Below are 55,591 nucleotides of genomic sequence, written 5' to 3'. Positions count from 1 at the left end.
CCTCCTCCCCCGCTTGAACGGACGCCGTCATGCCCGCCGCTCCCGATTTTCCGCCCGCACCCGACCGGGTGACCCCGGTACGCGCCCTGATCTCCCTGTCGGACAAGGCGGGACTGCAGGCTGCGGCGCAGACGCTGCACGATCTGGGGGTTGAGCTGGTCTCGACCGGCGGCACACGGGCGGCGATCGCCGGCTTCGGCCTGCCGGTCAAGGACGTGGCCGATCTGACCGGTTTTCCCGAGATGATGGACGGCCGGGTCAAGACCCTGCATCCGGTGGTGCACGGCGGTCTGCTGGGGGTGCGCGACGCCCCCGCTCATGCCGAGGCCATGACCACTCATGGTATTGGCCCGATCGATATCGTCTGGATCGATCTGTACCCCTTTGAGGCCACGGTGGCCGCTGGCGGTGCCTTTGAGGCGGCGGTCGAGAACATCGACATCGGCGGTCCGGCCATGATCCGCTCGGGGGCCAAGAACCACGGCTATGTCGCGGTCTGTGTCGACGCTGACGGCGTGGCCGAAGTAATGGCGGCGCTGAAGACCGACGGGACCACGTCCCTGGCCCTGCGCAAGCGGCTGGCCGCTCGCGCCTTCGCCCGTACGGCGGCCTATGATTCCGCCGTGTCGACCTGGTTCGCCCGGCAGGTCGAGGATCCGGCCCCGGCTCGCAAGACCCTCGCCGGCAGTCTGGCCCAGACCCTGCGCTATGGCGAAAATCCGCACCAGACCGGGGCGTTCTATCGCTCCGGTCTGATCCGCCCCGGCGTGGCCCACGCCGAACAGATCCAGGGCAAGGAGCTAGGCTACAACAACATCGCCGACGCCGACGCCGCCTATGAGCTGGTGGCCGAGTTCGAGGGCCCGGCCTGTGTTATCGTCAAGCACGCCAACCCTTGCGGCGTGGCCGTCGGCAACGACCTGCATCAGGCCTATGTGCGGGCGCTGGAATGCGATGCTGTTTCGGCCTTCGGCGGGGTCGTCGCGGTCAACCGGTCCCTGACCGGGGCTGACGCCCGGGCCATCACCGAGATCTTCACCGAGGTCGTCATCGCCCCGGGGGCCGACGCGGAGGCCCGCGCCGTGTTTGCCGCCAAGAAGAACCTGCGTTTGCTGCTGACCGACGGCCTGCCCGATCCGCTGTCGGCCGGCGAAGTGTTCCGTTCGGTGGCCGGCGGCTTTCTGGTGCAGTCGCGCGACCGCAGCCGGATTACGGCCCAGGACCTGAAGATCGTTACCCGGCGTCAGCCGACCCCGGGCGAAGTGCGCGACATGCTGTTCGCCTTCACTGTGGCCAAACACGTAAAATCCAACGCCGTCGTCTATGCCCGCGACGGCCAGACGGCGGGCATTGGGGCCGGCCAGATGAACCGCCGGGACAGCGCCCGCATCGCCGCGATCCGCGCCCGTGAGGCCGGGGAAGCCAAGGGTCTGGCCCATTCGCTGGCCCAGGGGTCGGCCTGTGCCTCGGAAGCCTTCTTCCCCTTCGCCGACGGCCTGATCGAGGCCGCCGCCGCCGGGGCCACGGCGGTGATCCAGCCGGGTGGTTCGATGCGTGACGCCGAGGTCATCGCCGCCGCCGACGAGGCCGGACTGGCCATGGCCTTCACCGGGGTCCGGGTGTTCCGGCACTGATGATGTTGGGCGCTACGTTCGCCGCGCGGCGGCTCACGGCTTGAGCGCCATTCCAGCGCGCTATCGCTCACGACGCGGTCGTTCACTATCTGAGCGCTGGAGGTCGCGCTTCTTTCCGCCGGGCAGTCGGCTAAGGTGGGCCGCATGGACACACTGGCTTCCCGCTGGGCGAAACTCGCGCCCCACACCACGGTCACCGGGCCGGACGATGATCGTCCGCGACCGGCAGTGTTGCTGTTTCACGGTTGCGGCGGACTGAGGGACCATCTGCCCCTCTATGCCGCTGCGGCGAAGGCCGCGGGATGGCGGGCCTATACGGTCGATTCCTATGCGGGGCGAGGCTTCAGCCGGGCCTTCGCCCTGGCCACGGTCTGTACCGGCCTGGTGCTGCGCGGAGCTGAGCGGGCGGGGGATGTTCTGGCTACACTGTATGGCGTGTCGCAGATGCCTGAGGTGGATTCGAGCCGCATCGCTATGGCCGGCTGGAGCCACGGCGGCTGGGGCATCATGGAGGCGATGAGTGCGGACCGTTCGGGGCCCGGCCTGACCCTGTCCGATCCCGGCGCGGTCAATCTCGATCCGGTCATCGCCGCCTATCTGGCCTATCCCTATGTCGGCTTCCTGGCCCGCAACCGGATGCGGCCATGGCTCCACTGCCCCCGGACCCTGGCGGTGATCGCCCGCACCGATCACCTGACCAGTGTGCGCAATGCCGAGCGGGTGCACGACATGGTGCGCAACTGCGGAACCGACATCGAAACCTGGATCGCCGAAGGCACGCATTCGTTTGACGAACCGACCAGCGCCCCGCCGATGCGTCACGATCCGGACCTGACGGCCGAGGCGGTGCGTCGCTTCCGCGCCCTGCTCGAGGATGTCGCGGTCGCGCCGGCGGCCCCGGCCTCAGCCGGGATCGACTGAACCGGTTCCGCCCAGCACGGTGAAGGTGATTGGGCTGCGGACGCTGAAGCCCAGCGACTGATACAGGCTGATCGCGCCCGAATTGGCGGTATAGGCATGCAGGAAGGGCATTTCGTGGCGGTCCAGGATGCGCGTCGCCACGATCCGCATCAGAGCCCCTGCATAGCCCCGGCCGCGGTGGTCGGGATGGGTGCAGACGCCGCTGACCTCGGTGAAACCGTCTGGTTTCATCCGTTCGCCGGCCATGGCGATCAATCGTCCGTCCTGTTTGACGCCGACGAAATCGCCGAGCTGGTGGGTGCGTCGGAAAAAGGGGCCGGGTTCAGTCAGGGTGGCGAGGGCCAGCATCTGCGGGGCGTCGGCCTCGGTCAGGGCCTCGATGGCGAAGGTGGTGGCCGCGTGGGTGATCTCCGTTGCGGTCATCTGTACGCAGGCGGCCTGTTTGAGCACCACGGCTCCCGGCGGCAGCGCGGTCTGCCTGGCCTCGACCAGTCCCAAACCGGTGCTTGAATTGAGTCGGCCGAGCGCGGCGATGGCTTCGGTTGAGTCGTCGGCCGCGGCGGCGAACAGGGCATAGTCGGGGTCGAAGCGCAGGGCCCGGTCATTCCCGAGCGCGAGGCCTCCCTGACGACTGGTCAGGGCGCTCCAGGCCGGGCGATCGAGGGGATGGTCAGGAATGTCAGCCTCTCCAGAATCCGACAATCTTCTTGACCTCGGCCACGACCGGGTCGGCGATGGCGGCGGCGCGTTCGGCTCCATCCTTCAGCACCCGGTCGATCTCGGTTGGGTCGGCCATCAGCCGGCGCATTTCGGCGCTGACCGGAGCCATGGAGGCCACGGCCAGTTCGGCCAGTTTTGGCTTGAACACGCCGAAGCCCTGGCCACCGAACTCGGCCAGCACCGCCTCGCGGCTCATGCCGGCGAGGGCGGCGTAGATGGTCACGAGATTCTTCGCCTCGGCCCGGTCGTTGAGGCCGTCGAGGGTTTCCGGAAGTGGCTCGGGATCGGTGCGGGCCTTGCGGACCTTGGCGGCGATGGTGTCGGAATCGTCGGTCAGATTGATGCGTGACTGGTCCGAGGGGTCGGACTTGCTCATCTTGGCCGCCCCGTCACGCAGGCTCATGACCCGCGGGGCCGGGCCCTGGGTCAGGGGCTCGGGCAGGGGGAAGAAGCCCGGCGCATTGAAGTCGGTGTTGAATTTCTGGGCGATGTCGCGGGTCAGTTCCAGATGCTGTTTCTGGTCCTCGCCGGTCGGCACCTCGGTGGCCTTGTACAGCAGGATGTCGGCCGCCTGAAGCACCGGATAGGTGTAGAGGCCGACCGAGGCCCGTTCCTTGTGCTTGCCGGTCTTCTCCTTGAACTGGGTCATGCGGTCCAGCCAGCCGAGGCGAGCGACGCAGTTGAGGATCCAGGCCAGTTCGGCATGGGCGCGCACGGCCGACTGCGGGAAGATCACCGAGCGGGCCGGGTCGAGGCCCGAGGCCAGATAGGCCGCGGCGATCTCGCGCGTCTGGGCAGCCAGCAGGGCCGGATCCTGCCACACGGTGATGGCGTGCAGGTCGGCGACGAACAGGAAACAGGGCGCGCCCTGGTCCTGCAGTTCGGTGAACCGCTTCAGCGCGCCCAGATAGTTGCCGAGGTGCAAGGCTCCCGACGCCTGGATACCGCTGAGGATGCGGCGAGGGCCGGTATAGGCGGGCGGCGGGGCGGCGGGCGCGGTCGGGTCGTACATGTCCGCGCAGATGCCTTACGTCAGCGGTGAGGGCAAGCGCTTAGCGGGTGCCGCGTCTGAGCAGCCCCATCACTTCGGCCCGGGTAATCGCCCGGGTGGCGAAGGCCAGGATCACATAGGTCAGCCCGCCGCCGGCCGTCACCAGCAACAGGGCCAGCTCCTTGGCTCCGTGGTCCAACCCGACCAGATTCAGGGCTCCGGCAAGGGGTGTTTCGAACAGGTCGCGGGCCGAGGCGGCCAGGCCAACAACGATGGCCAGTCCGGCGCTGGACAGGGCGATACGGCCCAGGCGCGACAGGGCGGCCGGGCCCGGCCGGTAGAGGCCGCGACGCCACAGGGTCGCACCCAGCAGGCTGGCATTGGTCCAGGCTGCGGCGCTGACGGCGGCGGCGATACCGGCGATGCCCATGCCGAGTTTGAACAGGGTGATGGCCAGGCCGGCGTTCACCGCGACCGAGACCAGGGCGAAGATCATCGGAGTGCGGGTGTCGCGCCGGGCGAAATAGGCCGGGGCGAGGATGCGGATCAGCACGAAGGCGGGTACGCCCCAACCGAACTGGAACAGGGCCCGGCCGGTGTTGACGGCGTCGATCTGCAGAAAGGCACCGCGGGTGAACAGGGCATCGATGAGGAAATAGGGCATCGCCATCAAGGCAGCGGCGGCCGGCAGCGTCAGGGCCATGGACAGGGTCACCGCCTCATCCATCGAAGCCTGCTGCTGGTCGTGATTGTCCGAGGCCACGGCACGCGACAGGCGCGGCAGCAGGGCAATGCCGATCGCCACCCCGACCAGCCCCAGCGGTAGCTGGTACAGACGGTCGGCCGTGGCCAGCCATGTACGGCCGCCGGCCACGAAGCTGGACAGGTTGCCCGAGATGAAGACGTTGATCTGGGTCGCGGAATTGCCGATCGCGGCGGGCACGGCGGTGATGATGATGGCCTTGACCTGCGGGGTCAGCCGGGGCCAGGCGAGGCGGATGTCAGCCCCGGCCTTGCGGGCGGCCCACCAGCACAGGCCGGCCTGGGATATGCCCGCGACGAGCACGGCCCAGGAGGCGGCATAGGCGGCCCCGACCTGATCGCCGCGGGCCGGAATGACAGCCGCCAGCATGATCAGGTTCAGCAGGATCGGATAGGCTCCGGAGACGATGAAGCGGCCGCGGGCGTTGAGCACGCCACTGAGCAGGGCCGCCACGGCCATACAGGGCAGATAGGGCATGGTGATCTGGGTCAGGATCACGGCCAGCTTGAAGCGGGCCGGATCGTTGAGGAAGCCGATGTTAATGACCGTCATCAGCCACGGCATGGTCAACTGGGCGACCAGGGTCAGAACCAGGGTGGCGGCGGCGACGGCGGCGAGCGCATCGGTGGCGATCTTGTCGGCGACCGCCGCGCCTTCGGTTTCCAGTGTTTTGGCGTAGGCCGGCACGAAGGCGGCGGCGAAGGCTCCTTCGGCGAAGATGCGCCGGAACAGATTGGGGAAGTTCAGCGCGGTATTGTAGGCGTCGGCGGCCGGTCCGGCAGAGGCCCCCAGGGCGGCTGAAATGACCACGTCGCGGGCGAAGCCGGCAAAGCGGCTGACCAGGGTCAGGCTGCTGAATATGGCCGAGGAGCGCATCATGCCGCCGCCCTTGCCGGGCTTCGGGCCGTCAGGCGGGCGATCGTTGTCGATGGCGGAAGCCAGGATCGGCAGGGCCGGGTCGATCGGTGCGTCGTCCGTCGGTCGGGGAGGCTGGCTCACGGGCAGGAAATCCGGTGGAGGGGCGGACGAACCGCTTAGCGTGGTTCCGGGGCGGGCGATACGGTCTGGCTGCGACTGAGGTCGGATACGTCGCGGACGCTGGCCCGGGCGGGGGTAACGGCGCGCCCGGCCGGGACCGTCGGGCGCTGGTCCAACACGGTTTCGAGGGCCGCGCGCAGGGCGTCGGTGCGACCGCCAACCACGGGCTTGAGTCCCTTGTCGTCGACGACGTAAAAACTGTCTACAGCCCGTTCGCCGAAACTGGCGACATGGGCCGAGCGGATCGACAGCCGGTGCGTCGATAGCACCCGGGCGAGTTCGGCCAGCAGGCCGGGACGGTCGGCCCCGGAGACCTCGATGACCACGGCGGTCTCGCTGGTCCCGGCGTCGATCAGGACCACCGGCCGGACACGGAAGGCGGCGTGGCGGCGGCTGACCTCGACCGAGGCTGCGGGCCCGGGGGCGCTGTCGCGGAGGGCGGCGGATTCCAGTCGGGCCAGCAGCCGTTTCAGCCGCCGTGGTTCGGCCCGGCCATAGGGCAGACCGGCCCCGTCCTGGACCTCGAATACATCGAGGGCCGTGCCGTCCCCGGCCGTGGCCACCCGGGCCCCGACCACATCGGCTCCGGCGGCCGACAGGGCGGCGGCGAGAGCGGCGAACAGGCCGGGCCGGTCCCGGGCGGCGATGGCGATGCGCGTGGTGGCGTCGTCGCCGGGTTCGGAGGTGACAGCCTCAACCGCGGCCCCGGCGACGCGGGCCCGGTCGACCAGCGCGGGGAATTCGGCGAGCGGGTCCTCGCGGCGCACATCCTCACCGCGGAACAGGGCTTCGGTGCGTTCGTAGAGATCGCGCATCAGCTGGCCCTTCCAACTGTTCCACACGCCGGGGCCGACGGCGCGGATGTCGGCCACGGTCAGGACCAGCAAGGTGCGCAGATGCTCCGGGTCACCGACCAGGTCGGCGAAGGCGCGGACGGTGTCGGGGTCGGAGACATCGCGTTTCTGGGCATGGTCTGACAGGATCAGGTGATTGCGCACCAGCCAGACCACCAGTTCAATGCGACGCGGATCGACCCCCAGGCGCTCGCAGGCCCGACGTGCGGCGATGGCCCCGTCCTCGAGCTGGCCGCGATCCCCGCCCTTGCCGACGTCATGCAGCATCATGGCCAGCATCAGGGCTTCGAAGTCCGCGATCCGGTGCACGATGACGCTGGACAGCGGATGGTCAGTTTTCAGCTTGCCGCGGGCGATGTCATTGATGATGCCGATGGCCTGCAGTGTGTGCTCGTCGACCGTATAGGCATGGTACATGTTGAACTGGGTCTGGCCGACGATCCGGCCCCATTCGGGCAGGAACCGACCCAGCAAACTGGTCTCGTTCATCAGGGTCAGGGCGCGATAGGGACGCTGGCCATGGGCCAGAATGTCGAGGAAGGTGCGCGCCGCTTGCGGGTCGCGCCGCAGCGACGGCGACACCAGCGACAGGGACCGGGTCACCGCTGAAAAGGCGTCGGGATGCAGATCGAGGTCGTGGGTGTCCGCGACCCGGAACAGGGTCAGCAATTTGACCGGATCGGCGGCGAACACGTCGGGACCGGTCACCGACAGACGTCCGCCGTCCTCGACGAAACCCTCGACGCCCAGCTTGCGTCGCCGCCCGGGGATCAGGCGCGACAGACTCAGGGTCGATTTCTGTTGCCGGGCCTCCAGCTTGGCTGACATGGCCCGGGTCAGGGCCCCGACGTCGCGGGCGACGATGAAATAGCGGCGCATGAAACGTTCGACCGCCGGTTCGTCGCCACGCCCACGCCAGCCCATGCGACGCGCAACCTCGGGCTGGACGTCGAAGGTCAGTTTCTCCTCGGCCCGGCCCACGGTCAGATGCAGATGGGTCCGCACCCGCCAGAGGAAGTCGAAGGCTTCTTCGAAGGTGCGGCGTTCACGACCCGTCAGCAGGTCGTCCAGGACCCGGGCTCCCAGTGGACTGTCCGGGGCCAGATAGCGGGCGATCCAGAACAGGGTGTTGAGATCGCGCAGGCCACCCTTGCCGTCCTTGACGTTCGGCTCGACGCGATAGCGCACCGCGCCCGACTTCTGGTGGCGGGTGTCGCGTTCCTCCAGCTTGGCGGCGATGAAGGCGCGCGGGTCACTGCGTCCGACCTGTTTCCTGAAGGTCTGGATGAAGTTATCGGCCAGTTCGCGGTCACCGGCCAGGGGGCGGGCCTCGAGCAGGGCTGTGCGCACGGTCATGTCGGTGCGGGCCAGGCTCAGGCAGTCGCTGACTGACCGGATCGACGGTCCGACCTTCAGCCCCAGGTCCCACAGGACATAGAGCACGAATTCGACCACCGACTCAGTATGGGGCGTGGTCTTCCACGGACGCAGGAACAGCAGATCGAGGTCGGAGAAGGGGGCGAGGACGCCGCGTCCGTAACCGCCGACCGCGATCAGGGCCAGGCGTTCCGCCTCGGTCGGATTTGGGGCCGGATAGAGAGTCTCGGTGGTGAAGCGCCACAGGGCCAGCAACATCTCGTCGGCGGCGGTCGCATAGAGCCGTGCCACCTCGACTCCCGGAAGCCCTCCGGCAAGCCGGCCGGCAACCCGGGTTCGGGCGGTCTGGTAATGTTGTCCCAACAGGTCGGAGACGGTCGCGCGCACATCGGGGCTGTCGATGGCAGCGGCGAGGCGGGCGGCCAGGGAGGCGGTCAACGCCCCGCCAGACCCTTGAGCCGGTACAGGGCCTCCAGCGCCTCGCGCGGAGTCATGGCGTCGGGGTCGATGCCGGTCAGGGCCTGGTCCACCGCCGAGGGGCAGGCCGGCGCGGCGACGGGCTCGGCCATGGCGAACAACGGCAGGTCGTCGAGCCGGACATGGGCGGCCTTGTCTGTTTCGAGCCGTTCCAGAACTTCGCGGGCGCGGGCGACGACGGCGGGGGGAACCCCGGCCAGCCGGGCCACATGGACCCCATAGGAGCGATCGGCGGCACCCGGGGCGGCCTCGTGCAGGAACACCAGTTCGCCGTTCCACTCGCGCGCCCGCATCGACAGGTTGCAGACGTGGTCGAGCCGCTCCTCCAGTCGGGCCAGCTCGTGATAGTGGGTCGCGAACAGGGTGCGGGCGCGGTTGTGGTCGTGCAGGGCCTCGGCCGTGGCCCAGGCTATGGCCAGGCCGTCATAGGTGGCGGTGCCGCGGCCGATCTCGTCCAGCACCACGAAGGAGCGGTCGGTGGCCTGGGTCAGGATGGCGGCGGTCTCGACCATCTCCATCATGAAGGTCGAACGGCCCCGGGCCAGGTCGTCGCCGGCTCCGACGCGGCTGAACAGCCGGTCGACCACGCCCAGCCGCATGGACCGCGCTGGCACGAAGGCCCCGGCCTGGGCCAGCACCACCAGCAGGGCGTTCTGGCGCAGGAAGGTCGACTTGCCGGCCATGTTGGGGCCGGTGACGATCGACAGCCGGGCTCCGGCGCGGTCGGCGGTGGCGCTCGAGCCATCGAGGGCACAGTCATTGGGCGTATAGGGGTCGCCGGCGGCCTTGACGGCGGCCTCGACCACCGGATGGCGACCACCCTCGACCTCGAAGGCCGTGGTGTCGTCGAGCACCGGGCGCACGGCCCCGGTTTCTTCGGCCCACTCGGCCAGGGCGGCATGGGCGTCCAGCTCGGCCAGGGCCTCGGCCACCGCCTGCAGTGGCTGGGCCAGCTCCTGGACCGTCCGTCGCCAGGTCTCGAAGGTCTCGCCCTCGATGGCCAGGGCACGATGGCCGGCCTGGCTGATCTTGGCGTCCAGCTCCGACAGTTCGACGGTGGTGAAGCGGACCTGGCTGGCCAGGGTCTGGCGATGGATGAAGGGGCTGTCGGGTCCACCCCGCAGCAGATGCTCGGCGTGTTTGGCTGTGGTTTCGAGGAAATAGCCGAGCACGGCGTTGTGGCGCACCTTGAACGGCACCCCGGCCTCGCGCTGGGCCCGGGCCTCGAGATCGGCGACCACCCGGCGGCTGTCGTCGCGCAGGCGGCGGGCCTCGTCCAGTTCGGGACGGTGATCGGGGCGGACGAAACCGCCGTCGCGGGCCAGATGCGACGGTTCGTCGACCAGACCGTCGACCAGACCGGCCAGCAATTGGGCAATCGCCGGGGTGAGGGTCAGCCGCTCCAGACAGACGTTGATCCGGGCTGGCGGGCCGGTCAGAGGATCCCGGGCCGTGGCGAACAGGCCGGCCAGGCCCTGGGCCGTGGTCAGGCCCGAGCGGATTGCCGCCAGGTCGCGCGGCCCGCCCCGCCCCAGGGCCAGCCGCGAGGTGGCCCGGGCCACATCCGACGAGGTCCTGAGGGCGTCGCGCAGGTCGCGGCGCAGGTCGCGGCGCTCCAGCAGCCATTCGACGGCGTCGAGGCCGTGGTTGATCGTGGTCACGTCGCGCAACGGCCGGGCGATCCGCTCGGCCAGGGCCCGGGCCCCGCCCGAGGTCACGCTGCGGTCGATGCAGGCCAGCAGGGAACCGTCGCGCTCGCCCCGCTGGGTCCGGTCGATTTCGAGGCTGAGCCGGGTGGCCGGATCGATGGCCAGAAATCCGCTTTCGCCCGAACGGCGCGGTGGAGCCAGGGCCGGAATCTTGCCGGCCTGGGTGGTCTCCAGATAGGCGGCGACCAGACCCAGGGCCGAAACCTCGGCCTCCTCGAAGGTGCCGAACCCGTCCAGCGAGGCGACACCGTACAGCCGCTCGACCCGTGCCCGCGCCCCGGCGGGCTCGGCCAGGGCCTGGGGCAGGGCCTGGACCACACCGCCGCAACCGTCGAGAGCCGGCTGGACGGCCGCGTCCGAGAACAGACGGTCCGGCACCAGCACTTCGCTGGGCCGGAATGAAGCCAGGGTCGCGCCCAGATCGGCCAGGTCACAGGCTACGGCGTCGACGGTCCCGGCCGACAGTTCGACCACGGCCACGGCGGCCCGACCCTTGCGTACGGCCACGGCCGCCAACCGGTTGGCCCCGCGTGCGTCCAGCAAGGTGTCCTCGGTCAGGGTACCGGGGGTGACGACCCGCACCACCTCGCGTTTGACCACGGCCTTGGAGCCGCGTTTCCTTGCCTCGGCGGGGGCCTCGACCTGTTCGCAGATGGCGGCCTTGAAGCCCTGGCGGATCAACCGCGCCAGATAGCCCTCCAGCGCATGGACCGGGACGCCGGCCATCGGGATGTCCTGACCCTGGTGTTTGCCGCGTTTGGTCAGGGTGATGCCCAGCGCCGCCGAGGCGATCTCGGCGTCCTTGAAGAACAGCTCGTAGAAATCGCCCATGCGGAAGAACAGGATGGCGTCGGGAGCCCCGGCCTTGGCCGCGAGAAATTGCGCCATCACCGGCGTGGTTCCGGCGAGATCGGCGGCGGCTTCGGGCGGGGATTTGAGCGGGGCGTTCATGGGTCGACGCAACGTGACGGATTGCGCGCAACCGCTCAAGCGGAATGGCGATCTATCGACTTGCCTGGGGCCCGTTGCGCTGCGATAGGCAGATCAGGCGGTTTAGGGAACACGGTGAGACACCGTGGCTGTGCCCGCAACTGTAGGCGGCGAGACGTTTGATCGTTCCAGGGCTTCGGCTCTGGCGTCACTGGGAAACCGGGAAGGCGTGATCCAGCGTTTTTGACCCGCAAGCCAGGAGACCTGGCCGCCGACGTCGTTCGTCCGCTGTCCGGGACCAGACAGAGGCGCGGGGTCCGTCCTGTCTTCACCAGAAGGCAACCGTCCGTCGAAGCGACCCGATCCATGCGTCACCAGACTGTCCGGTCTGGCGGGTCGGTCGCTTTCAACGCCATCGCGCGCGCATTCGCGAAGGCTTGACGGAGATACGCTGATGAAGCGGTCCATCCTGCTGTCCACGGTCGCCCTTGCGACCCTTCTCGCCCTGCCCGCCCTCGCCCGGACTCCCGATGACGGAGCCGAGCCCCTGCCCGAAATCATCGTCACCGCGACACGGTTGCCGGCCATCGTCGCCGACACGCCCGGGGCCCGGGTTATCGATGCTGCCGCCATCGAACAGCGCGGGGCGGTGTTCGCCGCCGACATTCTGAGTGATGTCCCGGGTCTGTCGGTGACACGTTCGGGGGCCTATGGCGGCATCGCCCAGGTGCGGATGCGCGGAGCCACGCCCGGCAAGACCCTGGTGCTGGTCGACGGGGTTCCGGTCAATGACGCGGCCGAGATCAACGGCGCGTTTGACTTCTCGGGCTTCGACCTGGGCGAGGTCGCGCGCATCGAGGTTTTGAGCGGGCCACAGTCGTCCCTGTGGGGCTCGGCCGCCATCGGCGGGGTTATCGCCTTCACCACCCGTGAGACAGATGGGCTGCGGGCCGAGGTTGAGGCGGGGTCCTTTGATACGGTGCGCGGGCGACTGGCCGCCGGCGTGGCGCGGGACAGCTATGCCTTCGGGGCCTGGGTCTCGCGCTTCGATACTGCGGGGATTTCGGCCGCCGATGCAGCCAATGGCAACCCTGAGGCTGACGGTTTCGAAAACACCAGCGCCGGGGCCCGGGGGCGCTATGCGTTTTCACCGTCCGTCCAGCTGGACGGCTCGGTACGCTGGTCCCGCAGTGAGGGTGATCTGGACGGCTATCCAGCCCCCGCCTGGGTGTTGGCTGATACGGCGGACACGACCGAGAGCGAGCAATGGTCGGCGACGACGCGTCTGGGTGTGGAGGCGGCAGGACTGAAACATCAGTTCAGCGTTTCGGCCGCCGACCTCACCCGCACGACCCGGGGCAGTACGAACTCAACGTTCACGGCGGACCGTCAGGCTTATCGCTGGCAGGCGACCGGGTCAGCGCTGGCCGGGCGGACCGACTTCACCCTGGGGGCCGAACGCGAGGCCACCGAGGGCAGCCTGTCGACCGGAGCCAACCAGAGTCAGGGCACCACCTCCCTGTTCGGTGTGTCCCGGTTTCAGGTCACCGACGGGCTGAGCCTGACCGCCGCCCTGCGTCGGGATGACACCGACGATTTTGGAGGGGCGACCACCGGCCGCCTGTCGGCGGCCTGGGACCTTTCGGGTGGCTTCATCCTGTCAGGGGCATGGGGCACGGGGTTCAAGGCTCCGTCGATCAGCCAGTCAGTCTGCGACTACTGCTATGCCTCGGTCCCGTTTCCGGACCTGACCCCGGAAACCGCCGACAGCGTCGAACTGGCTCTGGGCTGGGGCTCGACAGACGGCCGTGTCCAGGGGCGGGCCACGGCCTATCGCCTGAATGTCGAAGACCAGATCACCTATGTCTTCAACCCGTCCACCTTCGACAGCTACTACATCAATGTCGACCGGACCCGGACCGACGGGGTCGAGCTGGAGGGTCGGGCGTTTCTGGCCGGGGGGGTCGATCTGACCCTGGCCTATGCCTGGACCGACGCACGCAACCCGGCCAACGGTGCACGGCTGTTGCGGGTGCCTGAACATGCGGGCTCGGCTACCCTGGGCTGGACTGGTGAACGGCTGTCGGCCGCCCTGACGGTGCGGGCGGAAGGTGATCAGCTGGATGCCGGCGGCGTGCGCAAGGCCTTCGTTACCGCAGGGTTGAACGGGGCCTGGACGCTGACGCCGACGGTCAGCCTGACGGCGCGGATCGATAATCTGACCGACGAACGCTACCAGCAGGTGTTCGGCTATGGCGAGCCGGGTCGCTCGGCCTATGTCGGGGTCAGGCTGCGTTACTGATCGCGGAGCGCGCGGCGGCCCCCAGGCTCTGAGCCAGGGCCGCCGGTTGCGCCAGCGCCAGCGCCTCCCAGTCGAGATCCGGTCGGGGGGCGTGGGCCGCAGCGAGAATGGCCCGCAGTTCGGCCGCCGAGGCCACGCTGGCGACGACGGCGGACACGCCGGGCAGACCGAGCGTATAGGCGAGAGTGGCCTGCATCGGATCGACCCGGGCCTCGGCCAGATGGCGGCGGATCCGCGACAGGGCCGGGGCATGTTCGGCCAGATGCGACGGCAGGCTTTCGCCGCTCATGAACAGCAGGCCGCGGGCGAAGACCGACGACAGATGCACGTCCACATTCAGGGCCGCCAGTTCGGACAGGGCCCCGCTACTGTGGGCGCGCTGGTCCAGAAGGTTGGCCCGCATCTGCACGACGTCCGGCTGAAAGCGACGGGCCAGCAGGGCGGGGCCGTCCTCAACCGTGGCGCAGAAGCCGATACGACGAAACAGGCCGCGGTCCTTGAGGGCGTTGAGACGATCCCACAGTGCCCGGCCGTCGACCCCGGCCAGGTCCGTGGCCTGGGACACCAGCAGGGTGTCGCCGCGCGGCAAACCGAGACGTTCCAGCGATCGACGGGCCCGGGCCTCGACCCGATCGACCCCCTCGCTCAGCGAAACGGTACGCACGGTGACCTGGAAGGGGGACGGAAACGGCCAGGCCTGCCCCAGCTGTCGTTCGCCGTCGCCGTCAGGGCGGGTGGCAATGACGGTGACGCCGGCGTCGGCGGCTGTTTGCAGCAGGAATCGCAGGGCTTCCTCGCGCGCACCTGCAGGTGCCGGCAGGGCGCGCTCGGGCTCATGCACCACCGCGAGGGCGAGTTTGGAGACCGGAGACGGGGAAGGGGATGATTTCACCCGGTGACACTGACCGGGAATGTTTAAGGTCGCCTCACCGAGACTTTTACAGAGTCTTACTCGGGGAGCGCCGGTTTGCGATCAGTCGGCGTCCGGCTGACGGTCCGGATGAGCCGCTATAAAGGCCGGGTGGGCCTCTGCCGCGGTCTCTATGGCCAGCAGGCGAGGGTAGGCCTCCAGCGACACATTGAAGCGGCGCGCCGAATAGATCTGCGGGATCAGGTAGCAGTCGGCCAGGGTCGGGGCGTCTCCCCAGGCCCAGCCGTCGCCGTGACGCGCGACCAGGGCCTCCAGAGCCGCGAACCCCGCGTGGACCCAGTGTCCGGCCCAGGCGTCGGTGGCCGCTTGATCGGCCCCGAAATCCTGGCGCAGGGCTTTCAGGGCCCGCAGATTGTTCAGCGGATGGATGTCGCAGCCGATCAGGGCGGCCATGGCCCGAACCTGGGCCCGCGCACCGGTGTCGACCGGCAGCAGGGGTGGTTCGGGACAGGTTTCCTCCAGCCACTCCAGAATCGCCGGGCTCTGGGTCAGGACCTGACCGTCGACTTCCAGCGCCGGGACCAGTCCCTGGGGGTTGAGGGCGAGATAGGCGGCCGACCGCTGTGCGCCCTGACGCAGGTCGACACCGACCTGGTCGTAGGTCAGGCCTTTGAGATTCAGGGCGATGCGGGTGCGGTAGGATGTGCCCGAGCGCCAGTAGCCGTGCAAAATCATTGTGGCTGCACCGTAAAGTTCAGAGGGCTGAGTCCGGCGATGGTGGCGGTGACCTTGTCTCCGGGCAACAGGGGGCCGACGCCCTCGGGGGTACCGGTGAAGATCAGGTCACCGGGCCGCAGGGTCCAGAGCTCGCCGGCCTTGGCCAGGATTTCGGAGGGGTTCCAGATCATGTCGTCAAGCCGGCCAGTCTGGCGGGCGACGCCATTGACCTCGAGTCGGATGGGCGCGGCCGGATCGGGCAGGGCACCCAATGTCAGGGCCCCGCAGGGAGCGGACTGGTCGAAGCCCTTGGCCGCGTCCCAGGGTCGGCCTCCGGCCTTGGCTGCCGCCTGCAGGTCGCGGCGGGTCAGGTCGCAACCAACGGCCCAGCCGGCGATGTGGCCATCCTCGCCGACGGCACAGACCAGTTCGATCTCGTGGTGCAGGTCGGCGGTGGCCGACGGATAGGCAGGGTCTGCCCCGTCGACGACCAGGGCGTCGGCCGGCTTGGAGAAAAAGAAGGGGGCGGGTCGCGATGGGTCGCTCCCCATTTCGCGCGCATGGGCCGCGTAATTCTGGCCGACACAGAGGATGCGCCGGACGGGAAACCGCTCGGGTCGACCGACGATCGGCAGCGATGGGACGGGTGTGGGTGCAAACAGCCAGGAGGTCATATGGTTTTCTAGGCCGGACGGTGACGTATCGCCAGCAGTCAGCCCTGACCGGTTTTGATTCCGTGTCGCGCCACTCAGGAACCGGCGGTGGAGACTGGCGTTTCAGCCACAGGAACCCTATTTATAAGGGCATCAGACCCATTCCTTTTTTTACTGGAGCAGTTTTATGGCCACGACCAAGGCTCGCGAAGACATCAAGACCGATCTCAAGACCCTGAAAGCGGATCTCGCCGCCGGCGCGCGTGAAGAATCCCAACGTCTGCGCGAAAAGGCCACCGTGGCCGAGGCGCGCCTGCGCGAAAAGGCGGTTGAGGCCGAGACTCTGCTACGCGAAAAGAGTGACGAGGTGCGCGAACGCGCCCAAGTCTATTATGACCAGGCCCGGACCCGTGGCCGGGAATATTATGACGACGCTTCAGAGCGATTCGACGAAGCCCAACGTTATATTACGGAACGGGTGCAGGAGCGTCCGGTTCAGTCGACCGCCATCGCCCTCGGTGTCGGCGTCGTGCTCGGCCTGCTTTTGGCCGGTCGTCGCCGCTGATGCTGGGGCAAAGCCTGGTCCGCAAGGCCGTCGCGACCGCGGTCGCGGCGGGCGCAGCCTTCGTCGCCGTCGTGGCGTTGGGGGTGACAGCCTATCACGCCCTGACGCTGCTGGTTCTTCCGGTGGCGGCAGCGGCCATTACGGCTCTGGTGTTTGCCATCGTCGCGCTGGCGGTGGTGGCAATCTTCATGGGCCGCGCCGGGGAAGAGGCTGAGGATGAACCCCAGGGCCTGGCGGAGCGCGCTTTCACCCTGTTCCGGGATCGACCCATTATGGGCGTTGTCGCAGCCCTGGCCGGCGGCTGGATTTTTCTGCGCAACCCGGCGCTGGCGACCATGGTCGCCGCCGCCTTTACTGAAAAGAGTCACGGACGACGGCGCTAGGTGAGGGAACGTCAGTTCGCTGGTGGCGTTGACACGGCGGGTGTGGCCCTAGGGACACGTCTCCGTTAATCGCTTCCGGAGGGCCCCGATGCTTCGCTACGCCGTTATTTTCCTCATCCTGGCACTCGTTGCCGGTGCCCTGAATATGGGCGGCGTCGCCGCCGTCTCGATCAACATCGCCTATGTGCTGTTTGTTGTGTTTCTGATCCTGCTGGTGGTGCATTTTCTGACCGGCCGGAGACGTGGTGCCGGGCTCTAGGCCGACGTCAGAATCCTGAGTACGGAGCCGCGATTTTCACGATCGCGGCCCCTTTGGCGTTGGAAGTCAGTTGGCGGCCCGTTCCCGGGTCCCGGCGATGTTCGGGTCCGGAGCCGTCGCCGCCCGGCGCGTATCCTGCCGGCGCGCCAGCTTCCAGACCTGTTGCGGTTCGAAATCGCGCCCGGTCCAGGCCATGGCGGTCACCACGATGCCCGCAGCGTTCCAGTCGATCTGATTGAAGCCCGGTGGCGTTCCACGTTCGCGCAGCGACAGGGTCCCGCAACCGACAGCGTAGCAACAGCGATCCGACATCTCGATCGGCAGGGCGAAGGGGACGTGGACGTGGCCGGTCATGATCAGGTCGACTCCGGCCTCGGCGAAGATCTGCGCGGCGGCGGCTCCGCGTCGAACCTCGCCCGTCATTGGTGCGCCGATCATCTCGATCAGTGGGTGGTGGCAGGCCAGTACCCGTAATGCCCCGACGGGAGCCTGGCGCAACGCTTCGGCCGCGCGGCGGGTCTGGTCCAAGTCTATGACCCCCTTGGACCAGTTGGGGCGCGCCTGCCAGCCTCGCGCCGTGGTCACGCCGCGCACCATCAGATCAGGCGCGCGAAACTGGTGATCATGGGCCGGGTGGCCGATGGCCTTCTCGAACGCGCGCCACGGCCAGAACAACCGGGCCGGAATATTCCAGTAGGGCACGTCATGATTGCCGACGACCACGAAGGTCGGCTCGGGCATCGCCTGAATCCAGACGCTGGCTGCGGCGAACTCATCGCGATGGCCCTCCTGGGTGATATCCCCGGTGATCAGCACCATGTCGGCGGGGGTGGCGTGAGCATAATCAAGTGCTGCTGCTGCGGCCTGTCGATGTTCGCACCCGAAATGAATGTCGGAGAACTGCAGAATACGACCCATTAGGCGGGGTCCCCGGCTGCCGGAGCCGGAGCCGGAGCCAGGGCCCGGAAGGCCTTGCGAACGAACCGAACCTCGGCCTCCTGGCGCAAGAGCACGGGCTCACCGTCGATGACCGCCGGAATGCGGGAGCGGGCCCGGACCCGGACGTGACGGGTGGCGGTGGTGCTGACCGTAGGGTCGTGTCGCCAGTCGGTGAACAGGGCGTGGGCCGCCAGACGGAAGGCCTGGGCTGCGTCCGACGGGTTCATGGCGGCGGCCTCGAGTCCGGCGTTCTCGTCCACCGCCCTGGAGATTGTGGGGCTGATCAGAACCAGGGCTTCGGCGCGCCGGAAGCCCCTTGCGTCGAGGGCGAAGCGGAGGCGGCCGGAAAAAGCTCTCCGGAGAGCCCGCCGCGCATAACCCCAAGCCAGCTTCAGCCGGCCGGATCGTATCGCTTCGCGAGCGGGGGCCCACAGGGCCGGAGATCCCAGGATGGCAGCGCAATAAAAGGCGTACCGACCATCTAGATCGGTGATCTCGCCGCCGCCGACGTTGAGAGGAACGCCCTCCTCCAGGACCAGCCCCAAGGCCGTTTTCCAGTCTGTTGTCCCGTAGAGGGCCTGGGGCAGCATGTTCATGGTTCCGCCTGGCAGAGGCGCGACCAGTGGTCCGTTGGGGCCGACGCGTGCGGCAATCGTCCCGGCGGTGCCGTCGCCGGCGAGTACCAGCAGGACGTCCGGGCCGGCGGCCAGGGCCTCATCGACCTGGGCCTCAAGACGGCCGGACTCGAGCGTGATGACAGTGGCGTCGCAACCGTGATCCGACAGGATGGCCGTTGCCTCGGCCACAGCATTGTCGTCCACCCCGCCCGACAGCGGGTTGACCAGCATGACAACCCCTTTTCCGGCGACATGAGAAGACAGCCTCACGGGTCCTCGCGCCGGCTTGCGGCGGGCAGTCTTCGCCGCGGGTGTGGCGGGGTTTGTCAGGGTTTTGGTCATGTCGCCCGAACGCGCCGACCGGGGCAATGTTCCGGTCGGCGCGTTACCTGGGCGCGGATTACTTGTTCAGTTCTTCGGCGGCTTTTTCGGCCCCGGCCTGAAGGGCGTCGCCGGCCCGGGTGGCGGCTGTGCCGGCCTCGTTTGCGGCTTCATCGGCCGCGGCAGGGGCTTTGCCGACCAGGGTCTTCGCACTGCTCCAGGCACTGGAAATCCAGCCGTCGACAATCGCGCCGCCACCGGCAAGCGAATGTTCCTTTACGCCCAGAGCGGCGGTGAGGGCCCCGAACAGGGCCAGAAGGGTGACGATCAGGCCCACGAACGAGCCTCCCGAACCCCGTTTCCGGGATCGGGCCCAGACCGGACTGGAAGCACCGTCGTCAGCCATCCGGATGGGTTGAGAAAAACGCATGGAAGCCCCCCTTAGAGTTCCGGCAGTACCGGGGCACACCCCCTGTGCGCCCTCACCCCTGCCGGAAATACAGCCTATTACAGCCACGTTACGCATCATAGCGCGGGAACCTCTACAATGATCCAGCGTTCTCTCCCACGGGGCGAACCCAGTATTGGCATTGAAGGACAGCAACATGATTAAGGCAGTCGTCGCGATTGCAGCCGCGGGCCTGATGGCCACCGCCTGCACCACCGATCCCTACGGAAATAACGAGACCCTGCGCCAAGGGACTATCGGTGCCGGCATTGGTGCCGTCGCCGGAGCCATCATCGGTAACAATGTCGGCGACGGCAATGCCGGCCGTGGCGCGGCTATCGGGGCTGTCGTCGGCGGGGCCGCCGGGGCCATTCGCGGCTCGCAGCAGGACCGGTCCAACCAGCAACGCTATCGCGACAGCTCCGGTCGCTATTACTATTGCTACGATAACCGTCAGACCGAATGTTATTGGGAAGATGGCCAGCGCCGTTACTAGGGCTGGACGCAAGGGCCTGATCTGATCAGGCTTGAAATTGAGGGCGGTCCACCATCTGGCGGGCCGCCCTTTTTTTGGTCGGAACCGGGTCCCGGGACGGGGTTTGGCCGCGGCGGTCGGTCGCGGCCGGTGGTTCCGGGCGGCGGGCTTGGCTAAGGTCGCCGCTGCTTCGACTGCCGGACATCCTGTTTTGCGCCAATTTATCATTCTTCTGACCTGTCTGGTGCTGGGAACGGCCGGGCCGGCGGTGGCCCAGCCCGTCAGCCGGGTGCCGGACACGGCGTCGCCGGGACCGGTGTCGACGCCGCGGATCGAGGCCGAGCTGGTGCCCATGTCGGCCTGGGCGGCCCCGGGGTCGACGGCGGTCGTTGCGGTTCGACAGGTGATTCAGCCCGGCTGGCATACCTATTGGCGCAATCCGGGCGATTCCGGCGGGGCGACGACGCTGGACTGGCGGCTGCCCGCGGGGGTCGAGGCCGGAGCGATCGTCTGGCCCCTGCCCCGGCAGCAGCGCCTGCAGGGTCTGATGAATTACGGCTATTCCGGCGAGGTCTATCTGCCGGTGCCGGTCCAGATCCCCCCGACCGCACGGGCGGGGACAAGCGTGCCGCTGACCGTTCAGGCCCTGTTTCTGGTGTGCAGCGCCGAGATGTGTGTGCCGGACGAACTGACGCTGCGGCTCGACCTGCCGGTCCGCGATGGGGCCGCGCCGCTGGACCGTCGCCATGGCGAGGCGATTCGCCGGGTTCTCGAGACCGCGCCGCGCCCCGCTGGAATCCGGGCCCATGCGACGCTGGATGGCGGGGTCCTGACCCTGACCGCGAGCGGCGGACCGCTGGCCGGGGTCGATCCCGGGCCGGTCTATTTCTTTCCCTTTCGCAGTGACCTGATCTCCCACCCGGCGGCACAGACGGGCGAGCGGGGTCCGCAGGGCCTGACCCTGAGGCTGCAGCCCGACACCGATCTGATGGCGACAGGGTTGGCCGGGCCGGTCGAGGGGGTGTTGTCGACGGGCGTCGGGGCGTTCGAAATCGTGGCTGAACCGGGTCCGCCGCTGGCCGGAACCGGCGGCGGGGCCGTGCTGCGTTCGGGGGAGGTGGACATGGTCGCCGGCCCCGGCGGTCTGGCCGTCTTTGCCCGGGCCGTGCTGTTCGCCCTGATCGGCGGGGTGATCCTGAATCTGATGCCCTGCGTGTTTCCGATTCTGGCCATGAAGGCCGCGGCCCTGACCGCTTCGGCCCATGCGCCGCAGCACGCCCGTCGCGACGGGCTGGCCTTCCTCGCCGGCGTGCTGGTCACCTTCCTGATCCTGGCGGGGATGATGCTGGTCCTGCGCGCCGCCGGAGACGCGGTCGGCTGGGGGTTCCAGCTGCAGTCGCCGGGCGTCATCGCCGCCCTGGCGTTGTTGATGCTCGCGGTCGGTTTCAACCTGTCGGGCGTGTTTCAGATCGGGGCGGGCCTGCAGGGCGCGGGTTCGGGGCCACTGGCGCGGTTGTCGGGCGGACTGGGCGCCTTTTTCACCGGAGTGCTGGCCGTGGTCGTGGCCGCGCCCTGCACCGCCCCCTTCATGGCGGTTGCTCTCGGGGCGGCGCTGCTGATGCCCTGGCCGATGACGCTGGCGGTGTTTCTGGCCCTGGGGCTGGGTCTCGCCCTGCCCTATGTCGCCGTCAGCCTGTCGCCGGGTCTGCTGGCACGACTGCCGCGTCCGGGCCCGTGGATGGAGCGGCTGAAATCGCTGCTGGCCTTCCCGATGTACGCGACCGCCCTGTGGCTGGTGTGGGTGTTCGCGCGCCAGACCGGCGGCGAGGCTCTGGCGCTGTTGTTTGCGGCCGGTCTGCTGCTGGCCTTCAGTCTGTGGCTGTTCGGGATCGTTCAGGGCGCGCGGGCCGCCGGGGCGCGGGGCCTGATTCCCGCCGTGGCGGCCGGTCTGGGACTGGTCGCCGCCGTCGTCCTGACCGTGATGGCCGTGGCCGCGCCGCGTGAGCCGGTGGCTGCGGATACTGGCAGCGCCCGGGCCGGAATGCCCTGGTCAGAGGCCGCGGTCGCGGCAACCCGGGCGGACGGTCGTCCGGTGCTGGTGAATTTTACGGCCGACTGGTGTGTGACCTGCAAGATCAACGAGCGGGCGGCGCTGGACTCGCCCCGCGTGATCGCGGCGCTGGATCGGGCCAATGCCGTCTATCTGGTCGGGGACTGGACCCGGCGTGACGACGCCATCACCGCCGAGCTGCAACGGCACGGCCGCTCGGGCGTGCCCCTGTATCTGGTCTATGTGCCGGGACGGGCCGAACCGAGGGTCCTGCCGCAACTGCTGACCGAGGGGGTCATCCTCGACGCCCTGAAGGGGGTGGAGTGAGCCCTCTCCCATTGGGAGAGGGCTTGAGCCTCCGGGAGCGCAGCGATCGGGAAGGCGAAAGGGTGTGGGTCGAGTGCTGGCGGTCGGCGAAGCCGCGGCAGGACCGGAGCGGCGGCTTACGCCGACGGATGCAGTCGACCCTCATCCGGCCCTCCGGGCCACCTTCTCCCAATGGGAGAAGGGACGGGAACTAGATATCCAGCCGCCTTGCATGATCCCGGACCGCCGCGATGATGTGGTCGGGCGTGCCGTCCGGTTGTGATCGACGCGTTGACGGACAGTCGCCGATCCCTCTCCCACCGGGAGAGGGTGTGTTGTCAGGATTCCGGTTGTGGCGGGGCGGTGATGACCTCGACGTTGTCGTTCAGCAGATAGGACAGTTCCGACAGGGCCACGGCGCGGGCCGGGGCGGTGGCGGCGGTCTCGACCGCTTCGACCTTCTTCGGAATGTCTTCCGAGATGCCGCGCAGGATGCATTTCAGATCGCCGTCGGTGCCGCGATCACGCAGGATGATGTGGCCCTGCATGTCGATGTCGGCCAGTTCGGCGGCCCGGGCCTTGAAGCCGGCGAAGACATCGCCGGTCAGGAAGCCGCTCTGGTCGGCGGCCCCGTTGGCGGCCCAGCCGTCGACCTCGGCCTTGAGCGCTCCGGAGCGGGCGACGATGTCGGCGAACAGCGGCTCACCCGCCACGGAGACCGGCGCATCGACCGCGGCGGGCGGCTGGGCGGCGGCCAGGGCGACGTCGGGATTGGTGAGCATCAGCATGGAAGCGATGGCGAGACCACAGGACATGGCAGACCTCTCGGGACAGAATTCGCGAATCAGCGGTTGAACCGGCTTACGCCTGACCCGTAAACGAGAGCTTGATCGCCGTCCCGGAGTTGGCCGTTATGCCTGTGACATCTCATCGCGCCCGGGCCCTGGCGGCCCTCGAAACCGTTGCGCGGGCCGACGGCGCGACCCCGATCCTCGATCAATTCGCCGCCGACGCCGGACGGATGGACCGATTGTCCGTCGAGGCCGCCGGCCTGTGGCTGGACCTGTCGAAACAGAGCTGGAGCCGCGCGGGTCTGGACGCGGCGCTGGATCTGGCCCGGGAATGTGACGTCGAGGGCCGCCGCGCCGCCCTGTTCGCGGGCGAGGCGGTCAACGGCACCGAGGGGCGGGCGGTGCTGCATCCGGCGCTGCGGGCCGCGCCCGGGGCTGACTTCCATGCCATGGGTGAGCCGGTGTCCGCCGAAGTCGCCGCGGTGCGTCAGGCCATCGCCGCCTATGCTACGGCCGTGCGGACCGGGCGGGAGACCGGCGCGACCGGCAAGCCGTTCCGGACGGTGGTCCACGTCGGCATCGGGGGATCCGATCTGGGACCGCGACTGGTGTGGGAGGCGTTGCGGCCGCTGAATCCGGACATCGATCTGAGGTTCGTCGCCAATATCGACCCGCGCGACATGGCCGAAGCCCTGACCGGGCTGGACCCCGAGACCACGCTGGTGGTGGTGGTGTCCAAGACCTTCACCACCCAGGAAACCCTGGCCAATGCCGAGCGGGCCAAGGCCTGGCTGGCCGGGGCCCTGCCCGAGGCCGGGCGCGAGCGGCATTTCATCGGCGTCACCGCCGCGCCGGAGCGGGCCGAGGCTTTCGGTTGCGGGCGCAGCTTCGCCTTCCGTGACTGGGTCGGGGGGCGCTATTCCCTGTGGTCGGCGGTCAGCCTGTCCTGTGCCGTCGCGCTCGGTCCCGAAGTGTTTGAGGGCCTGCTGGCCGGGGCGGCGGCGATGGACGATCATTTCGTTGCGGCCCCGCTGGATCGCAACGCCCCGGCGCTGCTGGCCCTGGCCCAGGTGTTCAATGTCGCGGGACTGAAGCGCCCGGCCCGCACCGTGGCCCCCTATGCCCATGCCCTGCGCCGCCTGCCGGCCTTCCTGCAGCAGCTGGAGATGGAGTCGAACGGCAAGGGCGTGCGCCGCGACGGCTCACCGGTCGATACGCCGACCGGACCGGTGGTGTTCGGCGAGCCCGGCACCAACGGCCAGCACGCCTTCTTCCAGCAGATCCATCAGGGACCCGAGGTGGTGCCGGCCGAATTCATCATCGTGCGTCACACCGGGGAGGACGATGCCGGGATCGGTGACGCCCCCCTGTGGTCGAACGCCCTGGCCCAGGCCCAGGCCTTGATGGTCGGCAAGAGCGCGGCCGTGGCCCGGGCCGAACTGCTGATCGCCGGAGCCGAGGCCGCCGAGGCCGACCGTCTGGCCCCGCACAAGGCCTTTCCCGGCAACCGGCCCTCGACCACCATCGTGCTGGCGCGGCTGACGCCGGAGACCCTGGGGGCCCTGCTGGCCCTGTATGAGCACAAGACCTTCGTCGAGGGCGTGATCTGGGACATCAACAGCTTCGACCAGTGGGGCGTCGAACTGGGCAAGGTGCTGGCGACGGCGATCCTGAAGGATGTGAAGGCGGGGAAGCCGTCGGCCGGGCTGGATCCGTCGACGGCGGGGCTGTTGAAGCGGCTGCTGGGGTGAGGGGCGAGCGGACGGGCGAGCGGACTGTCCGCTTCGGGGGGACTGACTGTCGACCGTGGGTGGTCAGCGGACCTTAACGCCTTCGAGCGAAGCTACTTGTAAAGGGCAGCGTGGAGACCATTCGATGAGCCAGCCGTTCTCGCTCGTTGTCGGCATTGTGCTGCTCAACGTCAGCATGCCAGTCGCAGCTTTCGCCTGCAGCCCGCCCGCTTTCGTCGCGCCCGAACCGAGCCAGGCCACGGTTGACGAAGTCGCCTTCCGGATATTTCAGGATTCAGACTACCTGGCGGAAGTCATTGTAGAGCGCTCTCCGCGCTTCCGGCTTCGCAACGAATCGGGATCGCCGCCTCCCGGAAGACTCCGGGTGGTCAACGTAATCAAGGGCGCGCCGCCGTCTATAATCATTGTTATGGCCGACCCTTGCCTGGCCTATTTCCAGACCAGAGGCGAGCGCCTCATCGTCGCCCACAGTCGGAACTACCCCCTAACGATGACGGAGCGCCAAGCTGCATCCTTACGACGACGCGGCTTAGGCGACTGGTCAAGAATCCGCTGAGGGTCGATAGCGGCCTATCGACATGCTCAGCGGTCTGGTCACCTTGTCATCCCGGACGTCGCGTAGCGGCGATCCGGGACGGCATACTCCCATGTGCTCGGGCCTTCCGGAAATCGCGGCGCGATTGTCCGGGAGACGGGTTCGGCCACGTTGGATCCTGACCTGTCTCCCGGATAGCGGCTGACGCCGCTTCCGGGAGGGTCGGGCTGGGGCGGTCAAGCGTCCCGGATAGCGCCTTCGGCGCTTCCGGGATGACAAGGGCGTAGCGGTGTCGTGCGGACAACGCCGACGGGTCGAAAGCGGACCTTAACCTTCCGCCGCAGAAACTCCCTTGATGAGCGGGCGCGGATTCGGATGACAGCCTATCGATTAGTGGCGGCTGCTACAGCGGCGATATCCTTGCTGACCGTGGCTTCGGCTGACGCCTGCCCGGTTTACATAGAGCCGAAGCTGAGCGATGCGCGGCAGGCCGATGCTGTCGTCGTGGGCTACGTCACGAAGGATGTTCGCGCGACCGACCGGGCGCGATTGACGGTCGAGATCAACCACATCATCGCGGGGACGGTGCCGTCAGCGGTCACGGTTTACTGGTATCGAGAGATAAACAACGGGCCGCCTGAACGTATCAGCGGCGGCTATGTTTTCGCGCTTCGCAAACTGCCGCCTTCGATGTCGGCGGACGGCGTCGACGCCTATGCCGTCATGCAGGGCGTCTGTTCCGGCGCACTGGTCTTCCGACGCGGCAGCACCCAAGCGAACGCCATTCGCGAGATGTTCGGTCTGGAGCCGGAGCCTCTGGAGCCGCCGCCCGAAACATTCGTGGAGTCGTTCAAGGCCGCCCTGATTTCAGGGCCAGCACTGATCGTATTCGGGCTTCTGACCACGGGTGCCACGTTCACGGGAGTTGCGCTTTGGCGCAGAAGGCGACGGCCTCGGGGGCAACCCTAGCGGCCTGCGCCGAATGCGGATGATCGACCCTCACCCTTGAGCGCAAGGACGACGGCTTCGCCGCCGCGCGCTCAAGCCCTCTCCCAATGGGAGAGGGAAGACAGAAAAAGGCGGCTCCCGTTTCAGGGGGCCGCCTTTTTCGCCCGTCCGGTCAAAGACGACGCGACCGGACGTAGGGAGTCTGACTACCAGCGGCGATCGTAGCGATAGTTGCGGTCGCGGCTGTTGATGCCGTGCTCGCGTTCCCAGTGACCCTGGTTCCGGTAGCAACGGTTGTCGCGATAGTAGCTGCAATCCCGGCGGTCACGCGTCGCGGTGCCGGTCGTGCCGTAGCCGTAGCCGCTGCCGTAGGTGTTGCCGTAAGCGTTGCCATAGGCATTCCCGTAGCCGTTGTCGTAGGTGTAGCCGTAGCCACTGCGGCTGTTGATACCGTGCTCGCGTTCCCAATGGCCCTGGTTCCGGTAGCAGCGGTTGTCGCGGTAGTAGCTGCAGCGGTCATTGCTGCCGGCCGAGGCCCCGATCGCGGCACCCGCCAGGGCACCCCCGGCGACATAGGTGCTGTCACCATTGCCGAGCAGGGCACCGGCCACGGCCCCGATGGCGGCACCGACCAGAACACCTTGAGTTTGACTGTCCTGGGTGCGGCCACGGTCCTGGTCATAGGTGCGGTAGCGGCTCTGGGCGTCGGCCGGACCGGCGGCCATCAGGCCGAGGACCATGGCGCCGGCCACGGCCGGCGAGGCGAGTGCGAGTCTGGGGAATGTTTTCATGGTCCGTCCCTTCGGTTTGCGGTCGGCGGTGCGCCGGGGTTGGTGACACCATGGCAGGTCGCGCCTGAATGACCCTGCAGGGGGGTGTTCATCTCCTGTTCATCATGTCGGTCGGTGCGCGGACCCGGACGGGGGTCGCTGCGGACAGGATTATCCGCCCCGCCCTGCTTGACGATGCGACGTCGCCTCCCTACTTGCCAGTCGCGTTAGCACTCGCAGGCATCGGCTGCCAAAACCGGTCCCGAGGCGCTGGCGATGAATTCTAGAAGTCTTCAATCGGAGAATACACAGATGGCGTTTCGTCCTCTCGGCGATCGCGTGCTGGTCAAGCGCGTGGAAGAAGAATCCAAAACCAAGGGCGGGATCATCATCCCCGACACCGTCAAGGAAAAGCCCCAGGAGGGCGAGGTCATCTCGGTCGGTCCCGGTGGCCGCGACGAGGATGGCAAGCATGTCGCCATGGACCTGAAGGCCGGCGACCGCATCCTGTTCGGCAAATGGTCGGGCACCGAGGTCAAGATCGACGGTGACGACCTGATCATCATGAAAGAGTCGGACGTGCTGGGCGTGCTTTCGTAAGCACCGGCGTTTCCTAGACTTTTCCTCACACACTCTAGACACAGGAGCCGCCTCACATGGCTGCCAAACAAGTTCAGTTCTCCACCGAAGCCCGCGAGAAGATGCTGCGCGGCGTCAACGTCCTGGCCAATGCCGTCAAGGTCACGCTCGGCCCGAAAGGCCGCAACGTCATCATCCAGAAGTCGTTCGGCGCGCCGCGCTCGACCAAGGACGGCGTCTCGGTCGCCAAAGAGATCGAGCTGGAAGATCCGTTCGAGAACATGGGTGCCCAGCTGATCCGCGAAGTCGCCTCCAAGACCAATGACAAGGCCGGCGACGGCACCACCACCGCCACCGTCCTGGCCCAGTCGATCGTGCAGGAAGGCCTCAAGTCCGTCGCCGCCGGCATGAACCCGATGGATCTGAAGCGCGGCATCGACAAGGCCGTCGCCGCCGTCATCGCCGACATCAAGGCCTCGGCCAAGAAGGTCAGCGCCAACAGCGAAATCGCCCAGGTCGGCACCATCTCGGCCAACGGCGACGTCGAGGTCGGCGAAATGATCGCCAGGGCCATGGAAAAGGTCGGCAACGAAGGCGTCATCACGGTTGAAGAGGCCAAGACCGCCGAGACCGAGCTGGACGTCGTCGAAGGCATGCAGTTCGACCGCGGCTACCTGTCGCCCTATTTCATCACCAACGCCGACAAGATGGAGGTCCAGCTCGAGGAGCCTCTGATCCTGCTGTTCGAGAAGAAGCTGTCGAGCCTGCAGGCCATGCTGCCGATCCTGGAAGCCGTGGTCCAGAGCGGCCGCCCGCTGCTGATCATCGCCGAGGACATCGAGGGCGAGGCCCTGGCCACCCTGGTGGTCAACAAGCTGCGTGGCGGCCTGCGCGTCGCCGCCGTCAAGGCCCCGGGCTTCGGTGACCGCCGCAAGGCCATGCTGGAAGACATCGCCATCCTGACCGGTGGCCAGGTGATCTCGGAAGACCTCGGCATCAAGCTCGAGAACGTCACCCTCGACATGCTGGGCAAGGCCAAGAAGGTCACCATCACCAAGGACGACACCACCATCGTCGACGGCGTCGGTGAGAAGGCCACGATCGAGGCCCGTATCGGCCAGATCAAGAAGCAGATCGAGGACACCACCTCGGACTACGACAAGGAGAAGCTGCAGGAACGTCTGGCCAAGCTGGCCGGCGGCGTTGCCGTGATCCGCGTCGGCGGCTCGACCGAGGTCGAAGTGAAAGAGAAGAAGGACCGCGTCGACGACGCCCTCAACGCCACGCGCGCTGCCGTGGAAGAAGGCATCGTCCCCGGCGGCGGTATCGCCCTGCTGAAGGCGACCCGCGCCCTCGAAGGCCTCAAGGGTGACAATCCCGACCAGACGGCCGGCATCGCCATCATCCGTCGCGCCATCCAGGCCCCGATCCGCCAGATCGTCGAAAACGCCGGCGTCGAAGGCTCGATCGTGGTCGGCAAGGTGCTGGACAACAAGTCCGCCACCTACGGCTTCAACGCCCAGACCGAAGAATACGGTGACCTGGTCAAGATGGGGGTCATCGACCCCGCCAAGGTGGTTCGCACCGCCCTGCAGGACGCGGCCTCGGTCGCCGGCATCATGATCACCACCGAAGCCGCTGTGGCTGACGCCCCCAAGAAGGGCGGCGGCGGTGCCCCCGACATGGGCGGCATGGGCGGCGGCATGGGTGGCATGGACTTCTGATCCACATCCCCGGTGGAGGAGCGGGTCGCGTCAGCGGCCCGCGAGTCCGGGCCGGGGAGCCAGTCAGGCTGAACGAACAGAAGAGGGCGGTCCCAGCGATGGGGCCGCCCTTTTTGGTTGTGCAGATACGTATCCTGATGCAGGCTGAATCTACCTCTTAGCTGGGTGCTAACCCACGTTTGAGTGGGCGTGACACTCTATGCCTGGTGTACAGCCGGGCTGTATTTGATTGCGTAAATTTGGGCGCCGACTTCGGACTTCCGAGTCGACCCCGGCCTTACGTCTCGGCGCCGCCTCGGAAGCCCGAAGTCGGCCGCTCTCGGTAAGGGGTTGGACTGGATTGGATCACCCGCTTCGCTCAGATGCAAACAAGGCGCTGCGCCGGCGGGTGGTCCAACACCTCAAAGGGGGCTGCTCAGTTAAGCGGGCTGGAGACCTAGTCTTCGTTTGTGGTGGTACAGGCGATAGTTTTTTACGAACAAAATTTAGCGATTATTGTGCGGCGAACCACCCAAAGCTGAAATTGTTTCGGCCTGAGCACGCGATTAAGAATTATGCCGATGAACTGGCCGGGGGGGCGTTTGACCTAGGAAAGTTCGAGCTAATAATAGCCAAGCTTTCGCACGTCATAGTGCTGTTTCCAGAGGCCGCCGGTTCTTATGCGGAGGTGGGTCTTTTTTCTCAAATAAAGACATTCTACGAGCGAACGATACTTGTTCTTGATGGGCAGTATCAAGGAAAGGGCGGCTTTCTAAACCTTGGTCCGGCCAGGCAGTTTAGTGAGGGATCCGAATTTGGGTTGCCAATTGTAATTTCATACAGCGATCCGGATTTTGAGTTAATCGTGGACCGTATTAACGAGCGCCCTGTATCTTCATATATGAAAGCATTTATCCCCGGGGGGTTTGCCGATACGTCTGAGTATGAAAAATTATCTCTAGCTTATAAAATTGCGGATTTGCTGTCTATCGCGACCGAAGATGACGTGTTGTATTTATTTAACTCTATCTATAGCGGCAAGGCGAGTAGAAAAGCAGTAAAAGAGATGCTTTCTATATTAAGGGGGGCATCGTATTTGACGAGAATAGAGCCGTACGGGCACTACAAAATCGGTGGTGAAGTGGCAGGCTTTCTTCCAGCCAGAGAGGGCCGGAGAGATGAAGAGAGTTCTATTCGTCTTGAGCTAGCTAACCTCTTGCTAGCGTCTGACCCCGAATTCGGAGCAATACTGGAGTTGGCGCATGCTCCTTGAACGCCTAATGGGACGCACTAATCTTTCCGCCAATCAGCTGGAGCGGTACGCAAGTACTGCGTCGCGCCGTTACAAAGTATTTGAAATAGATAAACGCGGCACTGATGAGAAGCGAGTTATCGAGCAACCGAGCCGTGAAATTAAGGCGCTTCAACGGTGGATAGTAGCCGCTTTCATTAAAGGCCTACCGATCCATGTGGCGGCGACAGCCTATAAGAAGGGCGCTAGCATTCGCGCCAACGCTGAATTTCACCGAACGACGAGATACACAGTCAGGCTTGATTTCGAGAAGTTTTTTCCGTCGTTTCATGGCGGTCAGGTGGAGGCATTTATTGGTGATGCCGGCCTCAATCTGAATGAAGCGGACCTCTCATTTGTTCGGCGCATTTTGTGCCGCAACGACGCTTTGACGATCGGGGCCCCATCCTCGCCGGCTTTGACGAACGCGATGATGTACGGTTTCGATCATGATCTTTGGGCGTGGTGTGAAGAAAGAAATCTGATCTATACTCGTTATGCTGACGACATTTTCATATCGTCTTACGAGGCGAACGTGCTTGAAGGCGTATGTGAAAAGGTCTCAGAACTAGCGGGTAGTTTTGCCTACGCTAACCTTCATTTAAACCGAAAAAAGACCACGCATCTTTCAAGAAAATACCGGCGCTCCATAACTGGACTGGTCGTTACGCCCGATGAGAAAGTTTCAATAGGTCGCGGTCGCAAGAGAAGGTTGCGATCGGACATCTATCGCTTCATGTCACCAGAAAACGAGAGTGATCCTGCCGATCGTTCCAGAATCGCCGGTATGATCGCCTTCGCCAAGGACGTAGAGCCCGATTTTTATCAGCGACTGATCCAGAAGTACGGTGAAGCGGCTATCATGATCATTCTCAAGGGACCGTACATACGCGAACAAGACGATTTGTTTGACCTCGGATGAGAACGGCCCGCGACTGGCCACCGTCGCCAAGGTGCCAACCCCTCCACCGCTTCGCGGTCCCCATCCCCATCGCTGCGCGACAGGGAGGAGACGGGGGCGGGTCTGTGCGGGGGCGGGCCCCCTCCACCGCCGTTCCGGCGGTCCCCCTCCCCCGGTGGGGGAGGATTGGCGACGTTTCCGCCTAATTTTTGCGAAAAACCCGCGCCCGCTCAACGGTTTGACGGGTTCTGAGCGCCAATTTCCCGCCCCGGGTCCGGCCTGGCGGATAATGCGGGCATGACCCGATCGACACCCCTTCACCGCAAACCCTATCGCCGCCGCAACGAGGCCGAATGGGACGAGATGCGGCGGCTGTATCAGGCCGGGGCCACGGCCAGGGCCCTGGTTGAAAAATATGGCGGGACCGAGCGGACCCTGTATGCCCGCGCGCGCCGCGACGGCTGGCGGCGGATGGATGACCGGCCGCCGCTGACGGGGCTGTCGCCGGGTGAGGCGGATGCGGCGGTGCGGGTGCTGGGGGCTGAGGATGGTGTGGCGGCGGCCGATGCGCCGTGCCGGGCTCTGGCGGTGGATGCCTCGCTGGGGGAGGCGGCGCGGGCGGCGGCGCAGAGCGCGATCCGCATGCTGCGCGATCTGGAACCGGCGCGGGCCTACACCTATGCGCGGCTGGCCGGGACGCTGGAACGGCTGGCGCGCGGCGGGGCCGGAGGCGACGGCGACGGCGACGACGCCGACGGGACCGAGCGCGGGCGGCGGGCGGCGCTGGACTTTCTGCGGGGGGAGGGCGCGGGTTGAGCGATGATGCTCCCTTCCCCTCGAGGGGGGAAGGGTCGGGGATGGGGGTGAAGGCACGAGGGTGCCGGAGGGAACGCCGGAGACTCAGTCGGTCAGAGTGTCACCCCCACCCAACCCTCCCCCATCAAGGGGGAGGGCGCTCAATGCTGAACGGGCCGGGGCGGAGGCCTGGGACCGGGCGGCGCATGGCGGGCAGAGGGCGCCGGGCGGGGACTGGACCACCTGGTTGTTTCTGGGCGGGCGCGGGGCGGGCAAGACGCGGGCGGGGGCGGAATGGGTCTGGGGCGAGGCGGCGCGGCTGGCGCGGACGGTGGGGGCGGCCGGGCGCATCGCCCTGGTGGCGCCGACGCTGAACGACGCGCGGGCGGTGATGGTCGAGGGGCCGTCGGGGGTGCTGAACCTGCCGTTCCGCTCGGGCGCGCGATTCGAGCCGTCGCTGCGGCGGGTGGTGTTCCCGGGCGGGGTGCTGGGGCTGATCTTCTCGGCGCGGGAGCCTGAGCGGCTGCGCGGGCCGCAGTTTCACGCGGCCTGGGGGGATGAGTTCTGTGCGTGGGCGTATGGGGTGGAGACGCTCGCCATGCTGAGACTGGGGTTGAGGTTATCGGCGGGGGATGGCGAGCGAATTCTTGTTGGGCCGCGGTCGTCGGCCCTTCGGGACCTCCCGACCCGACGCGGCCTGGCGGCTTCGCCGCACGCTCACGGGGACGAGGGGGGTGACCGGGCTCAGGCACCGAGCGACCGCGTCGCGAGGGGTAGCCCTCCACGGTTGATGCTGACCTCGACGCCCAGGCCGGGGCGGTTGCTGAGGGGCGTGCTGGATGAGCCGGGGCTGGTGCGGAGCGATGCGCCGACGCGGGCCAATGCCGCCCACCTCGCCCCCGGATTTCTGGCGGCGATGCTGGATCTGTACGGCGGTACCCGACGGGCGGCGCAGGAGCTGGACGGGCGGGTGCTGGAGGTCGAAGGCGCGCTGTTCACCTATGCGGAGATCGAGAAGGCAAGAACGCTGGGACGGGAATGGGTCCCTGCTTTCGCGGGGATGAGCGGGGTGGGGGGGCCGGGCTCAAGTAGCCCGAAGGGCGATAGCCCCCAGGACATGGGCTCAAGTAGCGCGAAGCGCGATAGCCCCCTGGAATGTGTGGTGGTGGCTGTCGATCCCCCGCCGGACCCTTGTCGGGGCGGGCGCGGGATGCGTGCGGGATCGTGGTGGCCGGGCGGGCCGGGGAGCGGGTTCTGGTGCTGGCCGACCGGACGGTGCGGGGGCTGTCGCCCGAGGGCTGGGCCGGGCGGGTGCGGGCGGCGGTCGAGGCGTATGGGGCGCAGCGGGTGGTGGTCGAGACCAATCAGGGCGGGGCCATGGCCGGGGCGGTGCTGCGGGCGGCGGGGCTGACGGTGCCGATCCGGCGCGTGCATGCGGTGCTGGGCAAGGCGGCGCGGGCCGAGCCGGTGGCGGCCCTCTATGAACAGGGCCGGGTCGCCCATGCCGCCGGGCTGGAGGCGCTGGAAGAGGAGCTGTGCGGTCTGGGGGCCGAGGACAGCGGCCGCGCCAGCCCCGACCGGGCCGACGCCCTGGTCTGGGCGGTGACCGACCTGCTGCTGGAGCGGCGGGCGGGGCCGTCGGTGCGGGCGCTGGACTGGGGGCCGGGCTCAGGCGGGTGTTTGCGGTAGGCGCATTCCTGTTGGGCCGCGGTCAGAAGGCTTCGCCTTCTCGACCCGACGCGGCATTCTTGTTGGGCCGCGGTCGTCGGCCCCCCGATCAAGCCGGGGGGACCTCCCGACCCGACGCGGCTCTATGCTTGGGCCGCGGTCGTCGGCCCTCCGGGACCTCCCGACCCGACGCGACCTAGAACCGCTTTTCCAGCGCGACCAGCAGGCGGATCTGGCCGTCGGTATAGGCGCGGGCGGTGCCGGCGGCGAACAGGTAGCCGGCCTCGATCTCGAGCTCGGCGGGCAGCCACGACGGGTGGGTTTCCCATTTGGCCATCGGGCCGATGTAGTGGGCCTGACGGCCGCCGAGGGCGCCGGCCACGCCGAGGTCACCGAAGGCCTCGAGGCCGAGACGCAGATGGGGCGCGACCTCCCAGGTGGTCGAGGCGGCATAGCCGTATGCGGTGGTGTTCTCGCCGGGCCGGTCGGTCAGGGGCTTCTTCACCACCAGATTGAGCAGGGCCTGGAAATTGTCCTGCGTTTTGGCCAGCAGCAGCTTGCCCTCGACGACGCCGGATTCATTGTGGATGCGCTGTTCGTATTCGCCGTACAGGCCGACGTCGATGCCGAGGCCCGGGATCTGGCCGACATAGACGACGCCCTCAACGGCGATGGCGTCGAGCTTGCGCGCGGCCCCCGGCTCATCCTCGACCTCGGCCAGGACGGCGAGGCTGAAGCGGTCACTGAAGCCGTGCTCCAGCTCGAACACCGTGGTCTGGTCGCCGTCGGCGCTGCCGCCGGACAGACGGCCGCTGCGCACCTCCAGCTCGGTCAGGCCGTTGCTGACGTAGGGCGTGTAGACGGTCTGGCCCAGTCCGGGCTCGGCCACGGCCGCACCGGCCCAGCACAGCGCCACGGCGAGAACGCCTCCGGCCGCGGATCGCATGATGGTCATCTGTTCAGGTCCCTTAGTTGAGAAACAATCGCATATTCTGTCTTGCGAACGATTGTCAATCGCGGTAATCCCTCGGGCCTGTTTTTGGAGTGACTGATCATGAAGCGTCTGACTGTGCGGCTGCTGGCCGCAGCCCTGATATCCGGACTGGCCGCGACCGGCAGTCTCGCGGCCGGAGAGCCGACGGTGACACTGACGCTGCGGGACCATCGTTTCACGCCGGCGACGGTGACCGTGCCCGCCGGGCAGCGGGTGCAGGTGGTGCTGATCAATCACGACCGGGCCACTGAGGAGTTCGACAGCCACGACCTGCGCATCGAGAAGATGGTCACGCCGGGCGCGACCGTGCGCTTCTTCATCGGCCCGCTGCGGCCGGGCACCTATGATTTTGTCGGCGAATTCCACCCGCGCACGGCCCAGGGCCGGATCGTCGCCGTCGCGGCGCAATAGTCATGCTGGCCGCGCTTCTGATTGTCTTTCGCGAGGTCCTTGAGGCGGGGCTGATCATCGGCATCGTGCTGGCGGCGACCGCCGGCACGCCGGGACGGCTGCGCTTTATCGGCTACGGGGCCGCCGGGGGTCTGGCCGGGGCCGGGCTGCTGGCGCTGTTCGCCAGACAGCTGGCCGGGGCCTTCGCCGGCGCGGGTCAGGACGTGTTCAACGCCGTGGTGCTGGGCACCGCGGTGCTGATGCTGGCCTGGCATACGGTGTGGATGGCGCGGCACGCCCGGGCCCTGTCGCAGGAGATGGGCGCGCTGGGCCGGTCGGTGGCCGTGGGCGAACGGGCGATGACGGCTCTGGCGGTGGTGATCGGGGTGGCGATCCTGCGCGAAGGGGCCGAGGTGGTGCTGTTCCTGTTCGGGATCGTCGTCTCCGGCGGCGAGGCCCCGGCGGCGGTGCTGCTGGGTGGCGTGGGCGGTATCGTTGTCGGCGGCCTGTTGTCGTGGCTGATCTATCGCGGCCTGCTGATCATTCCGACGCGCCGGCTGTTCGGGGTCACCAACCTGCTGCTGAGCCTGCTGGCGGCCGGCATGGCGGGTCAGGCGGCGGTCTATCTGGTCCGGGCCGGACTGGTGTCGCCGTTCGGCGACCAGTTGTGGGACACCTCCGCCTGGTTGCCCGACAACGGCCTGATCGGGCGATCGCTGCACGTGCTGGTCGGCTATTCGGATCGCCCGATGGGGATTCAGCTGGCCGTCTATGCCGCGGTGCTGGTGACCCTGCTGGTGCTGCAGCGGACCCTCGCGCCGCCCACCGCAGGGTCGGTGGTCGTGTCCACCGCCCGCTGAACCGGTGTGTGGCTGGTCCGGCCTTTCGGTCCCGGGCGTTCTAGCCGCATTTTTCTTGGGCCGCGGCCAGAAGGCTCCGCCTTCTCGACCCGACGCGGCCTGGCGACCGCGTCGCGCGCGCTAGCGCCAAAAGACGGAGCTAGCCCTGGGGGCCGCCGTCTTCGGGCGGGCCGTCTTCTTCTTTTTCGGCCTTGGCGGCGGCGCGCTTTTCGGCCTTGGCGGCGGCTTTTTCAGCGGCTTTCTTGGCGTCGGCGCGGTCGCGCTCCTGACGTTCGAAACTGTAGTTGGGCTTACGGGCCATGGGCATTCCTCAGTAGCGCTGTCGCGCGTCGCGCTGCTTGAGCGCCGGGGGCGGGCTGCCTTGCGGCGGCCGCGTGGTGCATTCGGCACCGGATGCGCCCTGTTTGGGGCATGCGGCGGCCCGGGACAACCACCCGGGTGAAGATGGCTCAGTCGACGGCGGTGATTTCGACCGTCTGTCCAGCGATGACGGCCTCGTCGCCGACGCGTTTGCCGCTCAGGGCCACGGCCAGGGGCGAGATATGGCTGACGCTGCCGGCGGCCGGGTCGGCCTCGTCCTCGCCGACGATACGCCAGGTCTGGGCCCGGCCGTCCTCGCGTTCGATGGTGACCGAGCCGCCGAAGCGGACGCGGCCGTCGGCGGCCGCGATCTCGACCGGCTGGGCCGAGGCGCGCCGCGCCGACCAGTAGCGCAGGTCACGGGTGGCCCGGGCCATGGCCGTGCGGTCGGTCTCGATCTCGCCATGGGCCTGGGCCGCGCCATAGGCGGCACGCGCCGCGGCCAGGGCGGCATCGATCGCGGCCAGGCCTTCCGGCGTGACCAGATTGGCATGCGGCGAGATCGGACGGTCGGGCAGATCGGCGGCCGTGGCCTCCAGATCCTCCTCGCGGGTAAAAGCAACACTCATGGGGCGGGAGCGTATCGGGTGCGCGCCGGTTCCGCGACCTCTTCCTGCTGTCGCTGTCGCCGAGGTGCGCGGAACACGCTAGGACCCGCAGCATGAGCATCCAAACACGCACCATCCACGTCGTCGGGGCCGGGCCGGCCGGGCTGATGGCGGCCGAACGGCTGGCCCAGATGGGGGCAAGTGTGACCGTGCATGAGCGGATGCCGTCGCCGGGGCGCAAGCTGCTGATGGCCGGGCGCGGCGGGCTGAACCTGACCCATTCGGAAGACCAGGCGGCGTTCGAGGGCCGCTATGGCACCGCTGCCGCGGCGGTATCGCCGTGGCTGGACGCCTTCCCGCCGGGCGAGCTGACCGCCTGGGCCGAGGGGCTGGGTCAGGCCACCTTCACCGGCTCCAGCGGCCGGGTGTTTCCGCGGGCGATGAAGGCCTCGCCCCTGCTGCGGGCCTGGCTGGCGCGGCTGAACGGTCTGGGGGTCGAGCTGCGCACCCGTTCACGCTGGACCGGCTGGAGCGACGACGGGGCCCTGCGCTTCGACACCCCGGACGGCGAGCGGCTGGAACGGCCGGATGCGGTGGTGCTGGCGCTGGGCGGGGCCAGCTGGCCGAAACTGGGCTCGGACGGCGGCTGGGTCGGCCCGCTGGCGGCGACCGGCGTGGCGGTGGTGCCGCTGCGGCCGTCGAACATGGGGGTCAATGTCGACTGGTCCGAGGTGGTGCGCAGCCGTTTCACCGGCCAGCCGCTGAAGGGGGTGGTGCTGACGTTCGGTGGGCGCAGTGTGCGTGGTGAGGCCATGGTCGCCGGCTACGGACTGGAGGGCGGGGCCGTCTATGCCCTGTCGGCCGTCCTGCGCGAGGCCATTGCCGTGGACGGGGCGGTGATCCTGACCGTCGACCTGCGGCCCGATCTGTCGATCGAGGCGCTGGCGGCGCGGCTGGAGGCCGGGCGCGGCAAGGACAGCACGGCCAACTGGCTGCGCAAGGCCGGGGGGCTGTCGCCTGTGGCCGCGGCCCTGCTGCGCGAGGTGCCGGGCGACCTGCCGCAGGGGGCCGACAAACTGGCGCGGCGCATCAAGGCGCTGCGGCTGAAACTGACCGGGGTGCAGGGACTGGACCGCGCCATCTCGACCGCCGGCGGCGTGGCCCTGGACGCGGTCGATGCGGGCCTGATGCTGACCGCCCGGCCGGGCGTGTTCGTGGCCGGCGAGATGCTGGACTGGGAAGCCCCGACCGGCGGCTATCTGCTGCAGGCGTCCATGGCGTCGGGCGTGGTGGCGGCCAGGGGTGTGGAGGCGTGGCTGGCGAAGGGGTGATGGGCTCCCTCTTGCCGGCTGTCCCTCACCCGCCCGCGCCAGAACGACGGCTTGCGCCGTCGTGCGCGGCCACCCTCTCCCCCGGGAGGGGGAAGATTGCAGCGACCCCCTTGCGACACGGTGGCGCTGGACGGGGCGGAGGCGGAGGGTCAGGGTGGGCCCCTTCCCTGAACCGACCCGGATGTGACCATGCGCCGTTCCCGCCTGACCCGACTGTGGCTGTCGACCGCCGCCCTGGCCCTGATGACGGCGGGGCCGGTTATGGCGCAATCAGCCGACGGCGCGCGGCTGAATGAATATGTGCGGGTGCTGGCCTCGGATGAATTCGAGGGGCGCGGGGTGGCGACGCCGGGCGAGCAGAAGACGGTCGACTATCTGGTGGCGCAGTTCCAGGCGCTGGGACTGGAGCCGGGCGGTCCGGACGGTCAATGGGTGCAGGTGGCGCAACTGGGCCGGACCCGGCCCGACGGCCCGGCGACGATCACCGTCAGCAGCGGCGGCGCGACGCGGGCGCTGGAACGCGGGCCGCAGGTGCTGGTGTCCAGCGACCGGCCGGTCAGCCACATCACCCTGAGCGACGCCCCGATCGTGTTCGCCGGTTACGGCATCGACGCGCCCGAGCGCGGCTGGGACGATTTCAAGGGCGTCGACCTGAGGGGCAAGATCCTGCTGGTGCTGGTCAATGACCCGGACTTCGGCGCGCCCGAGGGCCATCCGGTCGCGGGCCGGTTCGACGACAACGCCATGACCTTCTACGGGCGCTGGACCTATAAATTCCAGGAGGCGGCGCGGCAGGGGGCGGCGGCGGTGCTGGTGATCCATGACACCGCCGGGGCCGGTTACGGCTGGAGCGTGCTGGAGAATTCCTCGACCGCGCCCAAGTTCGACATCGTGCGCGACGATCCCGAGGCCGAACGGGTCGCGGCCCAGGGCTGGATCCAGGGCGATGCCGCCGCGGACCTGTTCGCGGCGGCGGGGCTGGATTTCGCGGCTCTGAAGGCGCGGGCGCGCACGCCCGAATTCCGGCCGGTGACCCTGGACGGGGTGACGATGTCGATCGATTTCGGCCAGATCGCCGACCGCATCGAGAGCCGCAATGTGCTGGCCCGGATTCCCGGGGCAGGGCATCCGGACGAGACGGTGATGTACGGGGCCCACTGGGACGCCTTCGGCATCGCCACGCCCAAGGACGGTGACGCCATCTATAACGGCGCGGTCGACAATGCGACCGGGGTGGCCGGTCTGCTGGAGCTGGCGCGGCTGTTCAAGGCGGGCTCGCCGCCGGACCGGTCGGTGGTGTTCGCCAGCTGGACCGCCGAGGAGGCCGGGCTGCTGGGGTCGGAATACTATGCCGCCCATCCGGTCTGGCCGCTGGAGACGACGGTGGTCAACATCAACATGGACAGCTTCCTGCCGGGGACCGACATCTCGCCGACCATCGTCGTGATCGGCGCGGGCAAGAGCGATACCGACGGCTGGCTGGAACGCCGCGCCAGCGAACAGGGGCGCACCCTGATCCCCGATCCGGCGCCCCAGGCCGGGGGCTTCTATCGCTCGGACCATTTCCCGCTGGCCAAGAAGGGCGTCCCGGCCCTGTTCGGGGCGGCGGGCTTTACCGGCCACAATGCCGCCAGCCGCGACTATGTCGCCCACCGCTATCACCAGCCTTCGGACGACTGGTCGCCCGACTGGGTGATGGACGCGGCGGCCGTGGACATCGACCTGCTGTATGCGGTCGGCCGCGACCTGGCCGACAGCCGCGCCTGGCCGGAGTGGACGCCGGGGGCCGAGTTCGAGGCGGCGCGGGCCGTGTCGGCGGGGCGGCGGGGGGAGTAGGGGGTTTCGGCCCCCTTCACCCCTTTTTGTCATCGCTCTTGATCGCCCTGGCCTGACGGCGCTCCAGTTGCTGGATGCTGGTGTCCGGGGTCGGCAACTGTTCGGGCATGATCCCGCCCAGTTCGCCGATGGTGGCCCGGACCTTTCTGCCCACGGCCAGGTGGATGTCATTGGCCTGGGCCCGGGTGCGGGCACCGTCGCGCTTCAGCTTGTCTTCGGTCTGGGTGGCGCGGAACAGGTTGGCTGCCAGTTCGGTGCTGCCCATGTGGTCGAGGATCTTCTGGCTCTTCTTCAACCCCTTGCGGGCGTGGATATCCCGCATCGTCCGACCGCCGTACAGGCCGCGATAGCCGTGATCCTGGAACACCGCATAGTCGAGCCCGCTCGTCACGCCCGCCTGGCCGGCGGCCGAGGCGAGGGCCGTATTGTGGTGCGCCATCTCGCGCCGGAGCATCAGTCGCCGTTCGTCCTCGGAGAGGGCACCGAACGCGGGGTCGTTCTGGATTTCCTGGCGTCGGGTCTGAACCGCGAAATAGGTCTGGCCCTGGGCGATCACCGGCTTGGCCGGATCGCCGTTCTGGACAATCAGGTAGCAGGCGTAGCGGGACAGCCGGATGTCGGTGATCTCGCGACGGGCACCGGACCCGATGTCGACCATTGTGTTGATGTCGACGAAATGGTCGGCCGGTGTGAGGCCGGCGCTGGCACAGGCGACCCTGGCCTTCTCAACCACCGCCAGAAAGTTTCGATAGTTCTGGTAGTCCAGCAGCGGCGCGAGTTGACGGGCAAGCCAGAATTCGGCCCCCTCACCCTCGTGGCGAATGGACTCAAAGGTCTGTCGACCGGAATCCGAAGTCTCGACATCGGTCATGCCGAATGAGAACAAAAAAGCAACCCAAGGTCAAATCTTTCCGCTCGCAGAAGGTGACGGACCGGCCTGGTGTCGGTACGACAGCCCCATGACCGACCTTCCCGACATTCACGGTGCCTCCCCCCCGCGCTTTGCCGCCGTGCGCGACGCCTTTGCCGCGAACTTCACGAACGCCCCCGAAGGGCTGGATGAGCTGGGGGCGCGGTTCAGTGTCTGTATCGGCGGCGCGCCGGTCATCGATCTGTGGGGCGGGCATGCCGATACGGCGCGGACGCAGCCGTTCACCGACGCGACCCTGGCCCCGGTGTTCTCGACCGGCAAGGCGGTGATGGCGCTGATGATCGCGACCTGTGTCGAGCGTGGCCTGCTGGACTATGAGGCGACCGTGGCCAGCTATTGGCCGACCTTCGGTCAGGCGGGCAAGGCCGGGATCACCGTCGGCCAGCTGATGAGTCATCAGGCCGGATTGTCGGGGTTTTCGGCACCGGCCGAGCCGACGATCTGGTTCGACCGTCAGGCGGTGCTGGACCGGCTGTGTGCCCAGCCGCCGATGTGGGCCCCGGGCACGGCCTCGGGTTATCACCCGATCACCATCGGCTATCTGGCGGGCGAGCTGTTCCGGATCGTCGACGGGCGCAGCATGGGCACGGCCCTGCGCGAGGATTTTGCCGGTCCGTTCGACCTCGATCTGTGGATCGGCCTGCCCGAAAGCGAGCACGACCGGGTGGCGCAGATGCGCAAGCCGACCGCCGCGCCCGATCTGGGCCCGATCGATGCGATCAAGACGGCGGCGTTTCTGGACCGCGGCTCGGCCCCCGGCGGGCGCGGGTCCAGCGAATGGCGGCAGATGGAGATTCCGTCGGCCAATCTGCACGGCACGGCGGCGGGTCTGGCGCGGATGCTGACACCGCTGGCCAACGGCGGGCGGCTGGACGGGCGAAAGGTGCTGTCGGCGGCGGTGCTGGACCAGGCGACGCGCGAACGGATCCACGGCCCCGACAAGGTGGTGCCGTTCGAGATGAGCTGGGCGGCGGGCCTGATGCGCAATGGTGAGCTGCGGAAGTTCGGGCCCAATCCGGAGACGGTCGGCCACAGCGGCTGGGGCGGCAGCTGCGCCTTCGCCGACCCGGTGACGGGGATTTCGGCCGCCTATGTGATGACGCGCCAGTCGCCGCACCTGCTGGGCGACCCGCGGGCGCTGCGGCTGATCAAGGCGTTGTACGCGGGCCTCTAGACCGGCTCGGCCTGGGATTTGAGGGCCGAACGGGCGGCCTGGGCGCGACTCCACGCGGCCCAGAGGAAGACGGCGGCCCCGATCCAGATAAAGCCGAACGAGACGCCGCGCAGCCAGGTGAAATGCTCGCCCTGGGCCACGCCGATGAAGAAGCTCAGCGTCGGGGCGATGAATTGCAGGAAGCCGATCGTCGACAGCGGCAGGCGTCGCGCGGCCCAGGCGAACAGCACCAGTGGTCCGACCGTGATCGGCCCGGCCATGGCCAGCCAGAAGGTCGCCGCGGGGGTCGCCCCGAAATGGCCGGTGCCGTGCAGGCTCAGCCACACCAGCCAGGCCAGACCCAGCGGGGCCATCAGCAGACATTCGACCAGCAGGCCGGTCTGGGCCTCGGCCTTCACCTGTTTGCGGATCACGCCATAGGCGGCGAAGGACACGGCCAGGGTCAGGGAGATGACCGGCAGCCGCCCGAGCGCCACGCCCTGCAGGATCACCCCGACGGCGGCCAGGGCGATGGCGATCAGCCCGGCGCGGCTGATGCGTTCGCGGAACAGCCAGGCCCCCAGCGCCATGTTGAGCAGGGGATTGAGGTAGTAGCCGAGACTGGTCTCGAGGGTGTGGCCATGGTTCACCGACCAGACGAACAGCAGCCAGTTCAGCGCGATCAGAAAGGTCGAGGCGATCAGCCAGCGCAGGGTCTTCCAGTCGGCCAGAACCCGTCGCACCTGGGCCGACTGACCGGCCAGCAGGACCAGACCGGCGGCCCAGATCACACCCCAGACGGCGCGATGGGCCATGATCTCCCAGGCATCGGCCCCGGCCGCGCCCATCGGCTGATAGATCAGCGGCGACAGGCCCCACAGCACATAGCAGCCGACCCCGGCGATCAGGGCGGCGCGGGCGCTGTCGGGGGTGGACTGGGTCACGCGCGGCGGCTTTCAGGCTCGGTCACCCCCGACGCGAGCCGGGGATGACGGGATCATCGTGGAGACGGTCTCTAGACCGTGAGGGTGCGGAAGCCGGAGGCGGACTTGATCATGCCGGTCTCGTCCAGCAGCTGGGCGATCTGGATGGCGTTGAGCGCGGCCCCCTTGCGCAGGTTGTCGGACACGACCCACAGGTTCAGCCCGTTCTCGACCGTATGATCCTTGCGGATGCGCGAGACATAGACGGCGTGTTCACCGGCGGCGTCGACCGGGGTGATGTAGCCGTCGTGCTCCTGCTTATCGATAACCTGGATGCCCGGGGCCTCGCGCAGGATGGCGCGGGCCTCCTCGGGGCTGATCGGGCGATCGAATTCCAGCGTCACGGACTCGGAATGGCCGACGAAGACCGGCACCCGCACGCAGGTGACGGTCAGCTTGATGTCGGGGTCGAGCATCTTGTGGGTCTCGTCCCACATCTTGGCTTCCTCGTCGGTGTAGCCGTCGTCGCGGAAGCTGCCGATATAGGGGATGACGTTGAAGGCGATCTGTTTGGGGAACAGTTTCGGTGTGGCGTCACCGAGGCCGTAGATGGCCTTGGTCTGGTTCCACAGCTCGTCCATGCCCTCCTTCCCCGCGCCCGACACCGACTGATAGGTCGAGACCACGGCGCGAGTGATCTTCGCCACATCGTGCAGGGGCTTGAGCGCCACGACCAGCTGGGCCGTCGAGCAATTGGGGTTGGCGATGATGTTCTTCTTCGTCGCCAGCTTGATGGCGTCGGGGTTCACCTCGGGCACGATCAGCGGCACGTCGGGGTCCTTGCGGAAGGCCGAGGAGTTGTCGATCACCATCGGACCCAGTTTGCCGATCTTTTCCGACCATGTGCGCGAGACGTCGCTGCCGGCGCTCATCAGCACCAGGTCGACGCTCTTGAAATCGAAGCTGTCGATGTCCTCGCATTTGATCGTGCGGTCGCCCCAGGCGACCTCGATGCCGCGGGATTTGCGCGAGGCGAGAGCGTGCATCTTGTCGACGGGGAAGACCAGTTCCTCGAGCAGGTTCAGCATTTCCCGGCCGACGTTGCCGGTGGCACCAACGATGGCGACGCGATAGCCCATAGTGGAATTCCTTGGGGGAGGGGGGTTGTGGTTTCGCATATGGCCTTTCGCGAGCGCGAAGCAACGGCTTTCCCGTGAGATGACGTCCGCAGCCGTCCACGGGACGGGGGGATTTGCGCCGGGTTTTTGCGGAAGGCGCTTCCAGCCGCCGGTCGGGGACGCTATCTGGCCTGATGCCTTCCCTGACCCGCCGCGCCTATGATGCCCGCCTCGCAGACGGGCGGCTGACCGCCGACCTGTCCCAGGCCACGGCGTTGGCGGCCCTGTCACGGCTGGAGCACAGCCTGGCCCGACGCGGCGTGCTGGGCGGCCTGAAGCCGGCGCGGGGGGTCTATCTGTGGGGACCGCCCGGGCGCGGCAAGTCCATGCTGATGGACCTGTTCTTCGCCGAGGCCCCCGAGCCGCGCAAGACCCGGGCCCATTTTCACGCCTTTATGGCCCGGGTGCACGATCTGATCCGTCAGTGGCGCGAGGGGGACGCGAAGACGCGCAGGCGGGTGTTCGGCCGGTCGAAGGGCGACGATCCGATCGGCCCGGTCGCCGCCCTGATCGCCGCCGAGGCGCGGCTGTTGTGTTTCGACGAGCTGCAGGTCACCGACATCGCCGACGCCATGATCCTGGGCCGGCTGTTCGAGGCCCTGTTCGAGCGCAAGGTGGTGCTGGCGGTGACCTCGAACCGGGCCCCGGACCAGCTGTATCTGAATGGCCTCAATCGTCAGCTCTTCGTGCCCTTCATCGACACGCTGAAGGCGCGCTGTCAGGTGGTCGAGGTGGCCGGTGCGCGCGACTGGCGACTGGACCGGATGGCGGCGGGGCAGCTGTGGTTCCACCCGATCGAGGCCGGGCGCAGCGCCGGGTTCGAGACGCTCTGGACCGACCTGAAGGGGGATGAGCCCGAAGAGCCGGCCCATCTGGTGGTGCTGGGCCGCGAGGTGGTGGTTGATCGCACGGCCGGGGGACTGGCGCGCGCCACCTTCGCCGACCTGTGTGGCCGGGCGCTGGGACCGCAGGATTATCTGGCCCTGGCCGGGCATTTCCACACCCTGTTCCTCGATGCCGTGCCGGTGCTGGATCCGGCGCGCCGCAATGAGGCCAAGCGGTTCGTCACCCTGATCGACGCCCTGTACGAGGCGCGGGTGCGGCTGGTGGTGCTGGCCGATGCCCAACCCGACGCCCTGTATCCAGCCGGCGACGGGGCCTTCGAATTCGAGCGCACGGCCTCGCGCCTGCATGAGATGACCAGCGCCGACTGGCTGGCGCAGACCCGCGACTGAGGGTTAGGATGGGGCAAACCGGAGTTGCCCGTATGATCCATCGTCGTCTCGCCGCCCTCGCCACCGCCGCCGCACTGGTGCTCCCCGGGGCCGCCCTCGCCGCCACGGCGGGGGCTGTAGCCCAGACCGCCTATCAGGCCGCGCCCGCGGCTCCGGCCCAGGGCGGACTGTCGATCACCGATGTGCGCAACTGGCTGGTGAGCGTCGGAGCCACGGTCAGCGAGGTGACGCGCGCGGACGGCCGGACCTCGGTGACGGTGACCGACGGGCCGATGACCTGGCTGGTCTTTTTCAACAGCTGCCAGGCTGACGTCTGCGGCGACATCCAGTATATGGCGGCGTTCAGCAATGCGACGATCACCCCGGACCTGGTCAATCAGTGGAACCTCGAGCACCGTTTCCTGAAGGCCTATTATACGCCCGGTACGGCGGCCGGCACGGCCATCGTCCAGTATGACGTCCTGCTGGTGAACGGGGCCGGCATTCAGCAGCTGATGGATCCGACCTCGGTCTGGGTCGAGGTTCTGCCGGTCTTCGCCACCCATGTCGGCTTCTTCGTTCCGGGCGAGGCTGCGGCCCAGTAGGCCGGTCATCGAACCCACGAAAAAGGGCCGCGGAGCGATCCGCGGCCCTCTTTTTGTTGGGCCGCGGTCACAAGGCTCCGCCCTGTCGACCCGACGCGGCCTGGCGGCTTCGCCGCGCGCTCAAGCAGTGAGCGACCACGTCGCGAACGCTAGCGCCCACAGAATGCGCTCAAGCAGCGAATGACCGCGTCATGAGCGTAGCGCCCTTCTCTGGCCGCTAGGCCAGCGAGGAATCAATGTCCTTGCAGGCCTGGAGCAGGCCCTGGACCGAGGCGACCGACTTCTCGAACATGGCCTTTTCCTCGGCATTGGTCGTGAATTCGATGACCTTCTCGACGCCGCCGGCACCGATCAGGGCGGGCACGCCGACATAGAGGTCCTTGAGGCCGTATTCACCCGACAGCCAGACGGCGCAGGGCAGGACGCGCTTCTGGTCCAGCAGGTAGGATCGGGCCATGGCGATGGCGCTCTCGGCCGGGGCGTAGAAGGCCGAACCGGTCTTGAGCAGGGCCACGATCTCACCGCCGCCTTTGCGGGTGCGCTCGACGATGGCGTCCAGCTCGGCCTGGGTCATGAAGCCGGCCTTGACCGCGTCGGGCAGGGGCAGGCCGCCGACAGTCGAGTGGCGCACCATCGGCACCATGTCGTCACCGTGACCGCCCAGGGTCCAGGCGTTGATGTCCTGGACCGAGACGCCGGTCTTTTCGGACAGGAAATAGGCGAAGCGGGCCGAGTCGAGCACGCCGGCCATGCCGACGACCTTGTTCTTGGGAAGGCCCGAGAACTGCTGCAGGGCCCAGACCATGGCGTCGAGCGGGTTGGTGATGCAGACGACGAAGGCGTTGGGGGCGTGGGCCTTGATGCCCTCACCGACGGCCTTCATGACCTTGAGGTTGATGCCGATCAGGTCGTCGCGGCTCATGCCCGGCTTGCGCGGCACGCCGGCGGTGACGATGCAGACGTCGGCCCCGGCGATGTCGGCATAGTCAGTGGCCCCCTTGAGGGCGACGTCGGTGCCGATCACGGCGGTGGCCTCGGCGAGGTCGAGCGCCTTGCCCTGGGGGGTGCCCTCGGCGATGTCGAACAGGATCACGTCGCCCAGCGCTTCGCGCGCGGCCACATGGGCCAGGGTGCCACCGATCATGCCGGCGCCGATGAGGGCGATTTTCGCGCGAGCCATATGCATCTCCATTGGCCTATCGCGCTCACGCGCTGCTTGAGGCCGGTTGTTGGGGCCCGTCGCGCTTACGCGCTGTTTGAGGCCGGGTCAGTGTGGGAAACGAGGCGGCGGTCTAGACCGCTGGACCGGGGTTCGCAAGGTGGCCGGATGTCGCCCGGAACCTTGCGTTCCCGCTTTGTTCGTGCAAGGTCGATGACAGGGAGGATCACACCATGATCGGCTATGTCACACTGGGCACCAATGACCTCGAACGGGGGGCGAAATTCTATGACGCCCTCGCCGCCGAACTGGGCACGTCGCGGATGATGGAGGAATCGACCTTCATCGCCTGGGGCACACCGGGCGGCGGGGCCGGCATCGGCCTGACCCAACCGCACGATGGCAAGCCTGCCACGGTCGGCAACGGGGTGATGGTGGCGCTGGAGGCGTCGTCGCGCGAACAGGTCCAGCGCCTGTACGATATCGCCCTGGCCAACGGCGGCACCTGTGAGGGCCCGCCCGGACCGCGCGGTGGACCTTTCTACGCGGCCTATTTCCGCGATCTGGACGGCAACAAGCTGAATGCCTTCCTGATGGAAACGGGCGCGGCGGCCTGACGACAGGCGGGGGCCTTTACCGGTCCCCGCCCGACGGGCAAGGTCGCTGCACAACCGGAGAGCGACCATGATGAGACGGATCGGACTGGCGGCCTTGCTGGCCGTGACGGCGGCCCCCGCCCTGGCCCAGACACCGCCGGCCACCATCGGCGACCGCTATATCCCGGCCCCGTGGTGGATGCGCGATCCGGTGATTGCCTCGACCGGCCGGGTCCGCGTCGAGATCGCGGCCAACCGGGCGTCGTTCAGCGCCAGTTTCCAGGCGGTCGACCGCAGCGCCGCCGATTCCGCGCGCAAGGCCGCCGATCAGGTGCGGGCGCTGAGCCGGGCCCTGGCCGCCTATGGGGTCGATGCCGTGCGGGTCGAGACTACCCTGACCACCCGGCCGCTGTACGAACAGTATCGCGACGCCGATGGCGATCTGGTCGACAATGAACGGGCCGACAAGATCCAGCGTTATGAGACCGAAGCCCGTGTCAGCCTGACCCTGCGCGACATGGCGGTGCTGGAGCGGGTCTATGCCACGGTGGTGGCGTCGCAGCCGACGTCGATCGATCGGGTCAATTTCAACCTCGAGCCCGAGAATGCGTGGGTGACCAATCTGGCGGCCGAGGCGGTCAAGGATGCGCGGACCCGGGCCGTGGCCGCCGCCCGGGACGCCGGGGCGACGCTGGGTCCGGTGCGGGTCATCGATCCGACCGGCCGGGCCTGCCAGACCGACGTGCTGGCCGGCTGGCCGTCCTACCAGGTGGCCGCCCAGCCGCAGACCACGGTCGATGATGTGGTCGTCACGGGCTCGCGTATCACGCGGTCTCGGCCGGTTGGGGCTGCTGAGCCTCTGATGAGCCCGTCCGAGGACGCGATCGAGGCCGCGCGTCTGGCGCTGCAGCCACCGTTGCGCGTGCTGACCGATAGTGCCTGTGTCGTCTATAGCCTGAACTGAGGCGATGGCCGGTTTTGCCGCCGATCCCGCCTTCGAGGGCGGCTCCGTCTTCGTCGCCGACTGGCCGCTGTGCCAGCTGCGGCTGCAGGACGACGCGCGGTTTCCGTGGCTGATCCTGATCCCGCGCGTCGCCGGGGCGGTTGAGCTGGATGACCTGTCCGGGACTGACCGGGCGCGGCTGATGGAGGAGATCGTCCGGGCCGGGGATCTGGTGCGGGCCGTGGGCGAAGCGACAGGGCGGCCGGTCGACAAGCTGAATGTCGCTGCCCTCGGCAATGTTACGGCCCAGCTGCATGTCCATATGGTCGGGCGACGGCGCGATGATGGCCTGTGGCCCGATCCGGTCTGGGGCCGGGGGACGGCACGGCTCTGGCCGGCGGACCAGCTTGCCGGGATTCTGGCCTTGCTTCGCGCTCAATCCGGAACCTGAACGCAGGCGTTCGGCGTGAAGGACCCTAGGGGCGGCGCAGGGTCACGGGCCGGGCCCGGCCGTCGTGAACCAGACTGCCGCGCCAGCCGCCGCCGGATCGCTGCAGGCGCAGGGAATCACCGCCGTCCAGCGCCAGGGCGAGGCTGGCACCATCGCTCGAAGCCGTCGCCAGCGGCACGGCCTGACCGATGTGGCCGCGCCGCCAGGCCCCGTCGACCAGTCCGTCGCCCGGATCATTGAGGACCAGGCTGCCGACGGCCTGCCCGTCGGCATCGACCACCCACCAGCGGCCGTCCAGGGGTCCGGCCCGGGCATCGGCGGCCCGTTCGGCGGCGCTGACACCCTGATCGAAGAAGGCCATGGGATCGCGGACCTCGGGCCCGGGCGCAGTCTCGAACGGCCGGATGGTCGGCGGCTCGTACGGGCGCTGGGTGAGGTCCTGGCTCGAGGAATAGGGGCGGGGCGATGGATCCTGGGTCGCAAGAACGGACAGGAGGACGAGAAGTGTGGCCGACATGGAGCCAGACTGCCGCAGTCGCTGCGCGAACGCCACCCGGTGTCGTCGATCGCGTGAATTCGCCGTTTCGGAGAACCCATGAGGCCCCGTTTCGTTGACACCCCGCCGCGCGGGTCACTAAAGCCTGTGTGCGCCTTCGGGCGTTTGATTTTCCTCGGTTTTGAGAACCATTCGCATGACGAGTCCCCTTCCGGTCTCGGGCGACGCCTCGAAGACTTCGGGCACCGGCCAGAACGGCCCTGCTGTCCGCCAGCCCAACGGTCGTACCCCGCCCCTGTCGCCGCACCTGCAGGTGTGGCGTTGGCATGTGACCATGCTGGCGTCGATCCTGCATCGGGTCAGCGGCAGCGCCCTGTCGGCCGGCGCGGTCCTGGTCGGGATATGGCTGCTGGCCCTGGCGTTCGGACCGGAAGCCTACGCCGCCTTCACCGGCCTGTCGGCCTCGCCGTTGGGCCTGCTGGTCTGGTTCGGCCTGACCCTGGCCCTGACCTATCATCTGGCCTCGGGCATCCGGCACCTGGTCTGGGACTCCGGCGCGGGTCTGGAACCGAAGACGGCCAGCCTGCTGAGCGGCCTGTCGATCGCCGCCGGACTGGTCCTGGCCCTCGCCTTCTGGGCCGGCCTGTTCATTTCCGGGAGTGTCGCGCTGTGAGCGGTCAGACCAAGAGCTTCGTCAAGGGTGTCAAGGTGTCCGAGCACCACGGGGCCGGCGAATGGATGGCCGAGCGCCTGTCCTCGCTGATTCTGGTGCCACTGACGCTGTGGGGCCTGTGGAGCGCCATGCAGCTGGCCGGGAGCGGCTATGCCGGGGCCATGGCGTGGTTCGAAAGTCCCGTGAACGCCGGTCTGCTGGCCCTGACCCTGCTGGTCAGCCTGTGGCACATGAATCTGGGCCTCAAGGTCATCGTCGACGACTATATCCATCGCCCGACGTCGCGCGGCGTGCTGCTGGCGCTGATCGCCGTTGTCTGTCTCGTGCTGGCCGCGGCCAGTGTCTTTCTTATCATGCGGCTGGCGCTGGGTTCAGCGCCGCTGCCGGCCGGTTTCGGAGCCTGATCGCGTATGGCGACCTATGAATTCGTCGATCATGAATACGATGTCGTCGTCGTCGGCGCAGGCGGCTCGGGCCTGCGCGCCGCGCTCGGGGCGGCCCAGCAGGGACTGAAGGTCGCCTGCGTCACCAAGGTCTTCCCGACCCGGTCGCACACGGTCGCGGCCCAGGGCGGCATCTCGGCCTCGCTCGGCAATATGGGTGAGGATGACTGGCGCTGGCATATGTACGACACCGTCAAGGGGTCGGACTGGCTGGGTGACCAGGACGCCATTGAATATCTGGTCCGCGAGGCCCCCAAGGCGGTCTATGAGCTGGAACACTGGGGCGTGCCGTTCAGCCGCACCGAAGAGGGCAAGATCTATCAGCGCGCCTTCGGCGGCATGACGCGCAATTTCGGTGACGGGCCGGTGCAGCGCACCTGCGCCGCCGCCGACCGCACCGGCCACGCCATCCTGCACACATTGTACGGCCAGTCGGTGCGCCGCGAGGTCGAGTTCTTCGTCGAATATTTCGGCCTCGACCTGATCATGCAGGACGGAGCCTGCACCGGGGTCACGGCGTGGAAGCTGGACGACGGCACCATGCACCGCTTCCGGGCCAAGCTGGTGATCCTGGCCACCGGCGGTTACGGCCGCGCCTATTTCAGCGCCACCAGCGCCCACACCTGCACCGGCGACGGCAATGCCATGGTGCTGCGCGCCGGCCTGCCGCTGCAGGATATGGAGTTCGTCCAGTTCCACCCGACCGGCATCTACGGGGCCGGCTGTCTGATCACCGAGGGTGCGCGTGGCGAGGGCGGCTATCTGACCAATTCCGAGGGCGAGCGCTTCATGGAGCGCTATGCCCCGTCGGTGAAGGACCTGGCCCCGCGCGACATGGTCAGCCGCTCGATGACCATCGAGATTCGTGAAGGTCGCGGCGTCGGTCCGAACAAGGACCACATCCACCTGCACCTCGATCACCTCGATCCGAAGATCCTGCACCAGCGCCTGCCGGGCATTTCCGAGAGTGCCAAGATCTTCGCCGGTGTCGATGTGACCAAGGAGCCGATCCCGGTCCTGCCGACGGTCCACTACAATATGGGCGGCATCCCGACCAACTATCACGGCGAGGTCCTGACCAAGGTCGGCGACAATGCCGATACCGTGGTGCCCGGGCTGATGGCCGTGGGCGAGGCGGCCTGCGTCTCGGTGCACGGGGCCAACCGGCTCGGCTCCAACAGCCTGACAGACCTGGTGGTGTTCGGCCGTGCCGCCGGCCTGCGCGCCGGTGAGGTGGTCGACAAGGCTTCGAAGGTGCCGGACGCCCCGGCCGCGACCACCGACGCCCACCTGGCCCGGCTGGACCGCTTCCGCAACGCCTCGGGGTCGACCCCGACGGCCAAGCTGCGCATCGAGATGCAGCGGGCCATGCAGTCGGACGCGGCCGTGTTCCGCACCGGCAAGACGCTGGAGGAAGGCGTCGCCAAGCTGCGCGCCATCCATGCCCGCGGCGCGGACATCAAGACCACCGACCGCGGCCTGATCTGGAACACGGATCTGGTCGAGACGCTGGAATACGACAATCTGGTCGATCAGGCGCTGGTGACGATCGAGGGGGCGCTGAATCGCACCGAGAGCCGCGGGGCCCATGCCCGCGAGGACTTCCCCGACCGCAATGACGCCGAGTGGATGAAACACACCTTGGCCTGGAAGACGCCGGACGAGGGCGTGAAGATCGACTACCGCCCGGTCCACAAATACACGATGTCCAGGGACATCGATTACATCGAGCCCAAGGCACGGGTGTACTGAAGATGGTCCAGCTTACCCTCCCCCGCGGCTCCAAGCCCACCACCGGCAAGGTCCACAAGGCCGCGCCCGGTTCGAAGAACGTCAAGACCTACAAGGTCTATCGCTACGACCCCGAGGTCGACGCCGACCCGCGCTGGGACGTCTATGAGGTGCCGACGGCCGACCACGGCCCGATGCTGCTGGACGCCCTGATCCACATCAAGAACGAGATCGACCCGACCCTGTCGTTCCGGCGCTCGTGCCGCGAGGGCATCTGCGGGTCGTGCTCGATGAATATCGACGGGCGCAACACCCTGGCCTGCACCAGGGGCTGGGACGAATGCTCGGGCGACACCATCGCCATCTCGCCCCTGCCGCACCAGCCGGTGGTCAAGGATCTGGTGACGGACCTGACCCTGTTCTACGCCCAGTACGACTCGATCCAGCCCTGGCTGCAGTCGGACGAACCGGACCCGACGACCGAGCGGCTGCAGACCCCGGCCGAGCGCGAGAAGCTGGACGGCCTGTACGAGTGCATCCTGTGCGCCTGCTGCTCGACCTCCTGCCCCAGCTACTGGTGGAACCAGACCGAATACCTCGGCCCGGCGGCCCTGCTGCAGTCCTATCGCTGGATCGCCGACAGTCGTGACGACGCGACCCAGAGCCGCCTCGACGACCTCGAGGATCCGTTCAAACTGTATCGCTGCCACACGATCATGAACTGCGCCCAGGTCTGTCCCAAGGGGCTGAATCCGGCCAAGGCCATCGCCGAGACCAAGAAGCTGATGGTGGCCCCGGACCGGAAGAAGGCGACGGCGTGACGGCGAAGATCAGCGGTCAGGCGCGTCAGCAGGCCGGCGACCACTAGCCGTCAGACCGCCAGCTTCAGCCCGCAGTGGGTGGCGAAATGGCGGAAGTCCCGGTCGCGGGTGATCAGGGACACATCCGCATCGATGCAGCACTGGGCGATCAGACAGTCCGCCGCCCGGGCCTTCAGCCCCCGCTTTTGCAGCGCCAGCCGCATGAGCCCCGCGCGCTGCCAGTAGCCGGGCTGCAACTCCAGCAGCGTCGCATTTGCGATCAGGTCCCGGTGGGTGGCGGGGACCGCTCCGGAGAAAATCTCGAACTGGACGATGGGCGGCAGGCTCAGCTGTTCCTCAATCGCGGCGGAAGCGATCGCGGCGGTGTCTGCGGCCTTGTCACCGGCGAAGAAGGCGATCAGGGAGCTTGAGTCCGCGGCGATCAAAGTACGTTGCCGTGGGCATCGAATTCCCGATCCTGACGCAGGTCATCCAGATCGATATCGAGCTTGAACTGCCCCTGGGCGGCCAGCAGTTTCCGACACCATTCCGAGTGATTGTACTGCTCGAGAGCGGTTTTCAGCGTCTGCGTCAGACTGGCACCGCTGTTGATCTGGGCTGTCGCCAGCAGCCGGGCGGGCAGGACCGCTGTGATTTTCCGGGCGTCATTCATGCGCATCAAGATACCATAGTATTTATATGGCATCAATCTATGGTCTTGCCTCCCCCGCCCGGCTTTGCCAAGAGCGTGCCATGGCGAAGATCACCTATATCGAAAACGGCGGCCGCGAGCATGCGGTCGAGGTCAAGACCGGTCTGACCGTGATGGAGGGGGCAATCCGCAACAATGTCCCCGGCATTGACGCGGACTGTGGCGGGGCCTGCGCCTGCGCCACCTGCCATGTCTATGTCGACGAGGCCTGGCGCGAGGCGACGGGCAAGCCCAGCGCCATGGAGGAGTCGATGCTCGACTTCGCCGAGGAGGTCGAGCCCAACTCGCGCCTGTCGTGCCAGATCCGGGTGTCGGACGCGCTGGACGGCCTGATCGTGCGCCTGCCCGAGAACCAGCACTGAGATGATCGATCCACGGCTCATCGAGGCCGTGGAGACGCTGATCGCGGCACACAGTCGCTCCGGTTCTGTGCCGTTGATCGCGATTTCGGGGGCCCAGGGGTCGGGCAAGACGACGCTGGCCCGCGCCGCTGCCGCGCGCACCGGGGCCGCGCATCTGTCACTGGACGACGTCTATCTGACCCGGGCCGAGCGCGATGCGCTGGCTCGCACCGTCCATCCCCTGTTTGCCACCCGGGGCCCACCGGGGACCCATGATCTGGGCCTGCTGCACCGGGTGATCGACGCCCTGTCGCGTGCGGGTTCCGACGCCCGGACACCCCTGCCGGTCTTCGACAAGCGGGCCGATGATCGTCTGGCCCCGGAAGACTGGCCGGTGTTCACGGGCCGACCGGCGGCGATCCTGCTGGACGGCTGGTGTCTGGGGGCGATGCCGCATGAGGCGGCGGCCCTGATCGCGCCGGTCAACGATCTCGAGCGCCAACAGGACCCGGATGGTCGCTGGCGACGGGCTGTCAATGACGAACTGGCCGGACCCTGTCGTCACCTGTTCGCCCGGTTCGACGCCCTGCTGTTCCTGCGGGCCCCGACCTTTGACGGGGTGCTGGACTGGCGCTGCGAACAGGAGGCCGGGCTGATGGGGCTGGCGCCGGCCGACCTGCCGGCGACCGAGCGCGCCCGGCTGGCCGGCTTCATCGGCTATTTCGAGCGGATCACCCGGTCCATGATCGACGGCTGGGTCGTGGCCGATGTGGTGGTGTCGCTGGACCGCGAGCGGCGGGTGACCGGCATTGAGCGGCTCTAGATGTGAGCTCTCAATAGGTTGTCCATCCGGTCCAGGCCGGGGAAGCTG

Annotated in this window: 56 protein-coding genes, 1 pseudogene and 1 riboswitch; of the genes and pseudogenes, 34 read left to right on the top strand and 23 right to left on the bottom strand. The window is 67.8% G+C overall.

Features of this window, described 5'->3' with window-relative positions:
* Positions 1–29: 29 nt before the first annotated feature.
* Positions 30–1,634: a bifunctional phosphoribosylaminoimidazolecarboxamide formyltransferase/IMP cyclohydrolase gene (purH, locus tag AAC050_RS08400; protein ID WP_339914629.1), complete on the top strand. Its 1,605-nt coding sequence runs from the start codon at positions 30–32 to the stop codon at positions 1,632–1,634.
* A 144-nt stretch (positions 1,635–1,778) separates the two neighbouring features.
* The gene (locus AAC050_RS08395; protein ID WP_339914628.1) at positions 1,779–2,555 is read left to right on the top strand and encodes a dienelactone hydrolase family protein; all 777 of its coding nucleotides are present in this window, start codon (positions 1,779–1,781) and stop codon (positions 2,553–2,555) included.
* Here AAC050_RS08395 and AAC050_RS08390 read toward each other — a convergent pair.
* Genes AAC050_RS08390 through mutS form a run of 5 tightly spaced genes read right to left on the bottom strand, consistent with a single transcriptional unit; the run spans position 2,538 to position 11,435 of the window.
* Positions 2,538–3,257, bottom strand: a complete 720-nt coding sequence (locus tag AAC050_RS08390) for a GNAT family N-acetyltransferase (protein WP_339914626.1) — start codon at positions 3,255–3,257, stop codon at positions 2,538–2,540. The genes AAC050_RS08395 and AAC050_RS08390 overlap by 18 nt on opposite strands.
* A complete protein-coding gene (gene trpS, locus AAC050_RS08385; RefSeq protein WP_339914625.1) occupies positions 3,235–4,287 on the bottom strand; it encodes a tryptophan--tRNA ligase in 1,053 nt (350 codons plus the stop codon). Before trpS ends, AAC050_RS08390 begins: the two co-directional genes overlap by 23 nt.
* Positions 4,288–4,327: 40 nt before the next feature.
* Entirely contained in the window at positions 4,328–6,028 is a 1,701-nt protein-coding gene (murJ, locus tag AAC050_RS08380) for a murein biosynthesis integral membrane protein MurJ (protein WP_339914624.1), read from the bottom strand.
* Positions 6,029–6,063: 35 nt separating this feature from the next.
* Complete coding sequence (glnD, locus tag AAC050_RS08375; protein ID WP_339914623.1) at positions 6,064–8,736, bottom strand: [protein-PII] uridylyltransferase; 2,673 nt, start codon at positions 8,734–8,736, stop codon at positions 6,064–6,066.
* A complete protein-coding gene (gene mutS / locus AAC050_RS08370; RefSeq protein ID WP_339914622.1) occupies positions 8,733–11,435 on the bottom strand; it encodes a DNA mismatch repair protein MutS in 2,703 nt (900 codons plus the stop codon). Before mutS ends, glnD begins: the two co-directional genes overlap by 4 nt.
* Before the next feature lie 61 nt (positions 11,436–11,496).
* Positions 11,497–11,701, top strand: a riboswitch (cobalamin riboswitch).
* 167 nt (positions 11,702–11,868) lie between these two features.
* Here mutS and AAC050_RS08365 point away from each other — a divergent pair.
* The gene (locus AAC050_RS08365) at positions 11,869–13,716 is read left to right on the top strand and encodes a TonB-dependent receptor (RefSeq protein WP_339914621.1); all 1,848 of its coding nucleotides are present in this window, start codon (positions 11,869–11,871) and stop codon (positions 13,714–13,716) included.
* On the opposite strand, the gene AAC050_RS08360 is transcribed toward AAC050_RS08365, so the two are convergent.
* The 3 genes from AAC050_RS08360 to AAC050_RS08350 all read right to left on the bottom strand — a co-directional run bounded on the left by AAC050_RS08360 (position 13,700) and on the right by AAC050_RS08350 (position 15,978).
* Positions 13,700–14,608 (bottom strand): aldo/keto reductase, encoded by a 909-nt coding sequence (locus AAC050_RS08360; protein WP_339914620.1) that lies wholly within the window; start codon positions 14,606–14,608, stop codon positions 13,700–13,702. The genes AAC050_RS08365 and AAC050_RS08360 overlap by 17 nt on opposite strands.
* A gap of 81 nt (positions 14,609–14,689) precedes the next feature.
* A complete protein-coding gene (gene maiA / locus AAC050_RS08355) occupies positions 14,690–15,322 on the bottom strand; it encodes a maleylacetoacetate isomerase (RefSeq protein ID WP_339914619.1) in 633 nt (210 codons plus the stop codon).
* Complete coding sequence (locus tag AAC050_RS08350) at positions 15,319–15,978, bottom strand: fumarylacetoacetate hydrolase family protein (protein ID WP_339914618.1); 660 nt, start codon at positions 15,976–15,978, stop codon at positions 15,319–15,321. Before AAC050_RS08350 ends, maiA begins: the two co-directional genes overlap by 4 nt.
* 166 nt (positions 15,979–16,144) lie before the next feature.
* Between AAC050_RS08350 and AAC050_RS08345 the strand changes: the two genes are divergently transcribed.
* The 3 genes from AAC050_RS08345 (at position 16,145) to AAC050_RS08335 (ending at position 17,164) form a co-directional block, all read left to right on the top strand.
* Entirely contained in the window at positions 16,145–16,522 is a 378-nt protein-coding gene (locus tag AAC050_RS08345) for a DUF883 domain-containing protein (protein ID WP_339914617.1), read from the top strand.
* Entirely contained in the window at positions 16,522–16,905 is a 384-nt protein-coding gene (locus tag AAC050_RS08340) for a hypothetical protein (RefSeq protein ID WP_339914616.1), read from the top strand. The genes AAC050_RS08345 and AAC050_RS08340 overlap by 1 nt, the downstream gene beginning before the upstream one ends.
* A gap of 88 nt (positions 16,906–16,993) precedes the next feature.
* Positions 16,994–17,164, top strand: coding sequence for a DUF1328 domain-containing protein (locus AAC050_RS08335; RefSeq protein ID WP_339914615.1), 171 nt, complete (start codon positions 16,994–16,996; stop codon positions 17,162–17,164).
* A 66-nt stretch (positions 17,165–17,230) separates the two neighbouring features.
* On the opposite strand, the gene AAC050_RS08330 is transcribed toward AAC050_RS08335, so the two are convergent.
* From AAC050_RS08330 to AAC050_RS08320, 3 genes are all read right to left on the bottom strand, one after another.
* On the bottom strand, positions 17,231–18,082 hold the full coding sequence (locus tag AAC050_RS08330; RefSeq protein WP_339914614.1) for a metallophosphoesterase: 852 nt from the start codon (positions 18,080–18,082) through the stop codon (positions 17,231–17,233).
* The gene (locus AAC050_RS08325; RefSeq protein ID WP_339914613.1) at positions 18,082–18,951 is read right to left on the bottom strand and encodes a diacylglycerol kinase family protein; all 870 of its coding nucleotides are present in this window, start codon (positions 18,949–18,951) and stop codon (positions 18,082–18,084) included. Before AAC050_RS08325 ends, AAC050_RS08330 begins: the two co-directional genes overlap by 1 nt.
* A gap of 169 nt (positions 18,952–19,120) precedes the next feature.
* The gene (locus AAC050_RS08320) at positions 19,121–19,471 is read right to left on the bottom strand and encodes a hypothetical protein (protein ID WP_339914612.1); all 351 of its coding nucleotides are present in this window, start codon (positions 19,469–19,471) and stop codon (positions 19,121–19,123) included.
* 175 nt (positions 19,472–19,646) lie between these two features.
* Between AAC050_RS08320 and AAC050_RS08315 the strand changes: the two genes are divergently transcribed.
* Both AAC050_RS08315 and AAC050_RS08310 read left to right on the top strand, forming a co-directional pair.
* Positions 19,647–19,985 carry a YMGG-like glycine zipper-containing protein gene (locus AAC050_RS08315; RefSeq protein WP_339914611.1) on the top strand — a complete coding sequence of 113 codons (339 nt, stop codon included), beginning with the start codon at positions 19,647–19,649 and terminating at the stop codon, positions 19,983–19,985.
* 190 nt (positions 19,986–20,175) lie between these two features.
* On the top strand, positions 20,176–22,341 hold the full coding sequence (locus AAC050_RS08310; protein ID WP_339914610.1) for a thioredoxin family protein: 2,166 nt from the start codon (positions 20,176–20,178) through the stop codon (positions 22,339–22,341).
* Between the two features lie 317 nt (positions 22,342–22,658).
* Here the strand turns inward: AAC050_RS08310 and AAC050_RS08305 are convergent, their stop codons facing one another.
* Entirely contained in the window at positions 22,659–23,135 is a 477-nt protein-coding gene (locus AAC050_RS08305) for a hypothetical protein (protein WP_339914609.1), read from the bottom strand.
* Between the two features lie 98 nt (positions 23,136–23,233).
* Here AAC050_RS08305 and pgi point away from each other — a divergent pair, with 98 nt between their 5' ends.
* The 3 genes from pgi (at position 23,234) to AAC050_RS08290 (ending at position 26,366) form a co-directional block, all read left to right on the top strand.
* Positions 23,234–24,862: a glucose-6-phosphate isomerase gene (pgi, locus tag AAC050_RS08300; RefSeq protein ID WP_339914608.1), complete on the top strand. Its 1,629-nt coding sequence runs from the start codon at positions 23,234–23,236 to the stop codon at positions 24,860–24,862.
* Between the two features lie 124 nt (positions 24,863–24,986).
* A complete protein-coding gene (locus AAC050_RS08295; RefSeq protein WP_339914607.1) occupies positions 24,987–25,418 on the top strand; it encodes a hypothetical protein in 432 nt (143 codons plus the stop codon).
* Positions 25,419–25,817: 399 nt separating this feature from the next.
* Positions 25,818–26,366 carry a hypothetical protein gene (locus AAC050_RS08290; protein WP_339914606.1) on the top strand — a complete coding sequence of 183 codons (549 nt, stop codon included), beginning with the start codon at positions 25,818–25,820 and terminating at the stop codon, positions 26,364–26,366.
* Positions 26,367–26,551: 185 nt separating this feature from the next.
* On the opposite strand, the gene AAC050_RS08285 is transcribed toward AAC050_RS08290, so the two are convergent.
* A complete protein-coding gene (locus AAC050_RS08285) occupies positions 26,552–27,136 on the bottom strand; it encodes a hypothetical protein (protein WP_339914605.1) in 585 nt (194 codons plus the stop codon).
* Positions 27,137–27,427: 291 nt separating this feature from the next.
* Here AAC050_RS08285 and AAC050_RS08280 point away from each other — a divergent pair, with 291 nt between their 5' ends.
* The 7 genes and pseudogenes from AAC050_RS08280 (at position 27,428) to AAC050_RS08250 (ending at position 34,073) form a co-directional block, all read left to right on the top strand.
* Complete coding sequence (locus tag AAC050_RS08280; RefSeq protein WP_339914604.1) at positions 27,428–27,715, top strand: co-chaperone GroES; 288 nt, start codon at positions 27,428–27,430, stop codon at positions 27,713–27,715.
* 56 nt (positions 27,716–27,771) lie between these two features.
* Positions 27,772–29,418 carry a chaperonin GroEL gene (groL, locus tag AAC050_RS08275; protein ID WP_339914603.1) on the top strand — a complete coding sequence of 549 codons (1,647 nt, stop codon included), beginning with the start codon at positions 27,772–27,774 and terminating at the stop codon, positions 29,416–29,418.
* 340 nt (positions 29,419–29,758) lie between these two features.
* Positions 29,759–30,670 carry a retron St85 family effector protein gene (locus tag AAC050_RS08270; protein WP_339914602.1) on the top strand — a complete coding sequence of 304 codons (912 nt, stop codon included), beginning with the start codon at positions 29,759–29,761 and terminating at the stop codon, positions 30,668–30,670.
* Positions 30,660–31,610, top strand: a complete 951-nt coding sequence (locus AAC050_RS08265; protein ID WP_339914601.1) for a retron St85 family RNA-directed DNA polymerase — start codon at positions 30,660–30,662, stop codon at positions 31,608–31,610. The genes AAC050_RS08270 and AAC050_RS08265 overlap by 11 nt, the downstream gene beginning before the upstream one ends.
* A gap of 276 nt (positions 31,611–31,886) precedes the next feature.
* A complete protein-coding gene (locus AAC050_RS08260) occupies positions 31,887–32,405 on the top strand; it encodes a hypothetical protein (RefSeq protein ID WP_339914600.1) in 519 nt (172 codons plus the stop codon).
* Positions 32,406–32,466: 61 nt separating this feature from the next.
* Positions 32,467–32,994, top strand: a pseudogene (locus AAC050_RS08255) (terminase family protein); the annotation flags it as partial.
* Positions 32,995–33,611: 617 nt separating this feature from the next.
* The gene (locus tag AAC050_RS08250) at positions 33,612–34,073 is read left to right on the top strand and encodes a hypothetical protein (RefSeq protein WP_339914599.1); all 462 of its coding nucleotides are present in this window, start codon (positions 33,612–33,614) and stop codon (positions 34,071–34,073) included.
* A 175-nt stretch (positions 34,074–34,248) separates the two neighbouring features.
* Here the strand turns inward: AAC050_RS08250 and AAC050_RS08245 are convergent, their stop codons facing one another.
* A complete protein-coding gene (locus AAC050_RS08245; protein WP_339914598.1) occupies positions 34,249–34,998 on the bottom strand; it encodes a hypothetical protein in 750 nt (249 codons plus the stop codon).
* A gap of 108 nt (positions 34,999–35,106) precedes the next feature.
* On the opposite strand from AAC050_RS08245, the gene AAC050_RS08240 reads away from it, so the two are divergent.
* Together AAC050_RS08240 and AAC050_RS08235 are read left to right on the top strand one after the other, a co-directional pair.
* Entirely contained in the window at positions 35,107–35,457 is a 351-nt protein-coding gene (locus tag AAC050_RS08240) for a cupredoxin domain-containing protein (RefSeq protein ID WP_339914597.1), read from the top strand.
* Positions 35,458–35,459: 2 nt separating this feature from the next.
* Complete coding sequence (locus tag AAC050_RS08235) at positions 35,460–36,296, top strand: FTR1 family protein (protein WP_339914596.1); 837 nt, start codon at positions 35,460–35,462, stop codon at positions 36,294–36,296.
* A 139-nt stretch (positions 36,297–36,435) separates the two neighbouring features.
* On the opposite strand, the gene AAC050_RS08230 is transcribed toward AAC050_RS08235, so the two are convergent.
* Together AAC050_RS08230 and greA are read right to left on the bottom strand one after the other, a co-directional pair.
* Positions 36,436–36,597: a hypothetical protein gene (locus AAC050_RS08230; protein ID WP_339914595.1), complete on the bottom strand. Its 162-nt coding sequence runs from the start codon at positions 36,595–36,597 to the stop codon at positions 36,436–36,438.
* A 148-nt stretch (positions 36,598–36,745) separates the two neighbouring features.
* A complete protein-coding gene (gene greA, locus AAC050_RS08225) occupies positions 36,746–37,225 on the bottom strand; it encodes a transcription elongation factor GreA (protein ID WP_339914594.1) in 480 nt (159 codons plus the stop codon).
* A gap of 92 nt (positions 37,226–37,317) precedes the next feature.
* Here greA and AAC050_RS08220 point away from each other — a divergent pair, with 92 nt between their 5' ends.
* The gene (locus AAC050_RS08220) at positions 37,318–38,535 is read left to right on the top strand and encodes a TIGR03862 family flavoprotein (RefSeq protein ID WP_339914593.1); all 1,218 of its coding nucleotides are present in this window, start codon (positions 37,318–37,320) and stop codon (positions 38,533–38,535) included.
* A gap of 189 nt (positions 38,536–38,724) precedes the next feature.
* Positions 38,725–40,371, top strand: a complete 1,647-nt coding sequence (locus AAC050_RS08215; RefSeq protein WP_339914592.1) for a M28 family peptidase — start codon at positions 38,725–38,727, stop codon at positions 40,369–40,371.
* Between the two features lie 16 nt (positions 40,372–40,387).
* Here AAC050_RS08215 and dinD read toward each other — a convergent pair whose 3' ends face one another.
* Positions 40,388–41,242, bottom strand: a complete 855-nt coding sequence (gene dinD, locus AAC050_RS08210) for a DNA damage-inducible protein D (protein ID WP_339914591.1) — start codon at positions 41,240–41,242, stop codon at positions 40,388–40,390.
* An 88-nt stretch (positions 41,243–41,330) separates the two neighbouring features.
* Between dinD and AAC050_RS08205 the strand changes: the two genes are divergently transcribed.
* A complete protein-coding gene (locus tag AAC050_RS08205; RefSeq protein WP_339914590.1) occupies positions 41,331–42,476 on the top strand; it encodes a serine hydrolase domain-containing protein in 1,146 nt (381 codons plus the stop codon).
* Here AAC050_RS08205 and rarD read toward each other — a convergent pair.
* A complete protein-coding gene (gene rarD / locus AAC050_RS08200; protein ID WP_339914589.1) occupies positions 42,473–43,399 on the bottom strand; it encodes an EamA family transporter RarD in 927 nt (308 codons plus the stop codon). The genes AAC050_RS08205 and rarD overlap by 4 nt on opposite strands.
* A gap of 71 nt (positions 43,400–43,470) precedes the next feature.
* On the bottom strand, positions 43,471–44,517 hold the full coding sequence (locus AAC050_RS08195; RefSeq protein WP_339914588.1) for an aspartate-semialdehyde dehydrogenase: 1,047 nt from the start codon (positions 44,515–44,517) through the stop codon (positions 43,471–43,473).
* A gap of 173 nt (positions 44,518–44,690) precedes the next feature.
* Between AAC050_RS08195 and zapE the strand changes: the two genes are divergently transcribed.
* On the top strand, positions 44,691–45,791 hold the full coding sequence (gene zapE, locus AAC050_RS08190; RefSeq protein WP_339914587.1) for a cell division protein ZapE: 1,101 nt from the start codon (positions 44,691–44,693) through the stop codon (positions 45,789–45,791).
* A 32-nt stretch (positions 45,792–45,823) separates the two neighbouring features.
* Positions 45,824–46,375, top strand: coding sequence for a YbjN domain-containing protein (locus AAC050_RS08185; RefSeq protein ID WP_339914586.1), 552 nt, complete (start codon positions 45,824–45,826; stop codon positions 46,373–46,375).
* Positions 46,376–46,592: 217 nt separating this feature from the next.
* Here the strand turns inward: AAC050_RS08185 and mdh are convergent, their stop codons facing one another.
* Positions 46,593–47,555, bottom strand: coding sequence for a malate dehydrogenase (mdh, locus tag AAC050_RS08180; protein ID WP_339914585.1), 963 nt, complete (start codon positions 47,553–47,555; stop codon positions 46,593–46,595).
* 212 nt (positions 47,556–47,767) lie between these two features.
* On the opposite strand from mdh, the gene AAC050_RS08175 reads away from it, so the two are divergent.
* The 3 genes from AAC050_RS08175 (at position 47,768) to AAC050_RS08165 (ending at position 49,524) form a co-directional block, all read left to right on the top strand.
* A complete protein-coding gene (locus AAC050_RS08175; RefSeq protein ID WP_339914584.1) occupies positions 47,768–48,151 on the top strand; it encodes a VOC family protein in 384 nt (127 codons plus the stop codon).
* A 67-nt stretch (positions 48,152–48,218) separates the two neighbouring features.
* Positions 48,219–49,094 carry an SIMPL domain-containing protein gene (locus tag AAC050_RS08170; protein WP_339914583.1) on the top strand — a complete coding sequence of 292 codons (876 nt, stop codon included), beginning with the start codon at positions 48,219–48,221 and terminating at the stop codon, positions 49,092–49,094.
* 4 nt (positions 49,095–49,098) lie between these two features.
* On the top strand, positions 49,099–49,524 hold the full coding sequence (locus tag AAC050_RS08165) for an HIT domain-containing protein (protein WP_339914582.1): 426 nt from the start codon (positions 49,099–49,101) through the stop codon (positions 49,522–49,524).
* Positions 49,525–49,549: 25 nt separating this feature from the next.
* On the opposite strand, the gene AAC050_RS08160 is transcribed toward AAC050_RS08165, so the two are convergent.
* Positions 49,550–50,041 (bottom strand): hypothetical protein, encoded by a 492-nt coding sequence (locus tag AAC050_RS08160; RefSeq protein WP_339914581.1) that lies wholly within the window; start codon positions 50,039–50,041, stop codon positions 49,550–49,552.
* Between the two features lie 175 nt (positions 50,042–50,216).
* Between AAC050_RS08160 and sdhC the strand changes: the two genes are divergently transcribed.
* Genes sdhC through AAC050_RS08140 form a run of 4 tightly spaced genes read left to right on the top strand, consistent with a single transcriptional unit; the run spans position 50,217 to position 53,688 of the window.
* Positions 50,217–50,693: a succinate dehydrogenase, cytochrome b556 subunit gene (gene sdhC, locus AAC050_RS08155; RefSeq protein WP_339914580.1), complete on the top strand. Its 477-nt coding sequence runs from the start codon at positions 50,217–50,219 to the stop codon at positions 50,691–50,693.
* Positions 50,690–51,097: a succinate dehydrogenase, hydrophobic membrane anchor protein gene (sdhD, locus tag AAC050_RS08150; protein WP_339914579.1), complete on the top strand. Its 408-nt coding sequence runs from the start codon at positions 50,690–50,692 to the stop codon at positions 51,095–51,097. The genes sdhC and sdhD overlap by 4 nt, the downstream gene beginning before the upstream one ends.
* Before the next feature lie 6 nt (positions 51,098–51,103).
* On the top strand, positions 51,104–52,888 hold the full coding sequence (gene sdhA / locus AAC050_RS08145) for a succinate dehydrogenase flavoprotein subunit (RefSeq protein ID WP_339914578.1): 1,785 nt from the start codon (positions 51,104–51,106) through the stop codon (positions 52,886–52,888).
* A gap of 2 nt (positions 52,889–52,890) precedes the next feature.
* Positions 52,891–53,688 (top strand): succinate dehydrogenase iron-sulfur subunit, encoded by a 798-nt coding sequence (locus AAC050_RS08140; RefSeq protein WP_339914577.1) that lies wholly within the window; start codon positions 52,891–52,893, stop codon positions 53,686–53,688.
* Positions 53,689–53,738: 50 nt separating this feature from the next.
* On the opposite strand, the gene AAC050_RS08135 is transcribed toward AAC050_RS08140, so the two are convergent.
* Positions 53,739–54,113, bottom strand: a complete 375-nt coding sequence (locus AAC050_RS08135) for a PIN domain-containing protein (protein WP_339914576.1) — start codon at positions 54,111–54,113, stop codon at positions 53,739–53,741.
* Positions 54,110–54,346 carry a hypothetical protein gene (locus AAC050_RS08130; RefSeq protein WP_339914575.1) on the bottom strand — a complete coding sequence of 79 codons (237 nt, stop codon included), beginning with the start codon at positions 54,344–54,346 and terminating at the stop codon, positions 54,110–54,112. Before AAC050_RS08130 ends, AAC050_RS08135 begins: the two co-directional genes overlap by 4 nt.
* 74 nt (positions 54,347–54,420) lie before the next feature.
* On the opposite strand from AAC050_RS08130, the gene AAC050_RS08125 reads away from it, so the two are divergent.
* Entirely contained in the window at positions 54,421–54,741 is a 321-nt protein-coding gene (locus AAC050_RS08125; RefSeq protein WP_339914574.1) for a 2Fe-2S iron-sulfur cluster-binding protein, read from the top strand.
* Between the two features lies 1 nt (position 54,742).
* Positions 54,743–55,543, top strand: a complete 801-nt coding sequence (locus AAC050_RS08120) for a kinase (protein WP_339914573.1) — start codon at positions 54,743–54,745, stop codon at positions 55,541–55,543.
* The last annotated feature ends 48 nt before the right edge of the window (positions 55,544–55,591 follow it).

The sequence above is a fragment of the uncultured Brevundimonas sp. genome, assembly GCF_963974615.1.
In the GTDB taxonomy this organism is placed as follows: Bacteria; Pseudomonadota; Alphaproteobacteria; order Caulobacterales; family Caulobacteraceae; genus Brevundimonas.
Note: the sequence above shows the minus strand (reverse complement) of the source record. Positions and strands in the feature narration are given on the sequence as shown.

Coding starts and splice junctions, on each gene's coding strand:
- purH (WP_339914629.1), top strand. CDS start 30: ATGCCCGCCGCTCCCGATTTTCCGCCCGCACCCGACCGGGTGACCCCG.
- AAC050_RS08395 (WP_339914628.1), top strand. CDS start 1,779: ATGGACACACTGGCTTCCCGCTGGGCGAAACTCGCGCCCCACACCACG.
- trpS (WP_339914625.1), bottom strand. CDS start 4,287: ATGTACGACCCGACCGCGCCCGCCGCCCCGCCGCCCGCCTATACCGGC.
- mutS (WP_339914622.1), bottom strand. CDS start 11,435: ATGAACGCCCCGCTCAAATCCCCGCCCGAAGCCGCCGCCGATCTCGCC.
- AAC050_RS08365 (WP_339914621.1), top strand. CDS start 11,869: ATGAAGCGGTCCATCCTGCTGTCCACGGTCGCCCTTGCGACCCTTCTC.
- maiA (WP_339914619.1), bottom strand. CDS start 15,322: ATGATTTTGCACGGCTACTGGCGCTCGGGCACATCCTACCGCACCCGC.
- AAC050_RS08350 (WP_339914618.1), bottom strand. CDS start 15,978: ATGACCTCCTGGCTGTTTGCACCCACACCCGTCCCATCGCTGCCGATC.
- AAC050_RS08345 (WP_339914617.1), top strand. CDS start 16,145: ATGGCCACGACCAAGGCTCGCGAAGACATCAAGACCGATCTCAAGACC.
- AAC050_RS08340 (WP_339914616.1), top strand. CDS start 16,522: ATGCTGGGGCAAAGCCTGGTCCGCAAGGCCGTCGCGACCGCGGTCGCG.
- AAC050_RS08335 (WP_339914615.1), top strand. CDS start 16,994: ATGCTTCGCTACGCCGTTATTTTCCTCATCCTGGCACTCGTTGCCGGT.
- AAC050_RS08330 (WP_339914614.1), bottom strand. CDS start 18,082: ATGGGTCGTATTCTGCAGTTCTCCGACATTCATTTCGGGTGCGAACAT.
- AAC050_RS08325 (WP_339914613.1), bottom strand. CDS start 18,951: ATGCTGGTCAACCCGCTGTCGGGCGGGGTGGACGACAATGCTGTGGCC.
- AAC050_RS08320 (WP_339914612.1), bottom strand. CDS start 19,471: ATGCGTTTTTCTCAACCCATCCGGATGGCTGACGACGGTGCTTCCAGT.
- AAC050_RS08315 (WP_339914611.1), top strand. CDS start 19,647: ATGATTAAGGCAGTCGTCGCGATTGCAGCCGCGGGCCTGATGGCCACC.
- AAC050_RS08305 (WP_339914609.1), bottom strand. CDS start 23,135: ATGTCCTGTGGTCTCGCCATCGCTTCCATGCTGATGCTCACCAATCCC.
- pgi (WP_339914608.1), top strand. CDS start 23,234: ATGCCTGTGACATCTCATCGCGCCCGGGCCCTGGCGGCCCTCGAAACC.
- AAC050_RS08295 (WP_339914607.1), top strand. CDS start 24,987: ATGAGCCAGCCGTTCTCGCTCGTTGTCGGCATTGTGCTGCTCAACGTC.
- AAC050_RS08285 (WP_339914605.1), bottom strand. CDS start 27,136: ATGAAAACATTCCCCAGACTCGCACTCGCCTCGCCGGCCGTGGCCGGC.
- AAC050_RS08280 (WP_339914604.1), top strand. CDS start 27,428: ATGGCGTTTCGTCCTCTCGGCGATCGCGTGCTGGTCAAGCGCGTGGAA.
- groL (WP_339914603.1), top strand. CDS start 27,772: ATGGCTGCCAAACAAGTTCAGTTCTCCACCGAAGCCCGCGAGAAGATG.
- AAC050_RS08265 (WP_339914601.1), top strand. CDS start 30,660: ATGCTCCTTGAACGCCTAATGGGACGCACTAATCTTTCCGCCAATCAG.
- AAC050_RS08260 (WP_339914600.1), top strand. CDS start 31,887: ATGACCCGATCGACACCCCTTCACCGCAAACCCTATCGCCGCCGCAAC.
- AAC050_RS08245 (WP_339914598.1), bottom strand. CDS start 34,998: ATGCGATCCGCGGCCGGAGGCGTTCTCGCCGTGGCGCTGTGCTGGGCC.
- AAC050_RS08240 (WP_339914597.1), top strand. CDS start 35,107: ATGAAGCGTCTGACTGTGCGGCTGCTGGCCGCAGCCCTGATATCCGGA.
- AAC050_RS08235 (WP_339914596.1), top strand. CDS start 35,460: ATGCTGGCCGCGCTTCTGATTGTCTTTCGCGAGGTCCTTGAGGCGGGG.
- AAC050_RS08230 (WP_339914595.1), bottom strand. CDS start 36,597: ATGGCCCGTAAGCCCAACTACAGTTTCGAACGTCAGGAGCGCGACCGC.
- greA (WP_339914594.1), bottom strand. CDS start 37,225: ATGAGTGTTGCTTTTACCCGCGAGGAGGATCTGGAGGCCACGGCCGCC.
- AAC050_RS08220 (WP_339914593.1), top strand. CDS start 37,318: ATGAGCATCCAAACACGCACCATCCACGTCGTCGGGGCCGGGCCGGCC.
- AAC050_RS08215 (WP_339914592.1), top strand. CDS start 38,725: ATGCGCCGTTCCCGCCTGACCCGACTGTGGCTGTCGACCGCCGCCCTG.
- dinD (WP_339914591.1), bottom strand. CDS start 41,242: ATGACCGATGTCGAGACTTCGGATTCCGGTCGACAGACCTTTGAGTCC.
- AAC050_RS08205 (WP_339914590.1), top strand. CDS start 41,331: ATGACCGACCTTCCCGACATTCACGGTGCCTCCCCCCCGCGCTTTGCC.
- AAC050_RS08195 (WP_339914588.1), bottom strand. CDS start 44,517: ATGGGCTATCGCGTCGCCATCGTTGGTGCCACCGGCAACGTCGGCCGG.
- zapE (WP_339914587.1), top strand. CDS start 44,691: ATGCCTTCCCTGACCCGCCGCGCCTATGATGCCCGCCTCGCAGACGGG.
- AAC050_RS08185 (WP_339914586.1), top strand. CDS start 45,824: ATGATCCATCGTCGTCTCGCCGCCCTCGCCACCGCCGCCGCACTGGTG.
- mdh (WP_339914585.1), bottom strand. CDS start 47,555: ATGGCTCGCGCGAAAATCGCCCTCATCGGCGCCGGCATGATCGGTGGC.
- AAC050_RS08175 (WP_339914584.1), top strand. CDS start 47,768: ATGATCGGCTATGTCACACTGGGCACCAATGACCTCGAACGGGGGGCG.
- AAC050_RS08170 (WP_339914583.1), top strand. CDS start 48,219: ATGATGAGACGGATCGGACTGGCGGCCTTGCTGGCCGTGACGGCGGCC.
- AAC050_RS08165 (WP_339914582.1), top strand. CDS start 49,099: ATGGCCGGTTTTGCCGCCGATCCCGCCTTCGAGGGCGGCTCCGTCTTC.
- AAC050_RS08160 (WP_339914581.1), bottom strand. CDS start 50,041: ATGTCGGCCACACTTCTCGTCCTCCTGTCCGTTCTTGCGACCCAGGAT.
- sdhC (WP_339914580.1), top strand. CDS start 50,217: ATGACGAGTCCCCTTCCGGTCTCGGGCGACGCCTCGAAGACTTCGGGC.
- sdhA (WP_339914578.1), top strand. CDS start 51,104: ATGGCGACCTATGAATTCGTCGATCATGAATACGATGTCGTCGTCGTC.
- AAC050_RS08140 (WP_339914577.1), top strand. CDS start 52,891: ATGGTCCAGCTTACCCTCCCCCGCGGCTCCAAGCCCACCACCGGCAAG.
- AAC050_RS08130 (WP_339914575.1), bottom strand. CDS start 54,346: ATGCGCATGAATGACGCCCGGAAAATCACAGCGGTCCTGCCCGCCCGG.
- AAC050_RS08125 (WP_339914574.1), top strand. CDS start 54,421: ATGGCGAAGATCACCTATATCGAAAACGGCGGCCGCGAGCATGCGGTC.
- AAC050_RS08120 (WP_339914573.1), top strand. CDS start 54,743: ATGATCGATCCACGGCTCATCGAGGCCGTGGAGACGCTGATCGCGGCA.